51 protein-coding genes and 1 pseudogene (2 of these 52 cut by a window edge) are annotated in these 56,126 nt (G+C 62.1%); 25 read left to right on the top strand and 27 right to left on the bottom strand.

Annotated elements, in window-relative coordinates; genetic code table 11:
- The 3 genes in view from M0D64_RS01690 to M0D64_RS01700 are tightly spaced (at most 12 nt apart) and all read right to left on the bottom strand, a layout consistent with a single transcriptional unit that may run on beyond the window.
- On the bottom strand, positions 1 to 254 hold the start of the coding sequence (locus M0D64_RS01690; protein ID WP_266256488.1) for an efflux transporter outer membrane subunit. 1,213 nt of this gene lie to the left of the window's left edge; only the first 254 of its 1,467 coding nucleotides appear in the window; the start codon lies at positions 252 to 254; its stop codon lies off the left edge, out of view.
- Positions 254 to 3,463, bottom strand: coding sequence for an efflux RND transporter permease subunit (locus M0D64_RS01695; RefSeq protein WP_266256379.1), 3,210 nt, complete (start codon positions 3,461 to 3,463; stop codon positions 254 to 256). The genes M0D64_RS01690 and M0D64_RS01695 overlap by 1 nt, the downstream gene beginning before the upstream one ends.
- 12 nt (positions 3,464 to 3,475) lie before the next feature.
- The gene (locus M0D64_RS01700) at positions 3,476 to 4,693 is read right to left on the bottom strand and encodes an efflux RND transporter periplasmic adaptor subunit (RefSeq protein WP_266256380.1); all 1,218 of its coding nucleotides are present in this window, start codon (positions 4,691 to 4,693) and stop codon (positions 3,476 to 3,478) included.
- A gap of 440 nt (positions 4,694 to 5,133) precedes the next feature.
- Here M0D64_RS01700 and M0D64_RS01705 point away from each other — a divergent pair, with 440 nt between their 5' ends.
- The gene (locus M0D64_RS01705; protein WP_266240953.1) at positions 5,134 to 5,877 is read left to right on the top strand and encodes a response regulator; all 744 of its coding nucleotides are present in this window, start codon (positions 5,134 to 5,136) and stop codon (positions 5,875 to 5,877) included.
- Entirely contained in the window at positions 5,861 to 7,108 is a 1,248-nt protein-coding gene (locus M0D64_RS01710) for an ATP-binding protein (RefSeq protein WP_266256381.1), read from the top strand. The genes M0D64_RS01705 and M0D64_RS01710 overlap by 17 nt, the downstream gene beginning before the upstream one ends.
- Positions 7,109 to 7,116: 8 nt before the next feature.
- Here the strand turns inward: M0D64_RS01710 and M0D64_RS01715 are convergent, their stop codons facing one another.
- The 4 genes from M0D64_RS01715 to M0D64_RS01730 form a co-directional block, all read right to left on the bottom strand.
- Positions 7,117 to 7,302, bottom strand: coding sequence for a hypothetical protein (locus M0D64_RS01715; protein WP_266256382.1), 186 nt, complete (start codon positions 7,300 to 7,302; stop codon positions 7,117 to 7,119).
- 583 nt (positions 7,303 to 7,885) lie between these two features.
- Complete coding sequence (gene hpaI, locus M0D64_RS01720) at positions 7,886 to 8,659, bottom strand: 4-hydroxy-2-oxoheptanedioate aldolase (RefSeq protein WP_266256489.1); 774 nt, start codon at positions 8,657 to 8,659, stop codon at positions 7,886 to 7,888.
- The gene (locus M0D64_RS01725; protein ID WP_308101659.1) at positions 8,640 to 9,929 is read right to left on the bottom strand and encodes an MFS transporter; all 1,290 of its coding nucleotides are present in this window, start codon (positions 9,927 to 9,929) and stop codon (positions 8,640 to 8,642) included. The genes hpaI and M0D64_RS01725 overlap by 20 nt, the downstream gene beginning before the upstream one ends.
- A gap of 99 nt (positions 9,930 to 10,028) precedes the next feature.
- On the bottom strand, positions 10,029 to 11,576 hold the full coding sequence (locus M0D64_RS01730) for a UxaA family hydrolase (RefSeq protein WP_266256384.1): 1,548 nt from the start codon (positions 11,574 to 11,576) through the stop codon (positions 10,029 to 10,031).
- Positions 11,577 to 11,826: 250 nt separating this feature from the next.
- Here M0D64_RS01730 and M0D64_RS01735 point away from each other — a divergent pair, with 250 nt between their 5' ends.
- Positions 11,827 to 12,804 (top strand): LacI family DNA-binding transcriptional regulator, encoded by a 978-nt coding sequence (locus tag M0D64_RS01735; RefSeq protein WP_266256490.1) that lies wholly within the window; start codon positions 11,827 to 11,829, stop codon positions 12,802 to 12,804.
- A 465-nt stretch (positions 12,805 to 13,269) separates the two neighbouring features.
- On the opposite strand, the gene M0D64_RS01740 is transcribed toward M0D64_RS01735, so the two are convergent.
- The 3 genes from M0D64_RS01740 to M0D64_RS01750 all read right to left on the bottom strand — a co-directional run bounded on the left by M0D64_RS01740 (position 13,270) and on the right by M0D64_RS01750 (position 15,213).
- On the bottom strand, positions 13,270 to 13,788 hold the full coding sequence (locus M0D64_RS01740) for a hypothetical protein (RefSeq protein ID WP_266240948.1): 519 nt from the start codon (positions 13,786 to 13,788) through the stop codon (positions 13,270 to 13,272).
- Between the two features lie 223 nt (positions 13,789 to 14,011).
- Positions 14,012 to 14,491, bottom strand: a complete 480-nt coding sequence (locus M0D64_RS01745; RefSeq protein WP_154566433.1) for a nuclear transport factor 2 family protein — start codon at positions 14,489 to 14,491, stop codon at positions 14,012 to 14,014.
- Positions 14,492 to 14,508: 17 nt separating this feature from the next.
- A complete protein-coding gene (locus tag M0D64_RS01750) occupies positions 14,509 to 15,213 on the bottom strand; it encodes a TetR/AcrR family transcriptional regulator (protein ID WP_154566434.1) in 705 nt (234 codons plus the stop codon).
- A gap of 108 nt (positions 15,214 to 15,321) precedes the next feature.
- Between M0D64_RS01750 and M0D64_RS01755 the strand changes: the two genes are divergently transcribed.
- Positions 15,322 to 15,972, top strand: a complete 651-nt coding sequence (locus M0D64_RS01755) for a YceI family protein (RefSeq protein WP_154566435.1) — start codon at positions 15,322 to 15,324, stop codon at positions 15,970 to 15,972.
- Positions 15,973 to 16,028: 56 nt separating this feature from the next.
- On the opposite strand, the gene tdh is transcribed toward M0D64_RS01755, so the two are convergent.
- Together tdh and M0D64_RS01765 are read right to left on the bottom strand one after the other, a co-directional pair.
- A complete protein-coding gene (tdh, locus tag M0D64_RS01760) occupies positions 16,029 to 17,060 on the bottom strand; it encodes an L-threonine 3-dehydrogenase (RefSeq protein WP_028195988.1) in 1,032 nt (343 codons plus the stop codon).
- Between the two features lie 13 nt (positions 17,061 to 17,073).
- Entirely contained in the window at positions 17,074 to 18,273 is a 1,200-nt protein-coding gene (locus M0D64_RS01765; RefSeq protein WP_154566437.1) for a glycine C-acetyltransferase, read from the bottom strand.
- A gap of 169 nt (positions 18,274 to 18,442) precedes the next feature.
- Between M0D64_RS01765 and M0D64_RS01770 the strand changes: the two genes are divergently transcribed.
- The 3 genes from M0D64_RS01770 to M0D64_RS01780 all read left to right on the top strand — a co-directional run bounded on the left by M0D64_RS01770 (position 18,443) and on the right by M0D64_RS01780 (position 20,714).
- Positions 18,443 to 19,069, top strand: coding sequence for a helix-turn-helix domain-containing protein (locus M0D64_RS01770; protein ID WP_154566438.1), 627 nt, complete (start codon positions 18,443 to 18,445; stop codon positions 19,067 to 19,069).
- 115 nt (positions 19,070 to 19,184) lie between these two features.
- Positions 19,185 to 19,583, top strand: a complete 399-nt coding sequence (locus M0D64_RS01775; protein WP_054034709.1) for a DUF2471 family protein — start codon at positions 19,185 to 19,187, stop codon at positions 19,581 to 19,583.
- A 63-nt stretch (positions 19,584 to 19,646) separates the two neighbouring features.
- Complete coding sequence (locus M0D64_RS01780; RefSeq protein ID WP_266256385.1) at positions 19,647 to 20,714, top strand: tyrosine-type recombinase/integrase; 1,068 nt, start codon at positions 19,647 to 19,649, stop codon at positions 20,712 to 20,714.
- A gap of 88 nt (positions 20,715 to 20,802) precedes the next feature.
- Here the strand turns inward: M0D64_RS01780 and M0D64_RS01785 are convergent, their stop codons facing one another.
- Entirely contained in the window at positions 20,803 to 22,008 is a 1,206-nt protein-coding gene (locus tag M0D64_RS01785; protein WP_266240989.1) for a DNA-binding protein, read from the bottom strand.
- Positions 22,009 to 23,954: 1,946 nt separating this feature from the next.
- Between M0D64_RS01785 and M0D64_RS01790 the strand changes: the two genes are divergently transcribed.
- Entirely contained in the window at positions 23,955 to 25,304 is a 1,350-nt protein-coding gene (locus M0D64_RS01790) for a replication initiation protein (RefSeq protein ID WP_074289157.1), read from the top strand.
- Between the two features lie 79 nt (positions 25,305 to 25,383).
- On the opposite strand, the gene M0D64_RS01795 is transcribed toward M0D64_RS01790, so the two are convergent.
- Positions 25,384 to 26,439: a ParB/RepB/Spo0J family partition protein gene (locus M0D64_RS01795; protein ID WP_266256386.1), complete on the bottom strand. Its 1,056-nt coding sequence runs from the start codon at positions 26,437 to 26,439 to the stop codon at positions 25,384 to 25,386.
- A gap of 24 nt (positions 26,440 to 26,463) precedes the next feature.
- The gene (gene parA, locus M0D64_RS01800) at positions 26,464 to 27,126 is read right to left on the bottom strand and encodes a ParA family partition ATPase (protein ID WP_054034704.1); all 663 of its coding nucleotides are present in this window, start codon (positions 27,124 to 27,126) and stop codon (positions 26,464 to 26,466) included.
- Positions 27,127 to 27,998: 872 nt separating this feature from the next.
- Here parA and arsC point away from each other — a divergent pair.
- A complete protein-coding gene (arsC, locus tag M0D64_RS01805; protein ID WP_266256387.1) occupies positions 27,999 to 28,358 on the top strand; it encodes an arsenate reductase (glutaredoxin) in 360 nt (119 codons plus the stop codon).
- Positions 28,359 to 28,400: 42 nt separating this feature from the next.
- On the opposite strand, the gene M0D64_RS01810 is transcribed toward arsC, so the two are convergent.
- Positions 28,401 to 29,384, bottom strand: a complete 984-nt coding sequence (locus tag M0D64_RS01810) for a sulfonate ABC transporter substrate-binding protein (RefSeq protein ID WP_266256388.1) — start codon at positions 29,382 to 29,384, stop codon at positions 28,401 to 28,403.
- Between the two features lie 181 nt (positions 29,385 to 29,565).
- Between M0D64_RS01810 and M0D64_RS01815 the strand changes: the two are divergent.
- Both M0D64_RS01815 and M0D64_RS01820 read left to right on the top strand, forming a co-directional pair.
- Positions 29,566 to 29,688, top strand: a pseudogene (locus M0D64_RS01815) (gluconate transporter); the annotation flags it as partial.
- Between the two features lie 137 nt (positions 29,689 to 29,825).
- Complete coding sequence (locus M0D64_RS01820; RefSeq protein WP_154566444.1) at positions 29,826 to 30,116, top strand: DUF1272 domain-containing protein; 291 nt, start codon at positions 29,826 to 29,828, stop codon at positions 30,114 to 30,116.
- A gap of 117 nt (positions 30,117 to 30,233) precedes the next feature.
- Here M0D64_RS01820 and M0D64_RS01825 read toward each other — a convergent pair whose 3' ends face one another.
- Positions 30,234 to 30,437 carry a zf-HC2 domain-containing protein gene (locus M0D64_RS01825; RefSeq protein ID WP_154566445.1) on the bottom strand — a complete coding sequence of 68 codons (204 nt, stop codon included), beginning with the start codon at positions 30,435 to 30,437 and terminating at the stop codon, positions 30,234 to 30,236.
- A complete protein-coding gene (locus M0D64_RS01830; RefSeq protein ID WP_097397126.1) occupies positions 30,424 to 31,032 on the bottom strand; it encodes an RNA polymerase factor sigma-70 in 609 nt (202 codons plus the stop codon). The genes M0D64_RS01825 and M0D64_RS01830 overlap by 14 nt, the downstream gene beginning before the upstream one ends.
- Before the next feature lie 449 nt (positions 31,033 to 31,481).
- Here M0D64_RS01830 and M0D64_RS01835 point away from each other — a divergent pair, with 449 nt between their 5' ends.
- From M0D64_RS01835 to M0D64_RS01845, 3 genes are all read left to right on the top strand, one after another.
- A complete protein-coding gene (locus tag M0D64_RS01835; RefSeq protein ID WP_266256389.1) occupies positions 31,482 to 31,613 on the top strand; it encodes a hypothetical protein in 132 nt (43 codons plus the stop codon).
- A 541-nt stretch (positions 31,614 to 32,154) separates the two neighbouring features.
- Positions 32,155 to 32,439, top strand: coding sequence for a hypothetical protein (locus M0D64_RS01840; protein WP_054034198.1), 285 nt, complete (start codon positions 32,155 to 32,157; stop codon positions 32,437 to 32,439).
- An 11-nt stretch (positions 32,440 to 32,450) separates the two neighbouring features.
- Positions 32,451 to 32,720, top strand: a complete 270-nt coding sequence (locus M0D64_RS01845; protein ID WP_266256390.1) for a DUF6723 family protein — start codon at positions 32,451 to 32,453, stop codon at positions 32,718 to 32,720.
- Between the two features lie 416 nt (positions 32,721 to 33,136).
- On the opposite strand, the gene M0D64_RS01850 is transcribed toward M0D64_RS01845, so the two are convergent.
- From M0D64_RS01850 to M0D64_RS01860, 3 genes are all read right to left on the bottom strand, one after another.
- Entirely contained in the window at positions 33,137 to 34,129 is a 993-nt protein-coding gene (locus M0D64_RS01850) for a hypothetical protein (protein ID WP_266256391.1), read from the bottom strand.
- Positions 34,130 to 34,345: 216 nt separating this feature from the next.
- The gene (locus tag M0D64_RS01855) at positions 34,346 to 36,634 is read right to left on the bottom strand and encodes a hybrid sensor histidine kinase/response regulator (RefSeq protein WP_266256392.1); all 2,289 of its coding nucleotides are present in this window, start codon (positions 36,632 to 36,634) and stop codon (positions 34,346 to 34,348) included.
- A gap of 129 nt (positions 36,635 to 36,763) precedes the next feature.
- On the bottom strand, positions 36,764 to 37,075 hold the full coding sequence (locus M0D64_RS01860) for a hypothetical protein (RefSeq protein ID WP_154566449.1): 312 nt from the start codon (positions 37,073 to 37,075) through the stop codon (positions 36,764 to 36,766).
- 237 nt (positions 37,076 to 37,312) lie between these two features.
- Between M0D64_RS01860 and M0D64_RS01865 the strand changes: the two genes are divergently transcribed.
- From M0D64_RS01865 to M0D64_RS01895, 7 genes are all read left to right on the top strand, one after another.
- On the top strand, positions 37,313 to 37,681 hold the full coding sequence (locus M0D64_RS01865; RefSeq protein WP_028195969.1) for a response regulator: 369 nt from the start codon (positions 37,313 to 37,315) through the stop codon (positions 37,679 to 37,681).
- Positions 37,674 to 38,297: a chemotaxis protein CheC gene (locus tag M0D64_RS01870; RefSeq protein ID WP_093634325.1), complete on the top strand. Its 624-nt coding sequence runs from the start codon at positions 37,674 to 37,676 to the stop codon at positions 38,295 to 38,297. The genes M0D64_RS01865 and M0D64_RS01870 overlap by 8 nt, the downstream gene beginning before the upstream one ends.
- Positions 38,294 to 39,232: a diguanylate cyclase gene (locus M0D64_RS01875; protein ID WP_154566451.1), complete on the top strand. Its 939-nt coding sequence runs from the start codon at positions 38,294 to 38,296 to the stop codon at positions 39,230 to 39,232. The genes M0D64_RS01870 and M0D64_RS01875 overlap by 4 nt, the downstream gene beginning before the upstream one ends.
- A gap of 207 nt (positions 39,233 to 39,439) precedes the next feature.
- On the top strand, positions 39,440 to 40,288 hold the full coding sequence (gene hpnD / locus M0D64_RS01880; protein WP_266256393.1) for a presqualene diphosphate synthase HpnD: 849 nt from the start codon (positions 39,440 to 39,442) through the stop codon (positions 40,286 to 40,288).
- Positions 40,289 to 40,292: 4 nt separating this feature from the next.
- Complete coding sequence (gene hpnE / locus M0D64_RS01885) at positions 40,293 to 41,564, top strand: hydroxysqualene dehydroxylase HpnE (RefSeq protein WP_266256394.1); 1,272 nt, start codon at positions 40,293 to 40,295, stop codon at positions 41,562 to 41,564.
- A complete protein-coding gene (shc, locus tag M0D64_RS01890) occupies positions 41,561 to 43,621 on the top strand; it encodes a squalene--hopene cyclase (protein ID WP_266256395.1) in 2,061 nt (686 codons plus the stop codon). The genes hpnE and shc overlap by 4 nt, the downstream gene beginning before the upstream one ends.
- Before the next feature lie 3 nt (positions 43,622 to 43,624).
- Positions 43,625 to 44,356, top strand: coding sequence for a phosphorylase (locus tag M0D64_RS01895; RefSeq protein ID WP_266256396.1), 732 nt, complete (start codon positions 43,625 to 43,627; stop codon positions 44,354 to 44,356).
- 392 nt (positions 44,357 to 44,748) lie between these two features.
- Here the strand turns inward: M0D64_RS01895 and M0D64_RS01900 are convergent, their stop codons facing one another.
- The gene (locus tag M0D64_RS01900) at positions 44,749 to 45,753 is read right to left on the bottom strand and encodes a VacJ family lipoprotein (RefSeq protein ID WP_171927710.1); all 1,005 of its coding nucleotides are present in this window, start codon (positions 45,751 to 45,753) and stop codon (positions 44,749 to 44,751) included.
- A 2-nt stretch (positions 45,754 to 45,755) separates the two neighbouring features.
- Complete coding sequence (locus M0D64_RS01905) at positions 45,756 to 48,371, bottom strand: MMPL family transporter (protein WP_266256397.1); 2,616 nt, start codon at positions 48,369 to 48,371, stop codon at positions 45,756 to 45,758.
- Positions 48,372 to 48,583: 212 nt separating this feature from the next.
- On the opposite strand from M0D64_RS01905, the gene M0D64_RS01910 reads away from it, so the two are divergent.
- Positions 48,584 to 49,189 (top strand): phospholipid-binding protein MlaC, encoded by a 606-nt coding sequence (locus M0D64_RS01910; protein ID WP_154562948.1) that lies wholly within the window; start codon positions 48,584 to 48,586, stop codon positions 49,187 to 49,189.
- 105 nt (positions 49,190 to 49,294) lie between these two features.
- Here M0D64_RS01910 and hpnH read toward each other — a convergent pair whose 3' ends face one another.
- Together hpnH and ispH are read right to left on the bottom strand one after the other, a co-directional pair.
- Positions 49,295 to 50,455, bottom strand: a complete 1,161-nt coding sequence (hpnH, locus tag M0D64_RS01915; RefSeq protein WP_063500562.1) for an adenosyl-hopene transferase HpnH — start codon at positions 50,453 to 50,455, stop codon at positions 49,295 to 49,297.
- Between the two features lie 10 nt (positions 50,456 to 50,465).
- On the bottom strand, positions 50,466 to 51,410 hold the full coding sequence (ispH, locus tag M0D64_RS01920; protein ID WP_054034174.1) for a 4-hydroxy-3-methylbut-2-enyl diphosphate reductase: 945 nt from the start codon (positions 51,408 to 51,410) through the stop codon (positions 50,466 to 50,468).
- Between the two features lie 333 nt (positions 51,411 to 51,743).
- Here ispH and hpnC point away from each other — a divergent pair, with 333 nt between their 5' ends.
- Both hpnC and M0D64_RS01930 read left to right on the top strand, forming a co-directional pair.
- Complete coding sequence (gene hpnC, locus M0D64_RS01925; RefSeq protein ID WP_266256398.1) at positions 51,744 to 52,610, top strand: squalene synthase HpnC; 867 nt, start codon at positions 51,744 to 51,746, stop codon at positions 52,608 to 52,610.
- Positions 52,610 to 53,782, top strand: coding sequence for a glycosyltransferase (locus M0D64_RS01930; protein WP_200620620.1), 1,173 nt, complete (start codon positions 52,610 to 52,612; stop codon positions 53,780 to 53,782). Before hpnC ends, M0D64_RS01930 begins: the two co-directional genes overlap by 1 nt.
- A 75-nt stretch (positions 53,783 to 53,857) precedes the next feature.
- Here the strand turns inward: M0D64_RS01930 and M0D64_RS01935 are convergent, their stop codons facing one another.
- Complete coding sequence (locus M0D64_RS01935) at positions 53,858 to 54,439, bottom strand: hypothetical protein (protein WP_266256491.1); 582 nt, start codon at positions 54,437 to 54,439, stop codon at positions 53,858 to 53,860.
- 235 nt (positions 54,440 to 54,674) lie between these two features.
- Positions 54,675 to 55,685, bottom strand: a complete 1,011-nt coding sequence (gene hpnA, locus M0D64_RS01940) for a hopanoid-associated sugar epimerase (RefSeq protein ID WP_063500557.1) — start codon at positions 55,683 to 55,685, stop codon at positions 54,675 to 54,677.
- A 162-nt stretch (positions 55,686 to 55,847) separates the two neighbouring features.
- Between hpnA and M0D64_RS01945 the strand changes: the two genes are divergently transcribed.
- A protein-coding gene (locus M0D64_RS01945; RefSeq protein ID WP_054034168.1) for an acylphosphatase crosses the window boundary here: on the top strand, positions 55,848 to 56,126 show its 5' portion. The gene runs 15 nt beyond the window's last position; the window shows 279 of its 294 coding nt (coding positions 1-279); the start codon lies at positions 55,848 to 55,850; its stop codon lies off the right edge, out of view.

The following is a 56,126-nucleotide window of genomic DNA, read 5'->3' on the forward strand; positions in this document are numbered from 1 at the left end:
AAGCTGCGCCAGGCCATGTCGGCGCCGAGCGGCGGTGGGGTAGTGGTCGCGCTCGGCGTCGCGGTTCCTGAAGCCGTTCCCGAAGCCGTAACCGCGGTGGCGGCTGCCGCGGCGCTCGTGCTCTCGTACGCCTCGCCTTTTGGATAAGCCACCGCGACGGGTGCCGCAGGTCGTTCATAGTGCGGGTCCAGCGTGCAACCCGTCAGCATGGCAACGGCAAACGCCACCATGCATGCGCCCAATTTGAGTCTCATCATTCAACACCTTCCTGTTGCTTGGCATCGCCGTGTTCGCCAAACACGCGGCGCACGACGACAAAGAACACCGGCACGAAAAAGATGGCGAGCAGCGTCGCGGCGATCATGCCGCCCATCACGCCGGTGCCAATCGCATGCCGGCTCGCCGAGCCGGCGCCCGTGCTGATGACCAGCGGCAGTACGCCGAACACGAAGGCTAGCGATGTCATCAGAATCGGCCGCAGACGCAGTCGCGCGGCTTCCAGCGTGGCGTCGATCAGGCTGCGGCCCTGCGCTTGCAGGTCCTTGGCGAATTCGACGATCAGGATTGCGTTCTTCGTGGAGAGTCCGATGGTTGCGAGCAAGCCGACCTTAAAGTAGATGTCGTCGGACAGCCCGCGAATATGCGCGCCCAGTACCGCGCCGAGCACGCCGAGCGGCACGACCAGAATCACCGCGATCGGAATGGACCAGCTCTCGTGCAGACCGGCCAGACAGAGGAACACCACGACCAGCGAAATCGCGTACAGGTAGATCGCCTGCGATCCGGCAAGGCGCTCCTGGTACGACTGCCCGGTCCAGTCGATGCCGAAGCCGGCGGGCAGCTTCTTCACGAGCGCGTCGACGGCGGCCATTGCCTGGCCCGTGCTGGTGTTCGCACCGGTTTGCGCGGTGATTTCCATCGCCAGCGTGCGGTTGAAGCGTTCGATCTGCGGCGGCCCGAAGGTCCATTTGCCGGTAGCGAACGCGGAGAACGGGACCATCTGACCGTCGTAGCCTGCGGTGGTCGTACTGCTAGTGCTTGTGGTCGAGCTGCTTGAAGTGCTCGTGCTGGTACTCGTGCTCGAACTGCTCGTAGTGCTGGACTTCACATACCATCGTCCAATATCGGACGGCATCATCCGGTAAGGCGCGTCGGCCTGCACATAGACCTTCTGGATGCGTCCCGTATCGACGTAGTTGTTCACGTAAGTCGAGCCGAACGCCGTCTGCAACGTGTCGTTCACATCAGCGATTGAAAGCCCGAGCGCACTCGCCTTCTCGCGATCGATATCGACGTGGAACTGCGGCGTATCGTCGAGGCCACCGGGACGCATGCCGGCTAGCGCGCTGTCCTGCGCGGCGAGCGCGATCAATTGCTGGCGCGCGGCCATCAGCTTGTCATGACCCTGCCCGGCGCGATCTTCCAGTTCGAAGTCGAGACCGCTCTGCGTGCCGAGCTCCTGAATGGCCGGCGGATTGAGCGCGAAAATCTGGGCGTCGTGCGAAGCGGCGAAGTGCATGTTGGCGCGCTGGATGATCGCCGCCGCCGAACCGTCGCTGCCGCGCCGCGTGCTCCAGTCCTTGAGCCTGACAAACGCCAGGCCGTTGTTCTGCCCCGAGCCGTTGAAGCTGAAGCCGGTCAGCGCGATGATCTTGTCCACCTGCGGAAGACCGAGGTAATACGCCTCGACCTGTTTCACGACTTCCAGCGTCTGCGCGGCAGGTGTGCCGGCGGGCGCGGAAATCGACGTGATGATGAACCCCTGATCCTCGTCCGGCAGATAGGACGACGGCAGCTTCATGAAGAGCAGCGCAACCACGCCTCCAATCAGCAGGTAGATCACCATATAGCGCATCGGCTTGCCGATCACACGCGCAACCGTCGAGTCGTAACGATCGGTTCCACGAGTCAGCACACGGTTGAACCAGCCGAGCACGCCGCGCTTCGTGTGGTGCTCGACGTCCGCGCGCCGCAGCATGGTCGCGCACAACGCCGGTGTCAGCGTCAATGCGAGGAACACGGAGAGCAGCATCGCCGCGACGATCGTGATCGAAAACTGCCGGTAGATCGCGCCCGTGGACCCCGAGAAAAACGCCATTGGAATGAACACGGCAATCAGCACGGTCGTAATGCCGACCAGTGCGCTGGTGATCTGCTTCATCGCCTTGCGCGTGGCTTCGACGGGCGATAGTCCCTCTTCCGCGATCAGCCGCTCGACGTTTTCCACGACCACGATCGCGTCGTCCACCAGCAGGCCGATGGCGAGCACGAGCCCGAACATCGACAGCACGTTGATCGAAAAGCCCACCGCCGACATCACCGCAAACGTGCCGAGCAACGCAACGGGCACGACGATGGTCGGAATCAACGTCGCGCGCAGGTTTTGCAGGAACACGTACATCACGACGAAGACCAGCATCACCGCTTCGATCAGCGTCTTCACCACCTCCTCGATCGAGATGCGCACGAACGGCGTGGTGTCGTACGGATAGTCGACCACCACGTTGTGCGGCAATTGCCCGCTCAGTTCGTTGAGCTTCGCGCGGACCGCTTTGGCTACGCTCATCGCGTTCGCGCCGCTCGCGAGTTTGACCGCGAGCGAGGCCGCCGGCTTGCCGTTCAGTCGCGAGTCCGTGCTGTAGTCGTCGCCGCCGACCTCGACTCGCGCGACGTCTTTCAGCATGACCTTCGAGCCGTCGCTGTTCACGCGCAACAGGATCGCGCCGAACTGCGCGGGCGTGGTGAGCAGGCTCGATGCTGAAATGGTCGCGTTGAGCGCCTGCGTCTTCGTGGAGGGCGAGCCGCCGATCTGGCCGACCGAGAGTTGCACGTTCTGATTCGTGATCGCGGTGGTGACGTCGCCGGCAGTCAGACCGACGGCCTGCAGCTTCACTGGATCAAGCCAGATGCGCATGGCGTGCTGTGCGCCGAACAGCGTCACGTCGCCGACGCCGTCGATCTGCGTGAGCGGATCTTCAATCTGCGTTGCGATGAGATTGCCGAGATCGATGGAATTCATGCTGCCGTCAGAGGACGACAGCGACACGATCATCAGAAACGCATTGGCTGCCTTCGCGACCTGCACACCCTGGTCCTGCACTGTCTGCGGCAGCGACGAACTGGCCTGTTCGACCTTGTTCTGCACCTGCACCTGGGCGATGTCGGCATTGGTGCCTTGCTGGAACGTGAGCGTGATGGTGGCCTGTCCGGCCGAACTGCTGGTAGACGACATGTAGAGCAGATGATCGATGCCGCTCAGCTTCTGCTCGATCACCTGCGTGACGGTGGTCGCCACGGTTTCAGCCGAGGCACCCGGATAAGTCGCGGTGATCTGCACGGAGACGGGCGCCACGCTCGGATACTGTTCGACCGGAAGCGTCCCGATGGAGGCGCCGCCGATCATCATGATGACGATAGCGATGACCCACGCGAGGATCGGTCGGTTGATAAAGAAACCTGCCATGAGTGTCTCGCTTTAGCTGTGTGCGGCCGACGTAGTGTCCGCGGTGGCGGGTGCGCCCGATATGGCGGGCGATTCGACCGGCTTCACAACACCGCCCGCACGCGCTTTCTGCGATCCGGCGACGATCACGCGATCGCCCGCCTTGAGGCCGCGCGTGACGAGCCAGTCGGCGCCTGAAGCGGTGTCGGCCGTAACGGGCGTTTGCTTGACCTTGTTGTCGGCGCCGACCGTCAGCACGCTCGCCGAACCGTCGGATGCACGCGAGACCGCGAGTTGCGGCACCGTGATCGCCTGCTGGTTCACGCCCTCTTCGAGCCGCGCGCGCACGAACATGCCGGGCAGCAGCACGCCGTCCGGATTCGGGAACACGCAACGCAAAGTGACCGAGCCGGTGGTGGCGTCGACGGTGATATCGGAGAACAGCAGCTTGCCTGGCTGCGTGTACGTGCTGCCGTCTTCCATCACGAGATGAACGACCGCGCCGTCCGAGCCCGCCTGTTGCAACTGGCCACTGGCGAATTCTTTCTGCAGCCGCAACCAGTCCGCGGAAGAGCGTGTGACGTCGAGATACATCTCGGTCGTCGCCTGGACCGTCGCGAGCGCGGTGGTCTGCTCCGCGGTGACGAGCGCGCCTTCAGTCACGCTCGATTTGCCGATCCGTCCCGCGATGGGCGCAACGACTTTCGTGTAGCCGAGATTGATCGCGGCAGTCTTCAATGCGGCACGGTCGGCGACCACGTCCGCCTTCGCTTCCTCCAAGGCGGCGACAGCGTCGTCGTAGTCCTGTTTGCTCACGCCTTCGATCTTCGACAGTTCGGCGTAGCGGGTGGCCTTGGTCTGCGCGGCGCTCGTTGTCGCCTCGGCTTTGGCGAGCGTGCCGACGGCCTGGTCGTAGGTTGCCTGGTAGCTGGACGGGTCAATCTGGTAGAGCACGGCGCCGGCCGCAACCTGTGAGCCTTCCGTGAAGAGGCGCTTTCTGACGATGCCTTCGACCTGCGGCCTGACTTCGGCGACGCGGATTGCCGACAGTCGCCCGGACAATTCGGTACTCGACACCACAGGGTGCGGCGCGATCGTTTGGACGCCTACTTCAGGAACGGACTGTGGTGGTCCATGGGGCGCCTGCTGGCCGCAAGCCGCCAACAAAAAAGCGGCGACGACTGCAGCAGCAAGATGTGTGAATCTCGGTACGCGCGAGGAGGGTCCGGACGCGATAGGGTTATTCGGCATGCTGTGGGCATCCTTCGACTCAATTCGACAAAGGGCCGTCTGGCACGCGTTGTTCGCTAAAGCGGGGCGAGTGAAAACGTATCGGTCGACCACGCGCTTGAATCTGCACGCAAACCGACACACTGACCTCGGAGGAAACCGCGTAACGCCACCAGCGGCGAGAGGTGGCCCAGCATAGTGAGCTGCGTCTTACAGTGGCTTAGGCGAGGATTACGAGTTGTAACGAGGCGCGTGGTGTGGCGATGAACCGGGCGGCGTGACGTTGACCGGTACTGGTTGCTTCACGCCGCCAGATAGAACCGAAGGCAGCCACCGTAATAAACTGTAAGCGCAGATAAGAACCCGAAACCGCTGTCAACGCGCGATTCGCTATATTGCGACGTGCGATAGGCGCGCGGCCGCGCCGTCCGTCAATTGTCCTCATCGATCAGGGCCCAGCTATGTCAGACACGCCCATCCAGGTTTTACTGGTCGACGACGACGCCGACCTTCGTGACCTGCTCAGAACCTTCTTTCAACAACGCGGCATCGAGATGTCCGTGTTGCACGACGCGAACCATCTGGCACGCCGGCTGGAACGCGAACGGCCCTCAATCATCGTGCTCGATCTGATGATGCCGGGCGTCGACGGACTCAGCGCACTCAGGCAATTGCGTGCGCATGGCGACACGATTCCCGTGATCATGTTGACGGCGCGCGCTGACGGCGTGGATCGCATAATCGGTCTGGAACTCGGCGCCGACGACTATCTCGGCAAGCCGTTCATGCCGCAGGAACTGCTCGCGCGTATTCACGCGGTGTTGCGCCGGCACGCGCAGCCATCGTCGGGGTCCACGGCTACGGCGCTCGAAAAGCGTGAAGCGCTGCGCTTCGGCCGCTTCCGGCTCGACTTCGCGAGGCGCACCCTGTTTCGCGATGACGAAGCGCTCAAGCTGACCGGCGGCGAATATGCGCTGTTGGAAGTGCTCGCCGCGCATCCAATGGAAACGCTGTCGCGCTCGAAGCTCGTCGATCTGTTGCATGGGCCGCACTCGGAAGTGACCGAACGCGGTATCGACGTGCCGGTGTGGCGCCTGCGCCGTCTGCTTGAAGATGACCCGGCCAATCCGCGCCGGATCCAGACCATACGCGGCATCGGCTATATGTTCGTGCCCGGCAGCAATGAAGATGAAGAATCCCTTTAACACACTGTTTGGCCGGCTCTCGTTGATGACGGTGAGCCTGATCGTGCTGGTGCACATCACCGCAATCGTTCTCGTGGACCGTGACCGCGGCCAGATCGACGCGGGTCACGCGCAACGCGCTTTGCTGCTCGCGATTGAGGCGGGACGCGACGGCCCGCTCGCCGCTTCCCACGTCGCGGCAACGCTCGGGGTGTCCTACGTGAGCGCGCAAGACGCGATCCGGTATGGCTGTCCCGCGCCGTGTGAGAACACTTCGGGTCCGTTCGAACACGACCTGCGCGAGAAATTGCCGGCAGGCAGCCAGGTCGTAGCCGACGGCGAGAACGGCACGGTCTGGGTCCATTACGCGGGCAATCCAGGCTGGCTCAAAATGCAAAACGCGACGCTGCCGGCGCGTCTCTTCCTGGGCGCGTCGGCGACGATGCTGGTGCTGGCGGTGATCATCGCGCTGCTCGGCGCGTGGCAATTGCAACGGCCATTGCACCGACTCGCACTCGCAGCGCGCGAGTTCCGCATCGGCCATCGGGCGCCGGTCGTGGAGGCGAGCGGCCCGCGCGAGTTGAAAGAGCTGATCGGCGACTTCAATCAGATGGTGCATGAACTTGCGCAGGCCGAGCAGGAGCGCGCGGTGATGCTGGCCGGCGTGGCGCACGATCTGCGTGCGCCGATCACGCGCATGCAGGTGCGCGCGGATCTGCTGCCTGATGAAGCGAATCGCCGCGGCTTTTTGCGGGACGCGGAGTCGTTGTCACGCATCGTCACGCAGTTTCTCGACTTCGCACGTGAGACGGCGGATACCTCGCCAAGCACCGGCGTCGATGCCCACTGTCGCCGGCATTACGGCGACAGCCTCGCGGACGATTCGCTCGTGCGCCTCGATCTACAAGCCGGCGATGGTTTTGGTCTGCCGCTTGTCGACCTCGACCGGATTCTGACCAATCTGATCGAGAACGCACTCACTTACGGCGAGCCGCCGGTGGAAATTTCGACGGCCCGCCGCGACGGCCAATACACGCTCGAGGTACGCGATCACGGCGGCGGCATTCCAAGCGGTCAACTGAATCGTGCGCTGCAACCGTTCGTGCGACTCGATGAAGCGCGTAGCGGCGATGCACACTGCGGGCTCGGGCTCGCGATCGTGCGGCGCCTCGTGCGATATAACGGCGGCGTTTTTCATGCCGATAACGCCGCCGACGGCGGGTTTGTAGTGACGATTACGTTTCCCGCCTAGTTTCTGGCCTAGACCTGAGCGGCCTGGCCAGGGACGACGATCGCACCGTGCGGTCCGCCGCCACCAGGTCCACCCCCGCCCGGGCCTCCGCCGCCCGGGCCTCCGCCGCCCCAACCTGGAGGCGGCCCCCACCAGCATCCGCTCAAGGTTGCGCTCAGTGCGGCCAGCGCCGCGATTGCCAACAGCTTCTTCATGCTTTCTCCATCGATAGATCTACGGTGGCGCAAAGTCGTCGCTCGAGTGGCGACGACACGCGTTATCCGCAACTTATCAATCGGCGAAAAATCATGTTTTACGAGAGCGTTACAAGATGACGAGGGCGTGGTCACTTCTGCCACGCAGAGTCCTGGTGTGCATCGCCGCGTGGCGCAGTTCACGCGGCTTTTACGGCGTGGCGCTGAGCAAGGTGTCGCGCTCACGCTTTGTTTGTATATGGAAGAGGATGTAAGGAGATTGGCGGTATCGGTCCTGCATCGGCGCACACTAGGGTGAGGGTTGGAGCACTCGCTGCATCACCGTCGGCAACCATGACGAAGACTCCCTGGAAATCCTCACCTTATTTGAGGTGCGCGCTCGGCAAGGCGATTTCTCACCTCCTGGAATCGCTCACCTTTGCAGATCATCTCCTGGAATTCCTCACCTTAGTACGGCTTTGCATGCTCCCAAGGTGCTGTTCGACTCATGGAGTGACTCACCTCTGACGGAGATGATGTCGTCTCCTGGAATTCCTCACCGTTGATCGGGGTGGCGCCATCTCCTGGAATTCCTCACCATTCTTCACTGCTCGATGAACTCCCGGGCGAGCTTTCGTGCCGCGTTCGCGAACATAAGGATGTCCACGCCGGTCGCGACGAATGTGCATCCAAGCTCGAGATAGCGACGCGCGAGCACCGGGTCCGAGGTCAACGTGCCGGCCGCCTTGCCGGAAGCGATGATGGTACGCATCGCCGCTTCGATCGCGTTCTGCACTTCCGGATGGGCGGGCTTGCCGCGATGGCCCATCGACGCGGCCAGATCCGCAGGCCCGATGAAGACGCCATCCACGCCGTCAACCGCGCATATCGCTTCGAGATTGTCGAGCGCTGTGACCGTCTCCGCCTGCACGAGCAGGCAAATTTCACTGTCCGCGATATCCAGATAGTCAGTCCGCGAGCTCCAGCGCGACGCACGTCCCACCGCACTGCCCACACCACGAATTCCATGGGGTGGATAGCGTACGGCGGCCACGCAAGCGCGGGCCTGAACCGCGGTATCAATCATCGGAACGAGGAGGTTACGTGCGCCGATATCGAGTAAGCGCTTGAGCAGCGCCGGATCACCGTTCACGGGTCGCACGACGGCTTCGGCGGAATACGGCGCGACCGCCTGCAATTGCGCAAGAATGCTGCGCACGTCGTTCGGGGCGTGCTCGGCGTCGATCAATAGCCACTCGAAGCCGGCGGTCGCACTGACTTCGGCCAGGTAGGCATCGGCCATGGAAAGCCAGAAGCCGATCTGTCGTTGACCGTTTGCAAGCGCCGCCTTGAATGGGTTAAACGCTGACGTCGACATTGCGTTCATCACGATTTCTAGCCTCCGCGGGGACTTGATTGAATTGAATAGGCTCCACCTTTCCGAGCAGGAACAGGTAATTGAGGATCGCGATCACGATCAGCCCCGACGAGAACAGCAGCGCAGGAATGAAAGAGCCGGTTGCCCCGACGATCGCACCGGTGACGATCGGACCAACCACGCCGCCCATGTTGGAAACGGTGTTCTGAATGCCCGCAACCCGCGACACCATGTTCCCCGGCGCGACATCGCCCGGTAGCGCCCAGACCTGGGATGCGGCGACGGTCGTGCCCGACTTCGCCACGCAGAGCAATGCGACGGCCACGAGCGGAGAAGTGGCGAACGCCGCGAGTCCAATGCTCGACGCCATTACCAGGCCGACGACGAGAAACAGTTTTCGGGTCGCGGTGAGCGACAACTTTCCGGAGGCATACACACGATCGGAGGCCCAGCCCGCGAATACCTCGACGATCATCGAAAGGACGAGCGGTAGCGAAGCCATGAAGCCCATCTCCATCAGGCTCATGCCGCGTTCTTTGACGAGATACGTCGGCAGCCAGGTGATGAAGAAGTACGAGTTGTAGTTGATCATGAAGAAGCCAATGCACATCGCCCAGATATTCCGATGCGCGAAGAGCCTGTGCCAGGGTACATCGGCGGCCGCGCCCACGCTGTCGCTGCGCGACACCGCTTCGCCATCGTGGATATGGGCAAGCTCGGCCGCATTCACGCGCCGGTGATCAGCCGGCGAGTCCCTGAACACCAACACCCAGACGACGCACCAGATGAGACCCAGCGCACCGGTGATCGCAAAGGTGACCTTCCAGTCAAACGTCGCCAGCAGCCAGGCGATCAGCGGCAGCGCCACCGCGCCCCCAAGCTTCGATCCGCTATCGAAGATGCCCGCCACCGTTGCGCGTTCCTTGCGCGGAAACCATCGCGAGGCGATGCCCGCGTTACTGGGGTAGGCGCCCGCTTCGCCGATGCCCAGCATGACCCGCAGGAGCACGAGGGACTTGAAGCCGGTAGCGAGTCCGGTTACGGCCGTCGCAAGCGACCACCAGAATACGGACGCACCCAGCACGATCTTCTGTCCGAAGCGATCGGCGAGCATGCCTGCAGGCAATTGCAGCAATGCATACGACCAGAAGAACGCCGACATCACGATGCCCATCTCCATCGCACTGAGATGGAACTCCGTCTGAAGATGGGGGGCTGCGGCGGACAGCACCGTCCGGTCGATATAGTTGATGGCGATAGCCGACCACATCAGACCGGCCACCAGCCAGCGCACTTTGCTGCGTGGCGCCTGTTGCAAGGCTTGGTTCAATCTCTGTCTCCGCTTTTTTTGTAGGAATGAGGTGGCGTTTCAGCTCACGATGCCCATATGCCAGGGCACAAACTCGTGGTCGCCCAGCCCGAGCAATTCACTACGGGTGCGCTCACCCGACGCGGCCCGGAGGATGTGCTCGAAGATATCCTTCCCCATCTCCTCGACCGACCGCTCACCATCAAGGACAAGTCCGCAATTGATGTCCATGTCGTCGCGCAACCGCTTGAACATCGGCGTGTTGCTCGCGAGCTTGAGGGTGGGCGCGGGCTTCGAGCCGAACATGGAACCGCGGCCGGTCGTGAAGCAGATCAGGTTTGCGCCGCTTGCAATCTGCCCGGTCACCGCAACGGGATCGTAGCCTGGTGAATCCATGAAGACGAAGCCGGCCCGGTCGATAGGCTCGGCGTATTCATAGACGGCCTGCAGCGGCGTCGTACCGCCTTTCATCGCCGATCCGAGCGATTTTTCAAAGATGTTGGCGAGTCCACCCTTCTGATTACCCGGCCCGACGACACCGTTAAACTGACCGTTGTGGCCGCGCGTGTAGCGCTCCCACCATGCGAGCCGGTCGAGCAGTTTCTGGCCGACCTCCGGTGTCACCGCACGGCGCGTCAGCATGTATTCGACGCCGTGAATTTCAGGGGTTTCGGAAAGAATCGCCGTGCCGCCGTGACGCACCAGAAGGTCTATGGCTGCGCCTAGAGCTGGATTGGCCGTGATGCCCGAAAAGCCATCGGAGCCGCCACATTCCAGACCGATTTTGAGGTGGCTCGCCGACACCGGACGACGCTCGATATCGTTAGCCGACGGCAGCATCTTCTGTATGGCAGCGATCCCCGCTTCGATCGTTACCCGGGTGCCACCTTCGTCCTGCATCACCAACGCGTGGACCGACGTACCGACATGAAGCCCTTGTGAATCGAGCAGGTCGCCCACCTGATTGCGCTCGCAGCCTAGCCCGACGATCAACACCCCGGCGAGATTGGGATGACGCGCATAGCCGGCGAGCGTCCGGCGCAGGACGTCGAAGTGCTCGCTGGGCGAGGACATCCCGCAGCCACTTGTCTGCGCGAACGCGACCACGCCATCGACATTCGGATAAGGCGCAAGCCGCTCCGGCGTAAACCAGGCGGCGATATTCTTGATAACGGTCGACGAACAGTTGACCGATGCCAGAATCCCAATGAAGTTGCGCGTCGCGACTCGCCCATCGGGCCGAACAATGCCGTTAAATGTGGCCCGTTCAGCTTCTGCAACGTACTCAACCGGACGCACATCGAGACAGAAGCCCGGATCGCGCTCGAAATCGATCAGTTCGATGTTGTGCGTGTGGACGTGATCACCCGCCTCGATGTCGCGAGCCGCAAGGCCAATGACCGTGTCGTATTTACGGATCGGCGCACCACGCCAAATGCGGCAGGCGGCGACTTTGTGGCCCGCGGTGACCTGCGCGCGGATGCGGATCGTCGCCTCGCCGATGCAGAGTTGCTGTCCGATCGACAGCGATTCTCGCGCGATCAGTACATTGTCCGCGGCGTTAAGCCGGATCAGCGGCTCGCTCAACACCGTACCAGCCTGCGACATGCTGCTCTCCTGTCTCTCAAGTTCTGGACGCACGCACTCGGGTCGCGCCAATCGCCTTTCTTCTAATTGATGTTACCGGTTCATGTAACCGGTAACATACGACGCATGGTAGTATGGTTTTGCCATAATCGCCAGCAACTTTTTTCGGGCCTGAGTGATCAACGTCGTGAGCAAACCGCCTACTACCCTGCTTGCCCCTGTCGAACGCAGTGCCTCCCGGCGCGCCCGCAAGAATTCCGGCCGCGTGACCCTGAGCGATCTCGCGGCGCTCGTCGGCGTGACGAAAGTGACCGTCTCACGCGCACTGAACACGCCGGAGCTGGTTTCGGTCGATACGCTGGAGCGCGTCCAGGCGGCCGTCCGGCAAACCGGGTACACCCCTGACCTCATCGCCGGTTCGCTGGCGTCGACTCGCAGCCGTCTCATCGTCGCGTTGATCCCCGCGATGGCCGGGAGTGTGTTTCAGGAAACCGTCGGCGCCCTGACGACCGAACTCGCCGCGTCGGGCTACCAGTTGCTGATCGGACAAAGCGGATACGACGAGTCGCGCGAGGACGCCCTGCTTGACGCGGTGATTGGCCGCCGGCCCGCCGGCATCGTACTGACCGGCGTCATTCATTCCAAGAGTGCGAGGCAAAAGCTGCGCGCGTGCGGCATTCCTGTCGTCGAGACCTGGGACCTGACACGCGAGCCTATCGACATGCTGGTCGGCTTCTCTCATGAGAACGTTGGGAAGGCTGCTGCGGATTTTCTGAAGACGCGTGGCGTGCGGCGGCCCGCTGTCGTCACACCCAGCGACCAGCGCGCGAAGGCCCGTACCAAAGCGTTCCTCAAAGCGTTCGGAAACGGCAAAACACTTTCCTCCATCCCTGTCGTGACGGTTGAGTCACCTGCGAATCTGGGCGACGGGCGACGGGCGCTGAAAGGCTTGCTCGACACGCACGCCGATATCGACGCCGTTTTTTGCGGCGCGGATATTCTGGCGCTGGGCGTGTTGATGGAAGCTGAGTACCGGGATATCTCAGTGCCAGAGAAACTGCGTGTGATTGGCTACGGTGATCTGAATTTTGCGAAGGACACCACACCGCCGTTGTCGACCATGAGAGTCGACGGCACGAGAATTGGAACGCTTGCGGCAACCATGCTTGTCGATCGGATTGAGAATCGTGCTGGAGGCGAACCAATCGTCGATGTGGGGTTTAGTCTGATCGAGCGGGAGAGCACCTAGTGTCGTGGTGTTCTGTTAGCTCTGTGGGCGCAACGGAATAATCCGCAGCGATTCCGCCGTTCGAACCGTCGGCGGCTATGGCAACGACTCCCTGGAAATCCTCACCTTATTTAAGGTGCGCGCTCGGCAAGGCGATTGCTCACCTCCTGGAATCACTCACCTTTGGCGAGCGATCTCCTGGAACGCCTCACTTTGGCGTGGCTTTGCTTGCTTCCACGGTGCAGTTCGGCTCACGAGACGGCTCACCTCTCGCTGACATGGCGACACCTCCTGGAACCGCTCACCTCTCACCGACGTGATGTCATGCTCCCTGGACCAGCTCACCTTTCGTCGAGGTGGTTGTGTCTCCTGGAATTCCTCACCTTTTGCGGTGTTGACGATATTTCCTGGCGATCCTCACCTTTGACTGCGATGACGCCATCTCCTGGAATTCCTCACCATCCTGGAATCGCTCACCTTTGCAGACTAGAACTTCACCTTCACCTGAAACCCGATCGTGAACGGAAGTTTGTCCGAGGGGATCGGCGGAATCACAATAAAGTTAGCCCCGACGCGCTTGTAGTCGACCATCACGATCGGCGCGACCACTGGCCCGATCGTGTGGTTGCGGCCGAGGCCCCAGTTGCCGTAGTTATAGCCCGAGATGATCCCGCCGATCGCAGCAATCCGCACGATGCCCCAGTGCGCGAACTCGGGCGCCCAGACACCGCCGCCATAATAAGAAGGGCGCCGCAGCGAGTTGCGAAAACCGCCGGCAGTCAGCGCCCATTGATTGTTGAGCCAACATTCGACGCCAAGGCCCGGATTGAACTCCTCGAAATGAGTGTTGGGGTCGGGATTGATGTGATACGAGCCAAGCATGGCGTCGACCCATACCCCGCCCTCGCACCAATTGCCCGCATGCGCAGCGGACGCTGCGGCCAGGCTCGCGACGAGCGCTACGACCGCGTGTCGAATCTGCTTTTTTGTCTGACGAAAATGCATGTATTCTCCGCCACCGATCGAACGCCGGTGTCATCTATGTTCTAGGTATTCTTGCTTGTCGTCCGTCGCGCACTGTACCTCAACCCGCACGGGCGATGTGGAGGACACGCTCGGACGCGCGGGCACGGGACGTGCCCCACGGCGCAGACGCAACGATAACGGAGAACCGATGGCAGAGCGGTGAACACCCGGCAGGTGTCCACCTTCAATGTCGGAGAAAGGTCTAGAGGCCGAGGTCGGACAGGCCCGGATGGTCGTCAGGACGGCGGCCGAGCGGCCAATGATAAAGACGGTCGGCCTCGCGAATCGGCAGATCATTGATGCTGGCATGACGGCGCGCCATCAGCCCGTGCTCATCGAACTCCCAATTCTCGTTACCGTAGGAACGGAACCAGTTGTTCGAGTCGTCGTGCCACTCATAGGCAAAGCGCACGGCGATACGGTTATCCGTGAATGCCCATAGTTCCTTGATCAGGCGGTAGTCGAGTTCCTTTGCCCATTTGCGACGCAACAGGCCGACGATCTCCGCGCGGCCATGCGTGAACTCGGCACGGTTGCGCCAGACGCTATCCGGTGTGTACGCGAGCGACACGCGTTCAGGGTCGCGGGTATTCCAGCCGTCTTCCGCGGCGCGCACCTTCTGGATCGCAGTTTCGCGTGTGAACGGCGGGAGTGGCGGGCGGGTTTCAATCGGGTCGGCCATGGTGTGTGTTTCCTCAGTCAGGTTTCTGTGCGCCGGGATGGCGGTCGTTTGCTTCGGGCTTCACTTGGGGACCTGCTCGCGGATTTACCTGCGAGTGGGTTCGATTCGCTTGCGGACTCGGTATTGAGCAAGGCTTCAGCGGCGGCTCGCGCGTCGAGCGCGGCATCGGCCTCGCCGCTCACCAGCGCCACGGCGATGGCGCCGTCGAGCAGGATCAGCCATTGGCGCGACAAGCGCGCGGCGCGGCGCGCGTCCATGCCCGATTCGGCCGCGTAGTCATCGCACTGGCTTCTCACGAACACGAGCAGGCGTTCCTTGTGTTCACGCGCGACGATCCGGATCGGATCCTCCGCGGAGGCGATTTCGCCGGCCGCATTCAGAAACGCGCAACCATGAAAGTCCTCCGACGCAAACCATTCGCGCAGCACATCGAACATGCCGAGCAGGTGCGTGCGCGCAGTCTTGCCGTGCTGCAACGTGCCCGCGATAAACCAGTTCATCCAGCGTTCGTCGCGCCGCTCCAGCGCGGCGGCGACAAGCGCGTCTTTCGATTCGAAGTGCGTGTAAAAGCTTTTACGCGCAGTACCGGATTGCTTGACGATTGCATCTACGCCGGTGGCATGAATGCCGCCGGCGTAGATCAACGCCTCCGCGGCATCGAGCAGCCTTTCACGCGCGCTGCTGCCGGACGCAGCCAATTCAGTTGGGTTTTGAGTAGCCATGTGCGAAGGGTAGAACGATCATTCTCCTTCGTCAAGTTTTTGTGCGCTTCGGCGGATTGCTACGCTTACTGCTATCGTGGTGATGGTCGATCAACTGGAACGAATTTCATGAGCCTCTCTATTGTCCGCGTCACATTTGTGCGCGCGTTGCTCAGCGCAGCGCTGCTGACTTCGGTAGGTTGCGTGCCCGTTCGAGTACTCACCCATACGGTCAGCCAGAACGAAGCACGCGTGCCGGCCGGTCGCTACGATCTCGATCGGGATCATTGCAGCATCACCTTCGACATCGATCACTTCAAGTACTCGCGCTTTACGATGCGCTTCGATCGCAAGCAGGGACAACTTGACTGGAACGAAGGCGGGATGGACAAAAGTACCGTGGCGATCACGATCGACGCTGCGAGCATCGATACGAATGTGCCGCTACTCGACAAGATGGTGAAAAGCGACAGCATGCTCGACGTCGCACGCTATCCGGAGGTGCGCTTCACCAGCACGCACTTTGAGCGCACCGGCGAATCGCGCGGCACGTTGACCGGCGATCTGACGATTCACGGCGTGACGCAACCTGTGACGCTCGATGTGACCTTCAACGGCTTCGCGCCCGATCCGCTCACGAAAAAAGACACGCTCGGCTTTTCCGCGGAGGGTCATTTCAGCCGCGCGAAGTTCGGTTTGTCGACGTGGTATCCGGCTGTCGGCGACGATATTCATGTGCGTATTCAGGCTGAGTTCGAAAAAACGCCCGCAGGCGCGTGAGCGCGGTGCGGGCGTTTTGTTTCAGCAGTTGCGCTTGAATGCGCTGCTCGTTCAACTCACGCGGCAGTCCAGTCGAGAATGACCTTGCCGCTCTCGCCTGAGAGCATCGTGGCAAACGCTTCCTGATAATCGTCGACCTTGAAGTGGTGCGTGAGGATGGGCGACAGGTCCAACCCGCTTTGCAGCATCGCGACCATCTTGTACCAGGTCTCGAACATCTCGCGGCCATAAATGCCCTTGATTTCGAGGCCTTTGAAGATCACCTGGGTCCAGTCGATCGCGGTCTGCGCGGGCGGAATACCGAGCAGCGCAATCTTGCCGCCGTGGTTCATCGCTTCGAGCATGCTGGTGAAAGCGCTCGGTACACCTGACATTTCCAGCCCGACGTCGAAACCTTCGGCCATGTGCAGATCAGCCATCACGTCGCGCAACGATTCACGCGAGACGTTCACCGCACGCGTTGCGCCCATCTTGCGCGCGAGTTCGAGGCGATAGTCGTTGACGTCGGTGATCACCACATTGCGTGCGCCAACATGTTTTGCAATCGCCACCGCCATGATGCCGATCGGCCCGGCGCCGGTGATCAGCACGTCTTCGCCGACCAGGTTGAACGACAGCGCCGTGTGCGTGGCGTTGCCGAACGGATCGAAGATCGCGGCGAGATCGTCGGAGATTTCAGGCGGAATCTTGAACGCGTTGAACGCTGGAATCACGAGGTATTCAGCGAATGCGCCTTCACGATTCACGCCAACGCCTACCGTATTGCGGCACAAATGCCGGCGTCCTGCACGACAGTTGCGACAGAAGCCGCAGGTGATATGGCCTTCGCCCGACACGCGATCGCCGATCGCAAAGCCGCGCACTTCCTGACCCATTTCCACAATTTCACCGACGTATTCGTGGCCGACATGCATCGGTACCGGAATCGTCTTCTGCGCCCAGTCGTCCCATTTCCAGATGTGGATATCGGTGCCGCAGATAGCGGTGCGCGTGATGCGGATCATCACGTCGTTGTGACCGACTTCGGGTTTCTTCACATCCGTTAGCGTGAGGCCCGGTGCGCGTTCGAGTTTTGCCAATGCTTTCATGTGCGCCTCCGCTTCAGATGACACCGAGTTGACGGCCGACGCGCGCAAATGCGTCGACAGCTCGATCAATTTGTTCCGGCGTGTGTGCGGCGCTCATTTGCGTGCGAATTCGCGCGCGGCCTTTGGGCACCACGGGGAACGAGAAGCCGATCACGTACACGCCTTCCTTCAACAACGCGTCGGCCATATTCGATGCAAGTTGCGCGTCGCCGAGCATGACCGGAATGATCGGGTGTTCGCCGGGCACGAGCGTGAAGCCGAGCGCGCTCATCGCGCGGCGGAAATGCGCGCCGTTTTCGCGCACGCGCGCACGCAGCTGCGCGCCTTCGTCGCTGGCGAGCAATTCAAGTACTTTCAGCGAGGCGGCGGCGATGCTCGGTGTCAGCGTGTTCGAGAACAGATAGGGACGTGAGCGTTGACGCAGCAGATCGATGACTTCCTGGCGCGCTGCAACGTAGCCGCCCGATGCGCCGCCTAGTGCTTTACCTAGCGTGCCGGTAATGATGTCGACGCGCGACAGCACACCGCAATGTTCCGGCGTGCCGCGCCCATGTTCGCCGACGAAACCGACCGCGTGCGAATCGTCGACCATCACGAGTGCGCCGTAGCGGTCGGCGAGATCGCAAATGCCTGCGAGGTCGGCGATGATGCCGTCCATCGAGAAGACGCCGTCGGTGGCGATCAGCTTGAAGCGTGCGCCGGCGGCATCCGCTTCTTGCAGCCTGGCTTCGAGATCCACGAGGTCATTGTTCTTGTAACGAAAGCGCTTCGCCTTCGAAAGCCGCACACCATCGATGATGCTCGCGTGGTTGAGTTCATCACTGATGATGGCGTCGTTGTCGTCGAGCAGGGTTTCGAACAGACCGCCGTTCGCATCGAAACAACTGGAGTAGAGGATGCAGTCGTCGGTTTGCAGAAATGCGGCCAAGGCCTTTTCGAGGTCTTTGTGCACGGTTTGCGTGCCGCAAATGAAGCGCACCGACGCCATGCCGAAGCCGTCGTTATCCAGGCCAAGCTTAGCGGCCTCGATCAGCCGTTCGTCGTTAGCCAGACCAAGATAGTTATTCGCGCAGAAATTCAGCACTTCCGTGCCGTTCGCAAGACGCACGTCAGCCGACTGGGGGCTAGCGATCACGCGCTCGTTCTTGTAAAAACCGTCAGCGCGGATCTGCTCGAGTGTGCCGCGCAGATGGGCGAGGTAAAGGTCACGCATGAACCAGACTCCTGAAAGGGTGGTGCGCCCACGCGCGACATGCTCGGCACTTGCGGCATGTTCGGCGTCGAGGCGGGCTGTTATAGTCGGCTGTCAGTTTTATCGGATATTTTCGTTTTTCCGAACTAAAATCCGGTATGTCGAACAACTCTAAACGATAGGTCAGTAAATGGCAAGTTCGGGAATCCGCCGCGCAGCAGCCAACGCGGCACCCAGTTCAGGCGCGAGTCCGGTCCCGGCGATCGCGGCGCCGCCTCGCGTCGGCGAGCAGATTCAGCGTCTGCGCGCCGAACGGCGAATGACGCTCGACGACCTGTCGCGCGCGGCCGGCGTGTCGAAATCGATGCTCTCGGAAATCGAACGCGACAAGGCCAATCCGACGATCGCGGTCGCGTGGCGTCTGACGAACGCCCTCGGCGTCAGCCTCGATTCGCTGTTCGCGCCGCAGAAGGCGCCGGAGGCGATTGCCGTCTCGGGTCCGCACGACATCCCGACTTTGAGCGGGCACGAAGCCAAGTATCAGTTGCGTGTCTGGGGCCCGATCGAATTGGCCGGCAAGTTCGAGTGGTACGAACTGACGTTGCAGCCAGGTGGGGCGCTGGTGTCGAACGCGCACGAACCCGGCACGCGTGAGCATTTGACGGTGCTGCAGGGATCGATCGAGATCGAGGCGGCGGGCGCGACGAAGCGGCTCAAGGCCGCGGACACCGCGCGCTATGTCGCTGACGAGCCGCACGCGATCCGCAACGCCGGGAAGGGCGAGGCGAAAGCGCTGCTGGTGGTGATTCACGGCTGAGGGGCAGACGCACCGTTGTAGGTTGATGTCTGAATTGGACTGAATTGTCCGCTCGGCCGAGGTTGCGCGAGACACTGTATATTTGTACAGTACAGGGTGTCGACTGGAGCCGATAATGAACGACCTGACCACCGAACAAGCCGAGCATGCTCTGGCCGCGCTGCGCTATCAAACCGCGGCGCGCGATCTTGAACACATCGTGCGCAACATCGCCGCGCGCTACATCGTCCAGCAGGTGCCGCTCTCATGGCGCCTGCTTCATGCAATCGAAGCCGAAGCGTTGGCGGACCTCGGGTTTGCCAGCCGGCACGACGCGATCATGCTCGGACTGTTCCAGCGCCCGTCCGAGTTGCCTTATCCGGAAACGGACGAAGCGGTGGACTTCGGCACATCCACCGCATTGCCGGCAGTGTTCGCGTTTGCCGTCTCGGCCTATGAAGAGGCGGCACGCCGCGCCGCACAACCTGCATCTAAAGACGCGCCGCTAAAGCACGCGCGGGCGTGGGGCGACTGACTCAGGCGCTGTACTTTCATCGGTTGCCACCTACAATATGCGCAACTAACGGAAGGATAGCGTATGCCACCTCCCAATCTGTCCGACCCGGTTCCACGCCCTGCACCGTCAACTGATCTCTTCGATCAGGAACGGGAAGACTGGCGCCGCGATCCGCAAATCGCGTTCGACGCGTGGCTTGCCAAGCAACATTTCAGGCACTCTTCTGCTGAAGTCTATCAAGCGCAGTGGGGGTTTTTCCTCGACTGGCTGGCGGTTCGCCAAAAGAGTCTGGTCACGGTCGATACGCAAACCATCGCCGAATTCGTGGGCGGCCTTGAGATCCGAAAACCGCAACGTGTCAGGTATTTGCGGCTCATTGAACGGGTACTGGACCACGTACGCGAAATTGAATCCGCGTCGACCAATCCTGCGCGCTTCATTGCTCAGGATGGCGAAGCAGCATGGCGGAATGCACGCGATAACGAGCCGACCGGGTTTCTCAATCATGCAGAACGCGCGGCGCTCATTGCACATCTGTTTTCGCCCTTGCCGGCCTTGTCAGCCGCGCAGCGCTGGAGAGAGCGACGTGACCGTGCATTGATCGCTGTGTTTCTCGGCGGCGGCGTCAAGACCGGCGAGGCGGCAGCACTTACGGTTAGTTGCGTGAACGTCGGCTCACCGTGGGTCACGATCGAGTCCGCGAATCCGATGCTGACGCGCCGTACCCGACTCGCGCCCTTCGCGGCCGCCGTTCTCGATGCATGGCTTGCGGAACGGCGCCTTTCCGAACTGGCCGGCAATCTGGTCTTTCCCGCTTCGCCTTCGGGACGCCCAATGCACAAGGCGACCATGCTGCGCGGCGTCGATGCGTTGATCGACGCCGCAGGCATCGCCGCGTCGCGAGCCTCACGCGCCAGTCCACAAACTTTGCGCAACACCTTCGCCGCAGATCTGTTCGAGAGCGGGGTTGAGGCGGAACAGGTCGGGCAGTGGCTGGGATTTGTCCAGGCCGTGTCTGCCAACCGTTTGTATCGGGCATGGCAAAGGTGGATGGATCAGCAGGATTCGCCAATCGTCGATGAACCGGATCCAGCCGCTCCGCCATTACCCACGCCTAGGCGCGACGGGCGTTTGACGAGAAAAGGGTGAGTAGACGGGTCCTGAAAATACTCACCCCTCAGGTCCCGAATTTCCTCACCTTTGGCGATTTATCCGTTATGACACCCGCGCCGGGCGGTCATGTCGACGCTGCAATCGATCCGCTCGACAAAAACCGGCTAACCGCCTCCAGCCTTGATTCGCCGGGTCCTGACGAGTGATCGCATTCCGGACACTGCAGCTCGAAGCGGTGATCCACTTGCGACAGCTCCGGCTCACCTTCCTCACATTTTGGGCAGCGCAGCGGCAGCGTGACATGACCGTCCACCGCGGTGCCGATCATCGCCAGCTCGTCGGTCGTGAGCCTGCCCGCTTCAACCAGCGAACACAACAGGTTCGCGACGGCGGGATCGATGTCCTGCTGGCCGCGCAGCGCCGCAACTTCTTTTGCCAAAACATCCACTTCGTCCGACTGCTCGCGTAGTTGCGCGTCGAGCCGGTCGCCGCGGGCCTTGGCTGAAGCGAGTTGCTGAATAAACTCGAATTCCTTGCGACTGGCGTCACGCACCCCCGATTGGTAGGTGGCCGCCATACTGCGCAAGGAATCGAGTTCGACCAGCATTGGCTTCACACGGCGCTCAGCTTCGGAGACGGCGTCCTTGATCTGTTGCGCATAGTGCTCGGTGCTTTGGCGCAATTCGACGTGCAGCGCATCGATCCGGTCGCGGAGCGCCGCGTTAGTCGCCTGTTCGGTATCGAGGCGTTGGCGCAATGTTTCGTTTTCGCCGTCGAGTCGACGCACCGTGGCCTGCAAGCCTTCTTGGTGAGCGGTCCCATGTGTGGTGGTGCTGGATAGTTCAGTCTCGAGCGCGCGAACGCGTTCCCATGCGGCTTCAGCTCTGAGTTCGCTGCGCTTGATTGCTTCTTCCGACACGTCGCGGCGAATTTCTGCTTCTCGTGCGCGTTGGTCGGCGACGGTGATTTGGGCTCGAATTTCCTCGCGTTCGCTGTCGAGGGTCGAGCGAGCTTGCACGACGGCTTCTTCGAAAAGGGCGCCCAGCAATTCGCCGGCGCGATCTTCCAGTGCTTTCGGGATAGCGCCGGCGCCGACCTTTACGCGCGACACCGTTCGAATGCGTTCCCAGAAATGGTCGATGTCCTTCGGGATGTCGCTCGCGCTGCCTGTTTGAGTCAGGTCGCGAACGGCTGCCATGGACGGGCGAATGCCCAAATCAAAGAAAAGTCGCTTGCAAGCATGCAGTGACAGTTCTTGCCGCCGTGCCCCGCTCGCCCTTAACGATTCAAGCTCGTCACGGATGGCTTGTCGTTCCTGGTCCAGATTCATGCATACCTCGATGTCGCTCGAATTGGATGAATCATAACAATTTACGTATTGTTTGCTACGTATTTGTTTGGGGCGAGTGCTATTTCGCCAATTGGCGTGTTTTGAGGTTACTGATGGCTCTCGAGATCGGAGCAAGCCGAATTTTTCCGTGAAACAAAACGAAGACTAGCCAATAAGCTCTTGTAAATAAAGAGGTTTCAGCGGTTTTTTTCTGATCGCTCACTGTTTCACGAGGGCGTCATGGGAGCTGTGGGGTGGAGTGGTCTTGTCCGAAGGGCACACGGGGAACGTCTAGAGAGTAATAAAAGTAAACACCTTTGAACCCATGTTAAAAACGTTAACGCCATGGCAAACCCTTACCAGGCAGGCGTTCTAGCCCGGCAAGGTGAAGCTTTACGGGAGTGGTGGTGAGGTCTTGCGGGAGTGTTGAGTGATGAGGTTCGGGGGCCTCGGTGAGTGGGTCCGGGACAGAACGTGAGCGGGTTCAGGAGCTGCCCCAAAAGTGCGGTTTGGCTAAAGGTGAGATTTTGCGGGACCTGAGCGTCCGGGATCGCCCGGCAGCGCTCAAAAGTAGGTGCGGAGCGCGATGGGCCTGAAGGTGAGCGCTTTCGGGACCTCCGTGGACCACAGATTTTGGTCTTATTTTGGCCTCGTAAACCCCATTGGTGAGTCAAGACAGGAGAAAACGCGAACCGAAGGTGAGGCTTTCCGGGGCCGAGGCGTCATTTTTGCCTCAATTTTGTGCATTCGGGCGCTTAAGGTGAGTGTTTGCGGGAGCTGAACCGGATTTCGACCGAAATTCGGTTCGGTGCGTCGATGGGGTCGTCGATCAGCCCTTGCGGAAAGGTGAGCGAATTCGGGAGACGTGGATCGAGGCGATAGCCGACTCGTCAAAATGCCTGTTTTGGGCCTGAGGTGAGGTTTTTCGGGAGCCTTTTGGGACGTTTGTGTTCGCTAAGGTGAGGAAATACAGGACCAAAATCGCCACAACGGGCCGGAAAAGCCCTACGGACGCTGTCAGAGCCGTTCCAGTTTTGCGGCTATTGAAATCCTAAGGTGAGGTTTTTCGGGGCACATTGGGCAGCGGCCGGAAACGTCAGATTTCACTGAAAAGCTGTTAAAGGTGAGGATATACGGGAGTGAGGAACCATCGCCCGGCGAATGGCGACCCAATAAGTCAATGAAATCATTGAATAATTTTTGTGCGCTGCGCAAAGGTGAGGTTTTTCGGGGGCGCTTTTCCAGGAGCTGCACAGGGCTGTTCCGGGCTCTTAGGTGAGGCTTTTCGGGACTATTTATCGGTGTTTTTTCAGTGCCCCAGGTCTGGAGGCCGCGTCGTTCCAAGCGCTCAGCTAGCGTTAAGGTGAGCTTTTTCGGGGGAGGTTGTCGCGACTCGGATCTCACTCTCGCATAAATGAGGTGTGGTGCTGCCAGGCTCGGCGGCCATTTACTCAATTGGACACGCGGCGATTGCCGTGTACATCTGCGCGACGAAGGCTACATGGCCTCAATCGACGCGTGTGCGTGCCGGCGAACTTCGGCGTGGCGTCTGCTTAGTGAGGAGGCTCGGCGCGTTTGCCGGGTTTCTCCCCTCCCCTATCCGCTGAAATCGACAGAAGCGCGTCCGTGCCGACGATTGAGTGCGAGTGCGCTCCGCTCGCAACGTGCGTGCAGCCAAAATTCACGAAATTTTTTTGAGGTGAGAAGATTCGGGATCGAATGACTCTCGTTCGCGGCAGGTCAGAAATAGGTCAGTTTTCGGGAGGCCGCGACCTGTAAGGATGCCCTGAACCTGGCGCGAAACGGGTGAGGTGAGGGTTTTCGGGAGTGGCTCGAGGTGAGTTGCGCCTCGTAAACTCACTTCACCGGGAACGGTGAGACCCGTGCTATAGACGCGTATCACCACAGCCGGTATGCTCTCGCCAAATCCCTCCTCGACCAGACGCATGGCCACGAAGCGCGCGAAGAAGACAGATGTAGTCAGCCCGAGCTCGGCCGAATTACGCAAGGCCGTCGAGGCGATCGCCATCCAGCCCAAGAGCGGCAAGATCACGCTGCTCACCCGCAAGTTGTTCAACGTTCTCCTTGCCGTCGCTCAGCAAGCTGACGAGTCCGGTGATACCTATCGGGCCTTGCTGTCCGACATCGTCGCCAATTCCGCATTCGATTCGAACGACACGGCGCTCGTGAAAGAGCACCTGCGGCGCATGGTGTCGGTGCAGGTCGAATGGAGTACCGGCACGTCCAGCCAGAAGCCGGGCCGGAAATGGGGTATTTCCACGCTGATTGCCGACGCGGAAATTCTCGAAGATCCCACCACCCGCCGCGTGTGGGTGGAGTTCTCGTTTGCGCCGAAGATCAAAAAGAAGCTGCTCGATCCGGTTCAGTATGCGCGCTTGAGTCTGCAGTTCCAGAGCCAGTTGCGCAGTAGCGCGGGGCTCGCACTTTACGAGATTTGCGTTCGCTACCTGACTAACCCGAGCCATCTGACGATGCGCGAAACATGGGAATGGTGGCGCCCTATTCTGTCCGGCACGCCAGACACCGAAGCGGGTGACGAGGCGAAGCGCGAGTACAAGTACTTCAAGCGCGATTATCTGCGCCCGGCCATCGCCGAGGTGAATGCGGTCACCAACATCTTTGTCGAATTGATCGAACACCGCGAAGGGCGGCGGGTCGCCGAGATCCAGTTCCGCGTGACCGAGCGCAAGCAGCCCATGCTTGCACTCGACGAACACCCGAATGTGTTCGACAGCACGCTGGTCGACCGGATGGTGAAGATCGGCATTCCGCTGAAAGAAGCGCAAACACTGTACGCCGATAGCGAAGAAAATCGAATTCGCGCGGCGCTGCAGATGACCGAGCAACGCATGCGCAGCACGTCCTTGCCCGCTGTGCGTAGCGCGCCGGCTCTGTTCAAGGATGCATTGAAGAAGGGCTATGCGCCGCCGGTCGAAGCGCTGCCGTCCGGTAGCGGAGGCAAGGCTGCGGTGGCCGCGCCGGCGGACGACCTGAAAGCGCGGCTGCTTGGCGAGTACTCGGCGGTTCGGCGCAAAGAAGCGCGCGAGCTTTACGACGAGCAAGGTGAGTCCGAACGGGAGATCGCGCGGAAGTCGTTTGAGGACGACGTGTTACCGGATCTCGGCACGCACATGCGTGACGACTGGCGTCGTCGTGGGCTGGACTCGAAGATCGTCGAAACGGCATTCTTCGATTGGCTGGCTCGCAAAACCTGGGGTGAACCCACCGATGGCGACCTGCTCGCCTTCACACTGAGCCAATCGCGCGCGGCGTAATCATCAAGATCACATCAAGAAAAACGGCGGCCACTTTCGTGTGCCGCCGTTTCTTTTCCTGCTGATACTTTCCCCTCTGTTACTTCAGCATCTTTTCAATTTGACGAAGAATGTCGTCACGCTTTTCACGTGTGAGACCCTTCAGGCGCAGTTCGATTCGATCGTCTCCATACGATTTCAGATCGCCGACCGAGACGCCGCCGAGCTTGATTTCCAGACGCTGCGCATAGCGCTGCCGACCGGCCGGCTTGGTGCTTTCCTGCGCGCTTGCCCTGCCCTTGACGATGTCCGCCACTTGTCGCGTGCTCAGGTCGTCCGAGAGGATTTTGTTGATCAGGCGCAGCGTAGCGTCGGCGCCGCGGGCAGTGTGATAGCGGCCCACCTGATACGCCATGTTCGAACCAAAGCGGTCAGGCCTTGCGACCATCTCATGCATCACCACCTCGGGTAGCTTCGCAATCGACAGGGCGACCGCGACGGTCGACTCGTCTAGTCCGAGATGTTCGGCGAGTTCCTTCTGGCTCTGGAAATGCCGATCGTCGAGAAAGCGTTTCCAGACGACGGCGTTGTCGAACACGGTCTGCGAATCGCGCTGGACGTTGAGGTCGTAGCCGAGCTTATAGCTTTGGATGCCGATCGGCAGATCGATGACGATCGCCTTCACCGATTCCTTGTTCGCTTCTTTAAGCGCCCGCACACGTCGGCCGCCGTCGCTGACGAAGTAGGTGCCGGGGTTGTCGTAATCGGGAATGACGTGAATCGCCTGCTGCTGGCCCTGCTTCGCCAGATTGACAGCAAGCTCGGCAATCGACGCCTTCAGATAGAAATGGCGCGGATTGAACGGGCTCGGTTTGATCGTCTTGAGCGCGAGCTCGATGACCTGACCCGGCCGGTAAGCGTGTTCGATTCGCCAGGCACGGTAGGCCGCCGACTCATTGGCGATATCCGCCGATTCGGCTTCCGCGACGTCCTGAGACAGGATCGGCTGGATGACGCGGTTCGGTACGTCGCCAGTCGGGGCGCCGTTCTTGACCAAACCGTCGATCGCGTTCAGGCGGTCGAGAGCGGTTCGCTTTTCGCTGCTAGTCGTATCAGGACGTGCTTGAAAGCCTTTGGCGAATTGGGAGGGTTTCATTCAGGGTCCTTTATGCGCATAAATTCAGGGGAGCAGGGCTGCGATCTCGTTGGCGCACGCCCGTACTTCGATGGCGGCGAGCTTGGCGCCGCGATCGTTCATCTGAAGCACTGTCTGCCCTAACGCCATTGCCTGCTTGTAGGCTTCGCGCGTCGGGATCTGGGTCTTGAGCAGTGGGAAACCGAGCTCTTCCAACGCACGCTTCAGTTCGCGCGTCAGCATCCGTTTCTCTTCGGTCTTATTCAGCAGAAAGACGGCGCGCAGATCCTCGTTCATGACCTGGGCCTGCTGCACGAGTTTCACCAGTCCGACGCTTGACCAATAGTCCGCGGGCGACGACGACGTTGGCATGATCGCGACGCTCGCCGCGAGCAACACGACACCGGACACTTTCTCGGTGATGGAGGGCGGGCAGTCGACCACGATGATGTCGTAGTCAGCCACGAATTTCTTGATCTCGCGGTGGATCTGGCTGCCGGCTTCGGAGAGGTTGACGACCGGGAAGGGAATGCCGGTTTCGCCGTCTGATGATGCACTGGCCCAATGGACCAGTGTGTTTTGACCGTCTGCGTCTACGACGAGGACGCGTTTGCCTTTTTCATGGAACGCAGCCCCGAGGTGCATCGCGATTGTGCTCTTCCCGACCCCACCCTTCTGCTGAGTTACCGCGATGATTTCTGCTGCCAATCTTCACCTCCTCTTTTTAGACGCAAAAGGATTTTACCTGGATGAATTCGCATTTCAATCGTTTTTGTGTAAACGCGAGAAGAATTAGCCGTTTGGGATAGGTTTATGCGCATAAAGGGTGTGGCGTGACTGCGTGAAAGCGCTGCGGCTGTCACGCGCGTATCAACGGCAATAGGTTTGCGACGTCGGGAGATATCAGACGCTGTGGGGTATCGAATAGGGGAAGCGGCCACAGGATCCAATGCGATGTGAAGCTACGCCCTCGGGTATGGATCGTGGTGCATCAGTTGTCTCGGATTCGACGCTGTCCCGTTTGTCCAGGTTTGGCGTTGCCGGGTCGCATCGCTTTTGCATGGTCCAACTGTTGGTGGCATCGAGGCATACCTGGGCCACGTCTTGCCCCGCGAGCTGTCACCTGTAGACACCTCTTTATGCGCATAAACTCCTCGGGCATTACTCACGCATGGAGCGGCCGCTGCCGTTGGGATCTGACCGTGCGGATCGATGCATGATCCTGCGGCACGGCACGGCACGGCACGGCACGGCACGGCACGGCACGGCACGGCACGGCACTGGGACTGGCGGCTGCACGAAGCACCACGTTCATGCATGCAGCCGCCGGCGCATGATATGAGTCGAAGCGTTCAGCGGAGCGACGAGGTCGCCCCAAGGAGGCGCGTGAAGACAACTTCACGCAGGCGCTTTATGCGCATAAACCGAACTACACAATCACCAACAGACAGCGCCCCTTTTCCGTCCCGACGAAACCCGTCCGCCCGCGCCGGACATCCACCCGACTCCCCGCACCCGCTAAAATCCCCCACGAAAAAGCACCCTGCACCCCAACACAAGCAACGCTTACCCAACCAACCATGATCACCATCTACCACAACCCTCGCTGTTCAAAATCGCGAGCCACTTGCGACCTGATCGCCGCCACCTACAGCAGCGCCAATGAACCAACGGAAATTGTCGAATACCTGAAGCAACCTCTCACGGTCGCGCAGTTACAGCAACTCAACACGCAGCTAGGCTGCACAGTCCGCGAGATGATCCGCGACACCGAAGCCGAATACAAAGCATTCGACCTCTCCGACACCACGCTTAGCGACGCTCAGTTATACGAAGCATTGGCAAAGCACCCAATTCTCCTGCAACGACCGATCGTCGTGCGAAACGGGCGAGCCGTGATTGGCCGCCCGCCGGAAAATGTCGAAGTGCTATTCGCTTAGGCGTCGAAACATCGCGGTCTACGTGACCTGAGCCCAAGTGACCTAGGCCTTGGTAGGCAATGCAGCGTCCTTCGTCACGATTTTTGTCGGGATGATGCGCAGCTCGCTGAATGTGTCGGCAATACGTTGTTGTTCTGCAAGCACGTCCGCGTCGATGGGTTTGTAGATATGCGCGTAGTGCCGCAAACCCGCTTCGATCACACCTGCGTCAAGGCCCTGAATCGGCGCGAGCTGAGCGGCGGCTTCGCTGTAGTGGCCGCGCACCCACGCCCCCTCTTTACCTACCTCGTCCATTACGATCGCGAGCACGTCACCGTTTTGCTCCGCAAACGGCCGCGCGCTCAGGAAGAACTGATGGTGACTGACGATGCCTTCGGCGTCGGCGAGCAAGCGGGCATTCGACTGGCGTTTTGCGGCCTCGAGGAACGGGTCCCAGATTGCCCATGCGTCGATCGCTCCGCGTTCGAAGGCCGCACGCGCATCGGCGGGCGCCAGAAAAACGGGCTGGATGTCGCTGTATTTCACGCCGATCTTCTGCAACGCGGCGACCAGAAACCAGTGAACGTCCGAACCTTTATTGAACGCGATCTTTTTGCCCTTCAGATCGGCGAGCGTTTTGATCGGCGCATCCTGATGGACCAGGATGCCTTCGGCATGCGGCGTCGGGATTTCATACGCGGTATAGACGAAGTTCGCGCCGGCCGCCTGCGCGAACACCGGCGGCGCCTCGCCGACATAACCGAAGTCGATCGCGCCGACATTCAATCCTTCGAGCAACTGCGGGCCGGCGGGAAACTCAGTCCATTTGACCGTGATGCCACGCGGTGCGAGCAGCTTTTCGAGCGTGCCGTGCGCCTTCAGCAACACGAGCGTATTGGCCGCTTTCTGATAACCGATGCGAAATTCCTTCGCATGCGCATCCGCGGCGAAGACTGAGGTGGAGACAACGGGCAAGGCCGCGGCGGCCAGCGAGGCGCTCACGCCTGCGATGAACGCGCGGCGCGTGAGCAACGGATGACGGGACATAAAGGTACTCGTTAAAAAAACGGACGCGAAACGGACCGATTAGCTTCGACGATAATTCGTCTGCAAGCCTGGACGAACCGATAAATTCGCATAAGCAAATCACGCCGGAGAGGCCGGGACATCCCAGAGGTCCCGCTCTGCGTGTCTGACTGCGTCAAGTCGCCTTGCCCCGCTACAATCCGTCATCCGCGAGTATTTCGGGCTGCAATTGAAGCAGACGGTGATGGTCCGGTCGGTGCTGCAGACGATCGTATCCGTCGTCGGCCTCGCATTGACGTTCGCGTTGTGGACCGTGTTGACCTGAGCCTGCCGTGGGGATCGCAAACGGAGGCAGGAATTGACGCCTCGCTGTCAATTCCGCATGGCCCGCTCCGCTTACACTGCTTCGACACAGACGAGGCGCAGTCCCGCGCCTCGCTTTCCTGCCGACCCGGAGCCACCATGCTTGAACTGAGGCCGTCCTGCGAAGGATGCGGCAAGTCACTGCCGCCGAACGCGCCCGACGCGATGATCTGCACGTACGAATGCACTTTCTGCGAAGTGTGTGCGCTCAGCACGCTGCGCAACGTGTGTCCGAACTGCGGCGGCAATTTCCAGCATCGGCCGATCCGCACGCGCGCACAGTTGGCCAAACATCCGGCCCGTACCGAAGCGCATCCCGTCTCCATCGACGAAGCGGCGCACGCAAGCTTCTTCGAGCGCTATCGGAACACGCCGCCTGGCGAGCGCTAACAAGCGCCACCGGCACAAGGCGGCGTTCAAGCGCGCTGCCGTCCATTGCAGCGCACCACCAAGCCACCGCTCGATGCACAGCGGCCCTAAGGCCAGCCAGACGACCCAAGCGCCACTTCAATCGTCACCACCGCCCGCGCCCGGCGTCGCCACCCCGCTCACCGTGCGCGCCGCCACGCGCAGCAGACGGATCTGTTTGCGGTAATTGCGGCAGCCGCTGCAAGTCGGCAGATGCAGCCGGATCGCAACCCATTCGCCGGTCGTCAAACGGCGGTCGAGCGCGTCCGACAACAGGCGCGTGATGTGCTTACACTTCCCCATTCGCATCCTCTCTGGATAGGCCCTTTTCGCTCAGGCAAGTGCGCAAGCGCAGCCGCGCGCGGTAAATCAGCACGCTGCAGTGATTGGCGGTCATCTGCAGTTCAGCGCAGATCGCTTCTGTTTCGAGATCGAGGAATTCGCGCATCATGAACACGCGCCCGATGTGCTCGGGCAGGTGTTCCAGACACATCTCGAACAAGGTCCAGAATTGCTGCTGGCGCAGCGCGGTTTCCGGCGTCGGCCAGGGTTGCGGCTTGCTTTCGCGTGACCAGTGGCCGTTGTCCTTGAAGAGCTCGCGATCGAGCAGCGTTTCGCCGTCGATTTCGGATTCGAGCGCCGACAGATTCACCGTGCGCTGCCGTGCGCGCAAGGTGTCGACGAGCTTGTGGCGCAGGATGCCGAACACCCACGTCTTGTGCTCCGATTGCGCGGCAAACCGGTCGGCTTGTGTCCAGGCGGCGGCCAGGGCCTCCTGGACGGCGTCTTCGGCGGCAGCGGCATCGCGTAGTTGTAAACGGGCGAAGCGCAACAGATCGCGCCGCAATTGCGTCAGATAAACGGGATCATCGAGCGCCGGCCCGCTTACTTGCGCCATGGCAGGCTCCGTCGCCGCGCTCGCGGTTGCCGCGCGTTTTCTTTCGAATCGTTGTGGTTCATAGGCGGGTGGGTTTCCTCGCGCAGTTCCCGGACATGTGCGCCATTCTCCCGCACGTTCCAGCGCAAGCGAATTGGTATTGAACATGTGCCCGCCAGCAAGCGAAGACCAGATGACCTTAGTCGTGCCGCAACGGACTTTATGACAGCAAAAAATATTATTGCGAAAAATGAAATCAAGACTGCGGCGGCCCACCGCAACTTCAAGCGCATGGGCGAGACGTGCAGCGATACACGTCTCAAGCCCGCCGCAAACACGTGCCCGGATTATTTCATTATTTGAAAAAACATCTTCTTGTCTTCGGTATTTTTAGGCGGACGCTGAATCGCTATTCTCCACTCCATCGATCACCCCGGATCGCGAACCAATCGCTGAAGAGGAGTAGCACCATGAAACGCATTCTTACCGCCCTGATCGCTTCCGTCGCCCTGTTTGCTGCTGCTTCGGGCGCAGCTCAAGCTGCTACGCCGGCCCAATGCAGCGGCCCGGCATCGTACTGCAACGTGTTCTTCGGCAACTAATCGTCTGACGGATGCGGTCGGACACCTGTCCGGCACAAGTCTGCGGACGAGGCGGGTTCTCGAAATCAGGAAAGGGCGCCGACAAAGGCGCCCTTTCTGCATTTAATCCCGAGCGTTTTGACGCGCGTGTGAAGCATCCGCAGAACATGGCTGCGGGCCCACTTTATCAGCTACGAGCGTCGAGAAACAGAAAGCGGTACGCAATACCCGGCACTCCGAAGCAACACCCGCGCCCGGCGCGCAAATGCGCCTAATGCTCACTCTTCTAACGTGTTACAGTGAGCCAACAGCTTGCAGTTCTCCTGTGCGTCCTGCGCAGTCCCTCAGGCATCAGCCTCTCATCACAGCGCCCTGAATCGAACGGGGTCCTTTCCTTCTACTTCGCTTGACGGTGTCGTCGGCGTGGCCTCACAGACGCCGCTCCTGATGCGCATCGTCGCCGACCAACACCTTGTTCGCTGAAACGCCGCGACTCGCCCGGCGTCACGCCCAACACACAGCGACACGTTTCAAGCGAGATCCTTAACCGGAGACGACTACCATGAACAATACGATCAGAAGCTATCGGGGCCTTGAGATTTATCCATTGGTTTATCCGCATCAGCCGCGTTCTGCCGATGGCGCCCGCCATTACGATTCGGGTTTCGACGCCGCAGTGCGAATCTGCCGGCGCGGCACCGACGACACCTTGACCAGCAGCCGTGTATTTCGCGTGCCGAGCCGCTCCCCGTTTGGCGCGGCCGGCGACGCACGCATTGCATCAGCGAGTTACGCGGAGCGGGTGATCGACGGCATGGTTGCCGGCGAGTCGATCGTCGGACTCTGATGCGCGCACCGATGGCAAGCCACGTTTCCAGGCGCTCGCAGGGCGCGAATTCCACGCCGCTGACCGGCCGCGCGAACTATCAGGTCGCGGTGTCGTCGCGTCGAACCTCCAGCGGGACGGTGCCGACGCTGAAAGTGACCCGGTTGAGCGACGAGCGCGTGATCTATCCCTTTCAGGGCCACGCGGACATGCCGTTTTTTGAAAATGCGGATGCGGCTCAGGTGTTTGCCGAGACGTACGGCTGGCAGCTTGTGGATGGCGACCTCGCTGTCCCGGAATGACAGCGAAGAACGTCCAGTTGCCTCAAATCGTCCTAGGCCGAAAGCATGCTTGATTGACAAGGCAAAAGTACCAGTTATCCACAAGGTTATTCAGTGAATCTGTGGATAACTTTAGTTGCTACCGGGTTATCCACCAGGCGCAACTTTCGAGGTCTGGACCTGCGCAACCAGAAGTCGGCGCTTTTAGTGCGCGCCGTCACCGTACCGCCCGGCCATTGCCTATGATGGGCAGTTCGTACCCTTTTGCGCGTCAAGCGCCTAACCTCAAGGAAGCGAACCATGGCCCATCACATCGCAGTGGTCGCTGCCTGACGACCAATTCGGGCCAAATCAGGCGGCTTTGCCGGCGCCTATCCAGACGAAAAACGCCGACGTTGCCGCAACTTCACGGCACGCCGGCGCTACCCCTCCCCCGCTTAGACGTGATGATGTCCCGTCACCCGTTCCCAGCCATGACGCACGGCGAGCTTGAAGCGCTCCCACGTGCTGTCGGGCGAGGTGTTTTCCCAATGGCGCCGGGCTTCCGGCTCGACGTCGTCCCACAGCCGATCGCGATAACGCGCGTCCTGACCGATCTCCGCGCCGTAGCGATAGGCCGGCACGTAATCTTCATAGCGCGCGTTCTCAGCCGCGTATTGCTCGTCGTAGTGCGTGCGGAAGTCCTCTTCGTATTCCAGATACTCGTTCGGCATCGGGCTGCCTAGACCCGCGGTCGGCTGCCCCGCTTCGGAGACGACATCCGACGGCTGCAAGATCGCGCCCGAACCCGGCATCGAACCGGCCGCAATCGCGGTACGTTCCGCATCGCCGACCGCGTCGCGCATCGGCCGCTCAGCCAGCGGCGGCGGGACGAACGGCTCGGCGTCGGTGCCCATGAGCGGCGGCGGATAGAGCGGATCGGCCGGGGTTGCAGGTCGCGTGGTTGAAGCCGGCGTTGCCACGCCGGGCGTTGTTACGCTCGATGTATGCGGCGTGCCAGGCGTCACCGCGCCAATGCCGAGTTCATCGAGTATCGAATGATCGCGGCTCGATTCCGTCGGCGTGTCCCAATCGGGCGAGCGCTCGCCGATGTCGGTCGCGCCCAGCCTCTTCAAGGTATTGCGAGCGAGTTCCGCATGCGATTCGCTGGCTGCGCTCACGCAGACCAGCACGGCGCCGCGGCGCACGGCTTCCGTGTAGCGAGCCGTTTCCGACGCGCGAGGGCCGCTCGCAAACAGGTTCGAGAGAAAACGCTCGATATTGGCGAGCACGCCGGAACCGGCGACCTCGTCGGTTGCGGAGCCGACGGAGGGTTCGGGATTCGCCTGCAACTCGATCGTGTCGCGTGCAAAACCGGTCTGCACAAGCGTGTCGCGCGCGGCCTCGGCTTGAGAATAGGTGTCGAATAAACCAATCACGGTATGTCGCATGGCTGTCTCCCGACGGTTTTAGGTGGATCGAACGGCGCAAGAACGCGTCGGCCTGCTTCCCTAAAAACATCGCAACGATCATGCCGGGGCGGCACAACGTGTCCGCACGCCCGCTGCTGGCCGCTTGCGCCGATCTGGTTACGTAGAAAGCGCGGCATTCCGCTGCCGCGCTTTTACAACCGCCGGTAATTGGCGGCGGCGCTCAAAAGGCCGGCGTTAGCCGGCCGGATGTGCCGCCGCAGCCGGATCGGCGCCCGTTTGCGCCAGCTCGCGCTGGATCGCTTGCAGGAGTTCTTCCAGCAACGCGATATCGAAGGGTTTGGACAGCACCCGCACGTTGACATGCCGCGCACGGTCGAGTTCTTCCGCATAGCCGGTGACCAGAATGACCGGCAGCCGGGTGTCGAAAGCCTGCACGGCTTCGGCCAGGTCGATGCCGTTCATCGTGCCGGGCATGTGGATGTCCGACAGCACCAGATCGAACGGCAGTGGCTCGCCGGTGCGCGCCTGCCTCGCGTGGGCGTCGTCGAACAGGCAGAGCGCGGTATCGGCGTTGAATACACAGGTGACTTGGTGGCCCATCATCTGCAACAGGGCCTCGGTGCCGGCGGCGACTTCGTCGTTGTCCTCGACCAGCAGGATGCGCAAGCCGTGCGGCGTGCCGCTTTCCTCGGCGCCCGTTTCAGCCGGCAGTTCGGCCTCGGGGGCGGCTGTGGCGCGCGGCAGATAGAGGCGCACCGAGGTGCCTGCGCCGATTGCGCTGTCGATCGCGGCAAGGCCGCCGGAGCGCTCGCAGAAGGCGAAAACCTGCGGCAGGCCGAGACCGGTGCCCATGCCTTTCGGCTTCGTGGTGAAAAGCGGTTCGAAGGCGCGCGCGAGCACTTCAGGCGGCATGCCGCCACCGGTATCTTCAAGCGACAGTTGCACGAAATCGCCGGTCAGGGGAAAGCCGTCCTGGTGGCGGAAGTTGATATTGGCGGCTCGAACCGTGAAGCGGCCACCGTTGGGCATGGCGTCGCGCGCGTTCACCGCGATGTTGATCAGCGCCAGTTCGAGCTCGGCGACGTCCACACGCATGGGCCAGATATCGACGCCGATGTCCATAACCAGCGAAATCTTCGCGCCGAGCGATGCGCGCAGCAGTTCGCGGCACGCCGGCAGCCAGCGCTCGAGCGCCAGCGTCTCGTTGCGCAACGGCTGCTTGCGCGCGACGCCAAGCAATTGGCGGGTGAGCGACTGGCCGCCCTTGAGCGCCCGCTCCATCGCGGACAATTCGCGGTCGAGCCCCGGCGTGCCGCGCCGCCGGGCGATCTGCACGTTGGCCGAGACGATCATCAGCAGGTTGTTGAAATCGTGCGCCACACTGCCGACCAGGTTGCCGAGCGCCTCCATCTTGCGCGACTGGCGATACGCGGATTCGATCGAGCGGCGCATCGAGGCTTCGGCCTGCCAGCGCTCCCACGCCTCCTCCTCGGCGCCGAGGCGCCGCAGCGACAGCCAGATCACGCACCACAACACGATGGATGGCGTGAACATCGACAGGATCAGCACACTGAGGTGCCGGTACCACGCGGTCCAGATCGCCGAGGTGCGATAGCCGCACAACGCGTAGACCGGATAGGCGCCGATGCGCCGGAACGCCAGAATCACGTTGTCGTCGTCGATGTCGGAATGCATGCGTACGACGCCGGCTCGCCGCCCTTGCGCCAGCGCTTCGGCCAGTGGCGAATTCGGCGCCGTTGCCAGCGGCTCGCGCGGGCGGCGCGGATAGTGCGCGAGGATCGCGCCGTCGGTGCGCACGAGGCTCATGATCATCGGCGTGCTGTCGCTACCGCCGAGCAGTTCCCGGTAGAACGCATCGAAATAGCTGGGCCGCAGGGCGACCGAGACCACTCCCGCAAATGAGCCGTCGGCTGCGAGCCGCTCCACGCCCGTGTTGAACACCTGTTCGCCCACCACATGTCCCGTCATGACCTTTGAGACATGCTCGAGCCCCTTGCCGTCGCGAATGCCGGTGAAATCGTCGCGGTCGGCGATCGACAACTCCGGCGCAGGATAGAAACGGCTGGTGGCGAGCAGATCACCCTCGCGGCCGAAGATCGAGACGGCCGCCACCTGAGGATAGCCGCCGCCCATGGTGCGCAGCTTCTCGTGGATCTCGCCTTCTTGAGCGCGAATGCCGTTGTCGTCCAGACCTTGCGTCAGATCGACAATCCGCGAGTCGAGCGTCTCGTTCATGTCGAACACTTTCAGCGCGTGTTCTTCCGCCACGCGCACGGTGCGCAGCGTGACGTCGGTCGCGTCGGCCATGCGCGTGCGCAGATCGCTGAACGCCATCGCCGCCACGTACACGCATGGCAGCACGATGGCTGCGATCAGCAGCGCGATCAGCGTGATGCGCCGGACGTGGAAATTATGTTCCGGTACGGCTGGAAACCGCGCCTCGTCCTGGCGGCTAGCGGGAGGGCGGCTCGCTTCAGGCGGGTCGAACCGTTCTGGTGTCATGGTCGGTAACGCTAAGGTCGTTCAGGACGAAAAGGCCGCGAGTCGGTGTCATACAAAAAGCATAGACATGTAGCAGCCGTACTGGTTACTGTGACAAATGGTCGGCCCCCGATTTGTCGGCCGTTTGAATCAGTGACAAATCGAGAAGCGCAAACGTACACAAAAGTATAAATGTAAAAGGAAGCCTTCCAAATCTACCGAAATATTTTCAAAAATAGTACTTATTGGGAAAATCTCTTTAATCAAGGCGAAATTGGCGAGTTGCCTTTCCGCCAATTTGCTTCGAAAATCGATGCCATCACAAATAATGCGTCCGCCATGTTCGGATGCATCTGCCGCGAGGACCGCCAGGCAACGCGCACAACGCGTGACCGAAGGCGCTCGCGGAAACAGGCGCGCGGCAAGGGGACCAGCCCGATCCGTGAAGCCGCGCGGATTCATCTACGGGGTAGGCTCGAACATGCCGGTCATAGCCGTCGTCCACCGTGCTCGCACGCATCCATGCGCGCCCACGGCTTCCGTCACAAACGCCTCGCTGCGCGCGCTCCCCGCTCGTTTGCAAGCTGCATTCTCGCAAGCTTCAGCCCGCTTGAGCGCCGGTCGACAGACCGCGCGCTAAAGAAATCACCTCTACCCGCCGTTAACGCGCCAGAGCTAATTCCGCTTACCGACCCGCCCATGCCTTTGCCTATTGTGATCGCCGACGATTCATTGCTTGCCCGCAAGGTGCTCACCAAGGCATTGCCGCCGGACTGGGATGTCGACGTGTCCTACGCGACGAACGGGCGCGAAGCGCTCGGCCTGTATCGCGAAGGCAAAGCGTCGGTGATGTTCCTCGACCTGACAATGCCGGACATGACCGGCTATCAGGTGCTGGAAGCATTGCAGCATGAGGATCTGAACACCTTCGTCATTGTCGTCTCCGCCGATGTCCAGCCGATGGCCCAGTCGCGCGTGCGCGCGCTCGGCGCCGCCGCATTCATCGCCAAGCCCGTGACGCCCGAGGCGGTACTACCCATCCTCAAGGAGTACGGGTTGTATGTCTGAGCCAGTCCTCACCGAAGACCAGCGCGACGCGCTGCAAGAGGTCGCCAATCTGGCGATGGGCCAGGCCGCGACGCGTCTCGCGAGCCTGCTCGATGCGTTCATCGAATTGTCGGTGCCGCGCGTGAAGGTGGTGGCGGTGAGCGAGGCGGCGCAGGCGCTGCGCGAGATGACCGGGATCGAGGACACGGTGAGCGCGGTGCGCCAGGGCTTTCGCTCCGACATCAAGGGCGAAGCGCTGGTGATCTGTCGCAGCGACAGCATCGACCAGTTGTGTTCGCTCGTGAGCGACCCGTATTCGCGCTCGAGCTATGAGGCGGTGAGCCAGCAGGAACTCGTGTTCGACGTCGCGAACGTGCTGACGGGCGCGTGTGTCTCGTGCATTCTCGACCAGCTCGGCCGCACGCCGGTCTTCTCCGCGCCGGGCCTGCTCGGTGAAGCGATGACGCTCGACGAAGTGTTCCAGCCCGGCGTGCTGCAGTGGGAAGTCGCGCTGCTGGTGGAAGTCAATTTCGCGCTCGAGGATCAGAGCTTCCGCGCGCACCTAGTGATGCTGATGGCCGAAGAGTCGATCCGCCATATGAACGAGGCGCTCGACGAGCTGTTGTCCAGCTTATGAATGTATCCGCGGAGTCATTGAGCGATCTTGTGGTCGAACGTGTCGGTTTCGGCATCTTCGTGCTCGATCGCAACATGACCGTGTTGATGTGGAATCGCTTCATGCAGGATCACAGCGGCTTGACGCCGGAGCAGGTGGTCGGCAAATCGCTCTTCACGCACTTTCCGGAATTGCCGCGCGTGTGGCTGTCGCGCAAGATCGAAAGCGTGTTTCAGCTCGGCAGTTTCGCGTTCAGTTCGTGGGAGCAGCGCCCGTACCTGTTCAAGTTCGATCACGACCGGCCGATTACCGGCGGCGTCGACTTCATGCAGCAGGACTGCACCTTCATGCCGCTCATGCGCGATCGCGAAGTGGTGGCCGTGTGCGTGACCATCTCTGACGTCACGCATGTCAGCATCGTGCAGCGCGAGCGTGAAGAGGCGGTCGCCAAGCTGCAGGAATACGCGGACCGCGACGGTCTGACCGGCATCGCCAACCGGCGTTATTTCGAAGCGCGCCTGCGCGACGAATTCACGCGCTGGCAGCGCTACGGCGGCGAGATGTCCGTGCTGCTGTTCGATCTCGATCACTTCAAGAAAATCAACGACCAGTTCGGTCACGGCGTCGGCGATACGGTGTTGCGCGTGATGGCGCAGCGCGTCGCCGAGGTGGTGCGGGCGCAGGATACCTTCGGGCGTTTCGGCGGCGAGGAATTTGCGTTGCTGTTGCCGTGTACGCCGCTCGAGGACGCCATGCGGGTCGCGGAGAAAATTCGCTGCACGATCGCCGACACGCCGGTCGACGTGCAGGGCACGAGCGTGCCGGTGACGGCCAGCGTCGGTGGTGCGGCGGCGCGTCTGGGCGTGCCGGCGTACGACGTGCTCATCAATGAAGCCGACGCGGCGCTGTATAGCGCCAAGCGGCAAGGGCGCAATCGCTCGGTGGCGTTTACCTGAGCGTTTCTCGCGAAGCGCCACGCCCCTCATTCCGGCCCCTTATTCACCCCTAAACTGCGGCATCTCACAAAGGTTGTTATACTTTTCGCCGTTTCCGGCATCCCAGCCGGGTGTTTCGCGCGTGTCCGCGCGCGCGGGGCGCTTGCCTTGCAGTAAACACAAAACTTCTTGAACGCCTTTCAGCGGGCGCCTCCAGCGGAGATCGTCTTGGCTGTTTCCAATCTTGTCGTGGACGATACAGAAATCGACGCCGCTGCCGCCACGTCCGGCAGCTCGTTCTATCTCGCGATGCGCATCCTGCCGGCCGCGCAGCGCGACGCGATGTATCAGGTCTACGCTTTCTGCCGCGCTGTCGACGATATCGCCGACAGTGACATGCCGCGCGCCGAACGCGCCGCCGCGCTCGAGCGCTGGCGCGCCGACATCGACGCGTGCTACGCCGGCGCACCGCGCGCTTCCTTGCGCGCGCTGACGCGGCACATTCATACGTTTCACCTGCAACGCGAAGATTTTTACGCGATGGTCGACGGCATGGCGATGGACGCCGCAGCCGACATCTGCGCGCCCGACGAAGCCACCCTCGACTTGTACTGCGACCGCGTCGCGAGCGCGGCGGGCCGTCTATCGGTGAGGATATTCGGGATGCAGGAGGAGCCGGGCCGTTTGCTGGCGCACCATCTGGGCCGCGCGCTGCAACTGACCAACATCCTGCGCGATATCGACGAAGACGCCGGCATCAACCGCTGCTACCTCCCGCACGAATTGCTGGCGCGCGAAGGCATTGCGGTGACGAGCCCGACCCAGATCGCCGACGATCCGTCGCTGCCGCGCGTCTGCGCGACGCTCGCCGAGCGCGCCAAGGAGCATTTCGCCGCCTCCGACGCGATCATGGACCGCGAGCCGCGCAGCCACGTGCGCGCACCGCGCATCATGTCGGGCGTCTATCGCGTGCTGCTCGAACGCACGCTCGAGCGCGGCTTCGACATTCCGCGTACGAAGGTCAGCAAGCCGAAACTGCGCATGCTGTGGATCGTCGCGCGTTACGCGCTCTTCTGAGCTGATGCCGAAGCTCATCCATGTGATCGGCGCCGGCCTCGCCGGCCTGGCCGCGGCGGTGCAATTGCAGCGCCGCGGCGCACAAGTCGTGCTTCATGAAGCGGCGCCGCAGGCGGGGGGCCGTTGCCGGTCGTATTACGACCCCAAGCTGGGCGCCACCATCGACAGCGGCAATCACATGGTGTTGTCGGGAAATTACGCCACGCTCAACTACGTGCGCGCGATCGGCGCTGGCGACGAGCTGGTCGGCCCGGCTCAGCCCGAGTATCCGTTCGTGGATCTGGCGACGCGGGCACGCTGGACCGTGCGTATGTCACCGGGGCGCCTGCCCTGGTGGATCTTCGACCCGAACGCGCGCGTGCCGAACACCGGACCGAGTGACTATCTGGCGCTCGTGCCGCTGCTGTTCGCCAAACCCGGGCGCAGTGTGGCGCAAACCATGCGCTGCAATGGCCCGCTGTGGGACCGCCTGCTGCGGCCGCTGTTTCTCGCGATGCTCAATGTCGAGCCGCGTGACGCGTCGGCCGAGCTCACGGCTGCGATGGTCAGGGAGACATTGGTTGCCGGTGGCCTCGCGTGCCGGCCTCTGGTGGCGAAGAACGGTCTGGGCAGCGCCTTTGTCGACCCGGCGTTGCGTCTTTTGCAGCACGGCGGCGCGGCAATCCGGCTCGGGTCGCGCCTGACGGACATGGTGTTTGCCGGCCCCGGCCCCGGTCGTATCTCGGCACTGAATTTCGCGGACGAAAGCATCGCGATCGAAGCCAACCAGGCCGTGGTGCTTGCTGTGCCGCCGGACATCGCTCAGACGCTCGTGCCCGGTTTGCGTTCGCCGAATCGCTTCGCCGCGACCCTCAACGTGCATTTCGCGGTCGAGCCGCCGTTCGGCATGGCGCCGATCACGGGGCTGCTGAATGCGACGGCCGATTGGCTGTTTGCCTTCGAGGGCCGCATGTCGGTCACGGTCAACGCCGCTGAGCGCCTGCTCGACACGCCGCACGAAGCTCTGGCGAAAACCATCTGGGCCGAAGTGGCCCAGGCTGCCAACGTGCCGGCCGAGCCGATGCCCGCCTGGCAGGTCGTGGTGGAAAAGCGCGCGACGTTTGCCGCCTTGCCGGATCAGGAAATGCTGCGCCCCGGCACGCGCACTCGCTGGAACAATTTGATGCTCGCGGGCGACTGGACGGCCACCGGCCTGCCCGCGACGATTGAAGGGGCGATCCGCTCTGGCCAGAAGGCCGCGGACACGCTGCTGAATCAACCGATGGAACGCCGATGAACGACTTATCTCAAGCCCAGCCGCTGGACGCCGTCCTGCCTGAATTCGCCGATGCGGCGCTGAATGTGTCAAACGCGGTGCCAAACGCGGTGTCGAGCGCTGCGCCCGATGCTGCGCCGCAAGCGTTCGCAACGTCGCTCGACGCCGCGATCACGCGCGCCACCGACGCGATCCTCGGCGCGCAGAAACCGGACGGTCACTGGGTCTACGAACTCGAAGCCGACGCGACGATTCCCGCCGAATATGTGCTCCTCGTTCACTATCTCGCCGAAACGCCGAACCTGGAACTGGAGCAGAAGATCGCCCGCTATCTGCGCCGCATCCAGTTGGCGGATGGCGGCTGGCCGCTCTTCACCGACGGCGCGATGGACGTCAGCGCCAGCGTGAAGGCGTACTTCGCACTGAAAATGATCGGCGACTCGCCGGACGCCGAGCACATGGTCCGTGCGCGCGAAGCGATTCTGGCGAACGGCGGCGCGGAAACGGTGAACGTGTTCACGCGGATTCTGCTTGCGCTGTTCGGCGTGGTGTCGTGGCGCGCGGTGCCGATGATGCCGGTCGAAATCATGCTGCTGCCGATGTGGTTCCCGTTCCATCTGTCGAAGGTGTCGTACTGGGCGCGTACCGTGATCGTGCCGTTGCTGGTGCTGAACGCGAAGCGGCCGGTGGCGCGCAATCCCCGTCGTGTGCGTATCGACGAGCTGTTCCGCGGCGCCCCGGTCAATACCGGCATGCGCGATCGGGCGCCGCATCAGCACCTCGGCTGGTTCCGCTTCTTCCGCGGCGTGGACGTGATGTTGCGCATGATCGACGGCCTGTTCCCGAAGGTGACGCGCGAGCGTTCGGTGCGCGAGGCCGTGCGCTTTGTCGACGAACGGCTGAATGGCGAAGACGGCCTCGGCGCGATTTTCCCCGCGATGGCCAACTCGGTGATGATGTACGACGTGCTCGGCTATCCGGCCGATCATCCGAATCGCGCAATCGCCCGTCAGTCGATCGAAAAGCTGCTCGTCATCAAGGATGACGAAGCATATTGCCAGCCGTGTCTGTCGCCTGTGTGGGACACCTCGCTCGTGGCGCATGCGCTGCTCGAGACCGGCGAAGCACACGCCGAGCAGGCGGCCGAACGCGGGCTCGCCTGGTTGCGTCCGCTGCAGATTCTCGATGTGCGCGGCGACTGGATCTCGCGCCGTTCGAACGTGCGTCCTGGCGGCTGGGCGTTCCAGTACAACAACGCGCACTATCCGGACGTCGACGATACGGCGGTGGTGGCGATGGCGATGCAACGCTCGGCGGCACTGACGCAATCGGATGTCGATCGTGAAGCCATTGCGCGGGCGCGCGAATGGGTGGTCGGCATGCAGAGCAGCGATGGCGGCTGGGGTGCGTTCGAACCCGAGAACACCCAGTACTACCTGAACAACATTCCGTTTTCCGATCACGGCGCACTGCTCGATCCGCCGACCGCGGACGTGTCGGGCCGTTGTCTGTCGATGCTTGCACAACTCGGCGAATTTCCGCAGGGCAGCGAACCGGCGCAGCGCGCGTTCGACTACATGCTGAAGGAACAGGAATCGGACGGTAGCTGGTACGGCCGCTGGGGCCTGAACTATATCTATGGCACGTGGACCGCACTGTGTTCGCTGAACGCCGCCGGCCTGCCGCACGACGATCCGCGCATGAAGCGCGGAGCACAGTGGCTTCTGTCGATCCAGAACGAAGACGGCGGCTGGGGCGAGGGCGGCGAGAGCTACAAGCTCGACTATCACGGCTACGAGCGCGCGCCGAGCACGGCTTCGCAAACCGCATGGGCGCTGATGGGCCTGATGGCGGCAGGCGAGGTGAATCACGATGCGGTGGCGCGCGGCGTCGAGTATTTGCAGCGCGAACAGCGCGAGCACGGCCTGTGGGACGAAACGCGCTTCACGGCGACCGGCTTCCCGCGCGTGTTCTATCTGCGTTACCACGGCTATCGCAAGTTCTTCCCGTTGTGGGCGCTGGCGCGTTTCCGTCATCTGAAACGTAACGGGCTGACACGCGTCGCGGTCGGGATGTAACGGATGGCGCTGTCGACAACGCTGTCAGCCGACGCCGGCTCCAACACCTTGCCGGTGATCGTGGTGACGGGTATGGCGTTCGAAGCGCGCATCGCGCGCGGCAAGGGCGTCGAAGTGGTCTACGCGGCTCGCGCCGATCTGCTGGAGCGGGCGTTGAGCGCGGCAGTTGCGCGCGGCTGCTCGGGGATCGTTAGTTTCGGGACGGCGGGTGGGTTGGCGCCCGATCTGGAGCCGGGCACGTTGATTGTTGCGGAGGCCGTTGAGGGGCCGTTTGGGCGGTTGGAGACTGATCGGCCATGGGCTGACAGGTTTGCCGCCGCGCTGGCAACGGGGCCGCTGGTGGCGCGTCTGCGGCGTGGGGTGGTGGCGGCTGTTACCGCGCCTTTGGTCAGCGCTGATGACAAGCGGTTGTTGCATCGCTCGACCGGGGCTTTGGCTGTTGATATGGAATCGCATATTGCCGGTGCGACGGCTGCCGCGCATGGGGTGCCCTTTGCGGTTTGTCGGGCGATTGTTGATCCGGCTTGGCGGACTTTGCCTTCTGCTGCGACCGCTGGCTTGCGGGGTGATGGCACCACTGCGTTGGGGCCGATTTTGCGGGAGCTTTTGCGGCAGCCTTCGCAGATTGGGGCGTTGATTCAGGTGGCCGTTGATGCGCGGGCGGCGCGGATTTCCCTGGTGCAGGCGCGGCATGCTATGGGAGAAGGTGGGGTTTTGAGGATGGTTGTTGGCTGAAGGCGGTTGTTTTGGCTGTTTGCCTAGGGCGTTGGCCTTTCCTTGATCTGGCTTTGGTGCCTTTCCTTGATTTGCTGGTGGTCTATTAGCGTTGCCCCTGTGCGGGGCGGCACTTACTTTCTTTGCCGCCGCAAAGAAAGATAAGCAAAGAAAGCGGCTCAAACCACTCCTGCTAAGCGGGTCCCGTAGTTTGCACAGGGTAGTGGTGCATCTGGAATCTGTGTTCGTGCACCTGCGTACGCCAGTGACAAGGGCGTCATACCTCCGGCGGCGCTGCGCGCGCCGAAGCGTAATTCATAAAACCGCCTGCTTCGATTGGGCACACCATCCGCCCGCTCTTCAGGGCTGCCCCCGGCGCACTTTGCGCGCGCCGGGCGCCTGACTCACATCCCTTATTGGACTGCTGGCGCTGCTTCCTGCGGATTCTTGTCCGTCGGCGCCGTTTGTGGTGCCGGCGTCGGCGTCATTGCGCCCGACGCGGCAGCAGGCGCCGCCGCTGGGGCGTTCGACGTGTCGCCTGGGTCGGTGTAGTTCGGTACGCCTGCCGGGGCGCCTGTGGCGCTTCCCGAGGCCGCGTTCGGGGCTTCCGCTGCGTCGCCTGGGTCCGCGTAGTTCGGTAGACCCGCCGGGGCCCCAGCAGCGGCCCCCGAAGCACCCTTGGCGGGTGCGGCGGCGCCGGAATCGTCCTGGTCGTCGTAGTTCGGGAGCGGCGCGGCGTTGTCGCCGGTGCCGCGCAGGCGCGCCTTACGTTGCTGCGTGTAGGCGTCGCGAACGAACGAATACTTGTCGAGCGCGGCCTGTTGCAGCAGGCTGGATGCGCCCAGTAGATCGGAGCGCACGCTCACGAACTGCAGAACGTACAGCGGATTGCGAACCGCCGGCTCAATGTAGTTCAACGGGTTGAACTTCACGTCCACCACGAGGCCCATGCTGTCACGCACCGTGCTCGGGCCGAATAGCGGCAAGACAAGGTACGGGCCCGACGGAACGCCCCAGTGGCCCAGCGTCAAACCGAAGTCCTGGTGGTGCTTCGGCAGACCAGCCGGCGTCGCCCAGTCGAGCAGGCCGCCAAGTCCAAAGGTCGAGTTGAACGCGAAACGCACGAGGTCTTCGGTCGCGTCGGTGATCTTCAGTTGCAACAGGTTGTTGGCGGCGTTGGTCAGGTCGCCCAGATTCGAGAAGAAGTTGCTCACCGCCGTACGCAACGGCTGCGGTGTCACCTTCTGGTAACCCTTGGCAACCGGGACAGCGACAAAGCGGTCCACGCCGTCGTTGAAATTGAAAATCACGCGGTTCGCCGGCTCGAACGGGTCGCCAGGCTTGCGGTCGGGGCCGGTCGCGCAGCCTGAGATCAGACCGGTGGCGGCCAGCGCCAGCACGGTGGTTTGCAGCTTCATACTTATTTTCCTTTGTGCTTCGCGCGACGTTGGCGCGGCTTGCCCATCAGTACAGGTTGGAACACCACCGCGCCAATCAGCGTGCAAAACAACGAGAGTGCCAGCAAGCGTCCCATACTCGACGTCCCCGGATGGTGCGACAGCCAGAGGCTGCCGAACGCAGTCGCCGTAGTCGCCGCGCTGAACAGCACGGCATGCGTGAGGCTTGACTGTAAAAGGCTGGTCTGGCCATGGCGCCACGCCATGACGAAGTAAATCTTGAATGCTACGCCGACGCCCAGCATCAGGGGTAACGCAATGATGTTCGCGAAGTTCAGCGGCATGCCGAACACCACGCACAACTCCAACGTTACCAGCGCCGACACCAGCAGCGGAACCAGGGTCCGCAGCATATCGCTGAGCCGCCGCAGCGCAATCCACAGCAGGATTGCAATCGACAGCAAAGCCCAGCCGGCGGCCTGCAGGAACGCCTTGATGATCGTGTCCGCGGAATTCAGGATCGAAATCGGGCCACCGATCGCGTTCGGCTCCGCCTTCTTCACTGAGTGGACAAAGCGGGCGAGCATCGCGTCGTCGTTCGGATCGGTGCCGGGTTTGACGTTCGGCGCGATGTCGACCAGCGCGCGGCCATCCTTCGAAACCCAGCTCGTGGAAATCTCCTTGGGCAGGTTGTCCCGCGTAATCTCGGTCGGCTGCAGCAGATCCGCCAGTTGCTTCAGCGCGATGCGCAGCGGCTCGGACATCGCGGTTTCGGCGCGGTCGCGCGTGGCGGCGTCGGCGGCAGCCAGCTTTTGCAGCGTCGCGGAGAGGTGTTTGGCGTCGGCGGCGCCCGGGCCCGGATGGTCGTCGGCGGCGAGCGAGAGCTGGTTCGACGCGCGCTTCAACGCGGCAACGCGCACCGTGTCCGTGGCTTGAGGCGCGGGCTGCTGCTGCAGGGCGGGCAGCAGTTGCTGCGCGGCGCTTGCCACCAGCATCAGCTTTTGTTGCTGCTCCGTCGGGATGAAGGTGCTCAGCGTGGTCACGCGACCCACTTCCGGCAGCGTGCGCAAATGCGCGGCCTTCTGGTCCGCATCGGCAAGCGTGGGCGCCAGCACATGCACGTTGTTGACCGCGGCTTCCGGCGAATCCTTTAGCGACAGCAGCGTTGCCATGGATTCCGTATGCGGGTCCTTCAGATGCAGCGGGTTGAAGTCGAAGCGCAAATGCGTGAGCAAAGGTATACCGCCGATCACGACAATGAGCGTTCCGATCAGCACCGGTTTGCGGTGACGATCCAGGAAATCGTCAACGGGTGCGAGTTGCTTGAAGCCAGGCGAAGCGGGCTCACCCGGCGGTCTGAAGACTTTCAGCAGCGCCGGCAGCAGCGTCATGTTGGTGAAGTACGCGACGAACATGCCGACGCCGGCGATTTCGCCCAATTCCGACACGCCGCGATAAGCCGTCGGCAGGAACGAGAAGAAGCTCAGCGCGACTGCCACGGCCGCGAGCGTCAGCGGCACGCCGATGCTATGTGCGGTATGCATGAGGGCGGCGGAAAGACGGTTGTCGCGATTGCGCTCCTCACGATATTTGACACCGAACTGCACGCCGAAATCGACGCCGAGCCCGACGAACAGCACCATGAAGGCGACCGAAATCATGTTGAGCGCGCCGACCATCAGCAGGCCGAGCGCCGCGGTAATCGCTAGCCCGACGAACAGCGTGATGAACACGGCGAGGATCATGCGGCCCGAACGCAGCGCCAGCCACAGAATGACCAGCACGACGATGAAGGTGCCGATGCCGTTGAGCACGGCGCCGTCCTGGACCGACGCGAATTCTTCGTCCGCGAGAGGCTGTTCGCCGGTCAGACGGACCGTGGCGCCATAGCGCGTATCGAGGTGCAACGAAGCGGCGGTGTCGCGGATCGCTTTCGACGCGGTCGCGCCCGGCTCCAGCGCGTCGTAGTTCACAACCGGCTGCACCGTGACGAAGGCGCGCGCCGGCTCCGTGGCGGCGCTCTTATCGACCAGCGCGCGCCACGAGAACGCCGCCGCCTGGCCGGCCAGCACGCGATCGAGCGTGGTTGCGCTTTGCGACAGCAAATGGCTCATGTCAGCCAGCTTCACCTGACCCAGTTGCAGCGGCAGCAACAGGCTCGTGGTGAGCGTGCCGGCGAGGCCGGTCAGGCTCGGATCGTGCGCGAGGGCATTGACGAGCGGGCGGGACTGGACGAGCTGCGAGGTGGTGGACAGCACCTCATCGGTCGACGGGAACAGCAGACCATTGTGTTCGAAGAACGGACCGCCGGCGGGCTGCGAGACGGCGACGAATTCCTTCGGATCGGCTTTGAGCGCGGCGCTCAGGGCATTGGCGGCGGCGTCGGCAAACTCCGGGGCGCGCGCTTCGACCACCACCAACACGGTTTGACCGCGATCCGGGAAGGCCGCATCCATCGCATTTTCGAGTGACGACCATTGCTTGTCGGTCTCGACCAGCTTGCTGATATCGGTGTTGATCTTGAAGTTATGGGCAACGTAGAAGCCGCTCAAAACGGCGAGCACGAGCGACAGAGCGATGATCCGAAACGGATGGCGCACCGAATAGGCGACGAGACGGACGATAGATGACTTCAGCATGTAGGCGGAGGTGGCCTTATCACGAGTGGTGTTTTTGACGAAAGTGCACAAGTATACAGAGCCGGAGCGACTCGGCTCCACTTCGCTAGCAAGGACGACGCCCGGGCGGCGCGGCTGGGGTGGGAACGCAATATCGGTATACTGGTCTATCCTGCTTTCGCTGAGGGCTTGCGAGCCTGCCGGCGCTTACTTCTTGGGGTTTTGGCGAGCGTATGAAACGTTATCTGTCTGCTTTTCTGGCCGCGGCCATGGTGTCCACGGCGGCCTATGCGCAAAGCGCGCCCGATGCGGTTGTGAAGAGTGCCGTCGAAGGCACGGTGGCCGCGATGAAGGCCGACCCGCAGGCGCGCGGTGGCGATATGGCGAAAATCACCGAGTTGGTTCAAACGCGCTTCGTACCGGCTACCGATTTTCAGCGGACCACGCGGATCGCGGTAGGGAAGGCATGGAGTACGGCGACCCCCGAGCAGCAGAAGCAGCTCTATGACCAGTTTACGCTGCTGCTGGTGCGCACCTACGCCGCCTCGCTGTCGCAGTTGCGGGATCAGGATGTGAAGTTCAAGTTCTCGCCCGTCAATGTGGCGGCCGGCTCCAAGGACCTGGTGGTGCAGTCGCACGTGATCAGCAATGGCGGCGATGATGCCATCGATTACCGGCTGACCAAGGGCGCTAACGGCTGGAAGATCTACGACATCAACATGATGGGCGCCTGGTTGATCCAGGTGTATCAGACGCAGTTCGCCGATCAGATTTCCAAGGGCGGCGTGGATGGGCTGATCAAGTTCCTGACTGCGCATAACGCACGAAGCGCGGGATGACGTAACAACGCAAAAAAGAAAAAGCGCGGTGGCTATCAGGCCACCGCGCTTTTTTTCTACCGAACATGTACTTCATGGGGCGGACAAAACCGCCCCAGGCAGCGCTTAGTGTGCGGAAGCAGACGCCGCCGTCTGCACCTTCTTACCCTTTCCAGCGCGCCCGATTTCCTCGAGCTTGATCTCGACGTGTCGCGAGAACACGTACTCAGCCGGACGCTGCTTATCCAAAGCAATATCCTTGGTGAAGGCACCCGAAGTCTTCGGGCCGCGCAGGCTGACCTTCAACGCCTTCAACGGGTGCGCCACCGTATCCATCACGGCAGTCGCTTCAAAGCCGCAGTGCACCATGCAATCCGCGCACTTCTCGTAGTTACCCGTGCCGTACTTTTCCCACTCCGTGGTTTCCATCAATTCCTTGAAGGTCTTCACGTAGCCTTCGCCGACCAGGTAGCACGGCTTCTGCCAGCCGAACACCGTACGCGCCGGGTTGCCCCAGGGCGTGCACTCGTACGTCTGATTGCCGGCCAGGAAGTCGAGGAACATGCCCGACTGGCTGAACGACCAGTTCTTGCCATTGTTGCCGCGCTTGAAAATCTCGCGGAACAGTTGCTTGGTCTTGTCGCGGTTCAGGAAGTGTTGCTGATCCGGCGCGCGTTCATACGCATAACCCGGCGAGACGGTGATGCCGTCCACGCCCATCGGGCCGAGCGTGTCGAAGAATGCAGCGACGCGTTCCGGCACGGCGTCGTTGAACAACGTGCAGTTGATGTTCACGCGGAAACCGCGGCGCTTCGCTTCCTTGATGGCGGCGACAGCCTTGTCGTACACGCCTTCCTGCGACACCGAGTGATCGTGCGCCTGCTGGTCGCCGTCGAGGTGAACCGACCAGACGAAGTACGGATTCGGCTCGTAGTCGTCCATCTTCTTTTCCATCAGCAACGCATTCGTGCACAGGTACACGAACTTCTTGCGTGCGATGATGCCCTTCACGATCTGCGGCATTTCCTTGTGCAGGAGCGGCTCGCCGCCTGCAATCGAAACGACCGGTGCCCCGCATTCGTCGACTGCGCCAAGGCATTCTTCGAGCGACAGACGCTGATTCAGGATGGGATCCGGATAGTCGATCTTGCCGCAGCCATTGCAGGCAAGATTGCAGCGGAACAGCGGCTCCAGCATCAAGGCGAGCGGGTAGCGTTTGTTGCCAGAGAGATGCTGACGCATGATGTACGCGCCAACCCGGACTTTCTGTAGCAGCGGAATAGACAAGGTGTCCTCCTTAAACTTCGCGTGCAGCGAGTGGTTGCATCAGTTTCGATGGCAACTTGAATTCGACTTTCTCTTCACGGCCCGCCATCGTCGTGACATCGACGGGCCCCAATGCGCGCAGCGCATCGATTACGTTCATTACCATCTCTTCCGGTGCTGAAGCACCAGCCGTGATGCCGACGGTCTGCACGTTCGCAAACCACTCCGGCTTCACTTCCGAACCGTCGGCGACGAGATAACTCGCCACGCCGGTTTCGCTGCCGATCTCGCGCAGCCGGTTCGAGTTCGAACTGTTGGTTGCGCCTACCACCAGCAGCACCTCGACCTCTTTGCTCAGTTCGCGCACCGCCGCCTGACGGTTTTGCGTGGCGTAGCAGATGTCGCGCGTGTCGGGACCGACGATGTCGGTGAAACGGCGCAGCAGGGCATCGATGATGCCACGTGTGTCGTCGACCGATAGCGTGGTCTGCGTGACGTACGCCAGCGGCGTATCGAGCGGCAGGTCCAGATGCGCGACTTCAGCCTCGCTTTGCACCAGCAGCACCTTGCCGGGAATCTGGCCGATCGTGCCTTCCACTTCCGGATGGCCCGCGTGGCCGATCAGGATCAGGGTACGACCCGCTGCCACATATTGGCGCCCTTGCACATGGACCTTGGTCACGAGCGGGCAGGTCGCGTCGAGCACGTCAAGACCGCGCTGTTCCGCGTCGCGCTCGACGGTCTGCGCGACACCGTGTGCGCTGAAAATCGCCACGGCGCCGTGCGGCACCTCATCGAGTTCTTCGACAAAGCGCGCGCCTTTCTGGCGCAGGTTATCCACCACGTGGCGATTGTGAACAATCTCGTGGCGGACATACACGGGCGCGCCGTGTTGCTGTAACGCGCGATCGACGATCTCGATTGCACGTACAACACCCGCACAAAAGCCGCGGGGCTGAGCAAGGATGACTCGCATAAATTGGCGAACTCCGACTGACGCGGGTTTCGAAGAAGTCGGTAATTATGACTTTATCGCCGCGATCATCTATTTAGTTGACGTCTTGAGCCCCGGCGACCAGCCGGTACAGCAAAACCAAACGCGCATTCTAACGCTATCAGGCCGGCTTTGCTTTGGCCTGTCCGCCAGGGTGTTGGGGCCGCGCCGCACTGCGGGCCACTGCCCGGCGCCGCCCGCGTGGCGCAGGTGGCAATGATTACACGCTGCACTGGTTTGGCGGAACCCTTAAACTACGTGGTCCTGCGGCACGTATCGGCTGCCGCATTACAGAAAGGTTTCGAGGCTCGCTGGATGGACGTCGATCAATACGAAAATTTTCCGGTCGCGAGCGTGTTGCTGCCAAAGGCGCTGCGCGCGCCTATCGGCATTATCTATCAGGTTGTCCGCACCGCCGCCGACATCGCCGATGAGGGCGACTGGAGCCCGGCCGAGCGGCATGCCCGCCTCGCCGACTTCCGCGCCGGCCTCGACGCGGTAGCGGCGCGGCGCGCGGCGCCGGTGCACCCACTCCTGTTCGGCAAGCTCGCCAGCGTGATCGCGCAGTATAAACTGCCGCTGGCGCCGTTCTACGATCTGCTCCACGCCTGCGGTCAGGACATTGACACCCGCCGTTACGCGGACCGGTCCGCCTTGCTCGACTATTGCCGCCACTCGGCTAGCCCGATCGGGCAGTTGATGCTGCATCTGGTGGGCGCCGCCACGCCGGAGAATCTCGCCGACGCCGATGCGATCTGCACGGCTTCGCAACTGATCAGCTTCTGGCAGGACGTCGCGGCCGACTGGGAAAAAGACCGCGTGTATCTGCCACTCGCGGATATGCGGCGCTTCAACGTGACCGAGGCGCAGATCGCGAGAGGTGTCGTCGACGATGCCTGGACGAAGCTGATGGCCTATGAAATTTCGTTCGTGCGGACCACGCTGGTACGTGGCGCACCGCTCGCGTTGCGGATTCCCGGGCGCCTCGGGATCGAGCTGTGCGGCGCTATCCACGGCGGTTTGCGGATCCTCGAGCGGATCGAAAAAACCGGCTACGACGTGTTTCGCGAGCGGCCGGTACTCAACACATTTGACTGGTGCGTCGTCGCGGTACGCACTGTGGTGATGCGCCTGTCTCGGCGCGTCGGCGTAGAAGCGGGTTCACTCGAGGGTAATGCTTAATGGCGGTGGTTCTGTTTCTTCTTTCGTGTCTTTCCCTGCTGATCTGGTGTGTGTTGCTGTTTGCGCGCGGCGGTTTCTGGCGGGCGCGGCCCGCCGCGCCGCTCACGCTTGAGCCGCGCGAAACATGGCCGGCGGTTGCCGCCGTGGTGCCGGCACGCAATGAAGTCGACGTGATCGCGCAGGCGGTCACCACCCTGCTCGAGCAGGACTATCCGGGCGAATTTCACGTGATCGTGGTCGACGACCACAGCACCGACGGCACCGCCGACGCAGCTCGCGCGGCCGCGTTGCAACTGCAATGCCCCGATCGTCTGACGGTGCTGAGCGCGAAGCCGCTGCCGCCGGGCTGGTCCGGCAAGGTGTGGGCGCAGTCGCAAGGTATCGAGGCGGTGCGCACGCTCGGCCTGCCGGCCGATTTCCTGCTGCTTACCGATGCCGACATCGGCCATCCCGCCGACGCAGTCGCGCAACTGGTCGCCCGTGCGGATGCGGAAAAGCGCGACCTCGTCTCGCTGATGGTCCGTCTGCGCTGCGATTCGTTCTGGGAGAAGGCGCTGATTCCGGCCTTCGTGTTCTTCTTCGCCAAGCTGTATCCGTTTTCGTGGGTCAACAACCCGCGCAACCGCACGGCCGCGGCGGCGGGCGGCTGCATGCTGGTGCGGCGCAGCGCGCTCGAAGAGGCGGGCGGCATCGAGTCGATTCGCGCTGAACTGATCGACGATTGCAGCCTTGCTGCGCGGATCAAGCATCGCGGCACGGGGCGTCATCCGATCCGTCTCGACGTGGCGGCGCGCAGCGTGTCGCTGCGTCCTTACGATAGCTGGCGTGAGATCTGGAACATGATCGCGCGCACGGCCTTTACGCAGCTGCATTACTCGCCGCTGTTGCTGGCCGGTACGCTGTTGGGCATGACGATCATCTACCTGGTGCCGCCGGCGGCCGCGCTGGTGCTCGGGCCTCAGGGCGCGCCCGCGTGGCTCGCCTGGGCGGCCATGTGCTGCGCGTATGCGCCGATGCTCAGCTACTATCGTCGCTCGCCGCTGTGGGCCCCGTTTCTGCCGCTGGTGGCGTTGTTCTATGTCGGCGCGACGTTTGCGTCGGCGGTGCGTTACTGGCGCGGCAAGGGCGGCCAATGGAAGGCGCGGGTGCAGGCGCCGGTGCAGGAGCGCTGAGACGCGGCTGCCCCATGGATTGATCAGACAAAAAACGGCGCTCTCGGGCGCCGTTTTTTTATATCGACCCTAGCTTCAGCCCTTGGTGAGCATCATGTACATCTGGATCACCATGTCGGGCGAGAACGTGAACGGCACCCAGCCGTGGCCGGTGTGGCGCATGACCAGCAGGCGGTCGCCATTCGACTGTTTCTGCACGGCCATGACGGGGTTCTTCGTCGACACGAAGCGCCAGCCCGGCGGGATGCCCGGCGGCGGTTCTGGCGTCATCGAGGCGCGCGCGTTCGACAATTCCTCGATCAACTGCCCGATCTGCTCGGCACGCAGCGCGACCGTCTGGCCGCCGATCGTCATGGTGATTTCGTTTTGCGCTGGGCGGTTGATTTCGAGCGTGGGCTGCACCTGGGCGGCCGGCTCTTCGCCGGACTCTGCGGCTTCTGCCGCTATTGCCGCCGTCGTTGCCTCAGACGCAACGTTTTGCGCTTTTAATTCCGATGAGGCGTGATTCGCCGCCGGCGTTTCCTGCGCTGCCACCTCTGCGGCGTTTGCAGCGTGTGCGGTTGTCTCGGGGATGTTTTCGGCCTGCGGGGCCACGACAGCCTGGATGAGCTGATCGACGCCCATTTCCAGCGCGCCGAGCTGTTCGTGAAGATTCATGCGAGCTTTCTCTGGTAAGACCCACGATTTTAACTGCTGCGCGTAGGCTTTTACCTGTCGCAAACACAGTGACGTTGTAACAAAGTGCGTGCGGGCCACGCCGGATCGTTTGGCGCGGCGCGACCTGCGTGATGCTGCTTTCGAGAGCCGGTGCGTCGTAGCCTGCGCGATTGGGCTCATGCCACCCTGCGCGGGCCAGGCGCTGCCGCTTATGCCGCCCGCGTCAGCGCTTTTATCAAGGCTTCAAATATCCGGCCTGCCTGAACCATTCGATCGCATCGCTCAAGCCCTCGCGATAGGGTCGCGCGCGATAGCCGAGTTCGCGTTCCGCCTTTGCCGAGGTGAAGTACATCTTGTTCTTCGACATCTTCAGACCGTCGACGGTCAGGAACGGTTCACGTTTCGTGATCTTGGCGACGGCTTCCGCGCCCGCGGCGAGCGGATAAAGCGGCCAGCGCGGCAAACTCAGCGTTGGCGCCTTGCGGCCGGTTAGCGCCGCGATATCCGCGAGCATTTGTTGCAGCGGCAGATTTTCGCCGCCGAGAATGTAGCGCTCGCCGATCTTGCCGCGTTCGAGCGCGAGAAAGTGGCCGGCGGCCACGTCATCCACGTGCACGAGGTTCAGTCCCGTGTCGACGAACGCGGGAATCTTGCCGAGCGCCGCTTCGACGATGATGCGCCCGGTCGGCGTCGGCTTGACGTCGCGCGGACCGATCGGCGTGGACGGATTGACGATCACGGCCGGTAGGCCATCTTCGGCGATCATGCGCTCCACCGCGCGTTCGGCCAGCACCTTGCTGCGCTTGTACACGCCGATCGCCTGGTCGGCTTTGAGCGGCGAGGTTTCATCAGCGGACTGGCCGGAACTGGTGACTTTCAGCGTGGCCACACTGCTCGTGTAGACAATGCGTTCGACGCCTTCCTTCAACGCCGCGCGCATGGTCGCCTCGGTGCCTTCGAGATTCGAGCGCTCGATTTCGCTCGGGTCCGGCGCCCACAGGCGATAGTCGGCGGCGACGTGCAGCAGATAGCGCACACCGCGCAGCGCGTTGCGCATTGACGCTTCGTCGCGCATATCGCCCACGACGATTTCCGCATCCAGCGCCTCGACGTTTTTGCGCGGACTGGTGGCGCGCACCAGCACGCGCACCTTGAAACCCTTCTGTTGCGCGATGCGCGCCACCGACGAGCCGACGAAGCCGGATGCGCCGGTGACGAGCACGAGATCGCGATTCTGTTCGGTCATTCTGTTTGATTCCCTGCGTGACAGTCGACGGATTGTACGTGTCGCGCGGGCCGCGTGTCGCGCCGGGGGACCGAGGCGCGCAGGCGAACTGAGACGCGGCCGAGCATTCTCGTCGCGACACGTCTAGAATGCCGGCTTGAAAGAATGTGACGAGAGGACGGCATGGCCCCGGATCTGGACCAGCGGATCGAAACATATTACGTGCGGGTGCGCGGCACCGTGCAGGGCGTGGGCTTTCGCCACGCCACCGTGCGGCAGGCCCACGCGCTCGGTATCAAGGGATGGGTGGCGAATCTCGACGACGGTTCCGTCGAAGCCATGTTGCAGGGCTCGGCCAACCAGGTCGACCGGATGCTGTCGTGGCTGCGTCACGGGCCGCCGGCGGCGCGCGTCACCGAAGTGAGCGGCGAGGAGCGCGCGACCGAAAAGCGTTTCGAGCGT

The sequence above is a fragment of the Paraburkholderia sp. WS6 genome (genome assembly GCF_030464835.1).
GTDB lineage: Bacteria > Pseudomonadota > Gammaproteobacteria > Burkholderiales > Burkholderiaceae > Paraburkholderia > Paraburkholderia madseniana.

Excerpts from the sequence above, each read along its gene's own strand:
- M0D64_RS01695 (WP_266256379.1), bottom strand. The coding sequence starts at position 3,463 with ATGGCAGGTTTCTTTATCAACCGACCGATCCTCGCGTGGGTCATCGCT.
- M0D64_RS01700 (WP_266256380.1), bottom strand. The coding sequence starts at position 4,693 with ATGCCGAATAACCCTATCGCGTCCGGACCCTCCTCGCGCGTACCGAGA.
- M0D64_RS01705 (WP_266240953.1), top strand. The coding sequence starts at position 5,134 with ATGTCAGACACGCCCATCCAGGTTTTACTGGTCGACGACGACGCCGAC.
- M0D64_RS01710 (WP_266256381.1), top strand. The coding sequence starts at position 5,861 with ATGAAGAATCCCTTTAACACACTGTTTGGCCGGCTCTCGTTGATGACG.
- M0D64_RS01715 (WP_266256382.1), bottom strand. The coding sequence starts at position 7,302 with ATGAAGAAGCTGTTGGCAATCGCGGCGCTGGCCGCACTGAGCGCAACC.
- hpaI (WP_266256489.1), bottom strand. The coding sequence starts at position 8,659 with ATGTCGACGTCAGCGTTTAACCCATTCAAGGCGGCGCTTGCAAACGGT.
- M0D64_RS01725 (WP_308101659.1), bottom strand. The coding sequence starts at position 9,929 with ATGTGGTCGGCTATCGCCATCAACTATATCGACCGGACGGTGCTGTCC.
- M0D64_RS01730 (WP_266256384.1), bottom strand. The coding sequence starts at position 11,576 with ATGTCGCAGGCTGGTACGGTGTTGAGCGAGCCGCTGATCCGGCTTAAC.
- M0D64_RS01740 (WP_266240948.1), bottom strand. The coding sequence starts at position 13,788 with ATGCATTTTCGTCAGACAAAAAAGCAGATTCGACACGCGGTCGTAGCG.
- M0D64_RS01745 (WP_154566433.1), bottom strand. The coding sequence starts at position 14,491 with ATGGCCGACCCGATTGAAACCCGCCCGCCACTCCCGCCGTTCACACGC.
- M0D64_RS01750 (WP_154566434.1), bottom strand. The coding sequence starts at position 15,213 with ATGGCTACTCAAAACCCAACTGAATTGGCTGCGTCCGGCAGCAGCGCG.
- M0D64_RS01755 (WP_154566435.1), top strand. The coding sequence starts at position 15,322 with ATGAGCCTCTCTATTGTCCGCGTCACATTTGTGCGCGCGTTGCTCAGC.
- tdh (WP_028195988.1), bottom strand. The coding sequence starts at position 17,060 with ATGAAAGCATTGGCAAAACTCGAACGCGCACCGGGCCTCACGCTAACG.
- M0D64_RS01765 (WP_154566437.1), bottom strand. The coding sequence starts at position 18,273 with ATGCGTGACCTTTACCTCGCCCATCTGCGCGGCACACTCGAGCAGATC.
- M0D64_RS01770 (WP_154566438.1), top strand. The coding sequence starts at position 18,443 with ATGGCAAGTTCGGGAATCCGCCGCGCAGCAGCCAACGCGGCACCCAGT.
- M0D64_RS01775 (WP_054034709.1), top strand. The coding sequence starts at position 19,185 with ATGAACGACCTGACCACCGAACAAGCCGAGCATGCTCTGGCCGCGCTG.
- M0D64_RS01780 (WP_266256385.1), top strand. The coding sequence starts at position 19,647 with ATGCCACCTCCCAATCTGTCCGACCCGGTTCCACGCCCTGCACCGTCA.
- M0D64_RS01785 (WP_266240989.1), bottom strand. The coding sequence starts at position 22,008 with ATGAATCTGGACCAGGAACGACAAGCCATCCGTGACGAGCTTGAATCG.
- M0D64_RS01790 (WP_074289157.1), top strand. The coding sequence starts at position 23,955 with ATGGCCACGAAGCGCGCGAAGAAGACAGATGTAGTCAGCCCGAGCTCG.
- M0D64_RS01795 (WP_266256386.1), bottom strand. The coding sequence starts at position 26,439 with ATGAAACCCTCCCAATTCGCCAAAGGCTTTCAAGCACGTCCTGATACG.
- arsC (WP_266256387.1), top strand. The coding sequence starts at position 27,999 with ATGATCACCATCTACCACAACCCTCGCTGTTCAAAATCGCGAGCCACT.
- M0D64_RS01810 (WP_266256388.1), bottom strand. The coding sequence starts at position 29,384 with ATGTCCCGTCATCCGTTGCTCACGCGCCGCGCGTTCATCGCAGGCGTG.
- M0D64_RS01820 (WP_154566444.1), top strand. The coding sequence starts at position 29,826 with ATGCTTGAACTGAGGCCGTCCTGCGAAGGATGCGGCAAGTCACTGCCG.
- M0D64_RS01825 (WP_154566445.1), bottom strand. The coding sequence starts at position 30,437 with ATGGGGAAGTGTAAGCACATCACGCGCCTGTTGTCGGACGCGCTCGAC.
- M0D64_RS01830 (WP_097397126.1), bottom strand. The coding sequence starts at position 31,032 with ATGGCGCAAGTAAGCGGGCCGGCGCTCGATGATCCCGTTTATCTGACG.
- M0D64_RS01835 (WP_266256389.1), top strand. The coding sequence starts at position 31,482 with ATGAAACGCATTCTTACCGCCCTGATCGCTTCCGTCGCCCTGTTTGCT.
- M0D64_RS01840 (WP_054034198.1), top strand. The coding sequence starts at position 32,155 with ATGAACAATACGATCAGAAGCTATCGGGGCCTTGAGATTTATCCATTG.
- M0D64_RS01845 (WP_266256390.1), top strand. The coding sequence starts at position 32,451 with ATGGCAAGCCACGTTTCCAGGCGCTCGCAGGGCGCGAATTCCACGCCG.
- M0D64_RS01850 (WP_266256391.1), bottom strand. The coding sequence starts at position 34,129 with ATGCGACATACCGTGATTGGTTTATTCGACACCTATTCTCAAGCCGAG.
- M0D64_RS01855 (WP_266256392.1), bottom strand. The coding sequence starts at position 36,634 with ATGACACCAGAACGGTTCGACCCGCCTGAAGCGAGCCGCCCTCCCGCT.
- M0D64_RS01860 (WP_154566449.1), bottom strand. The coding sequence starts at position 37,075 with ATGAATCCGCGCGGCTTCACGGATCGGGCTGGTCCCCTTGCCGCGCGC.
- M0D64_RS01865 (WP_028195969.1), top strand. The coding sequence starts at position 37,313 with ATGCCTTTGCCTATTGTGATCGCCGACGATTCATTGCTTGCCCGCAAG.
- M0D64_RS01870 (WP_093634325.1), top strand. The coding sequence starts at position 37,674 with ATGTCTGAGCCAGTCCTCACCGAAGACCAGCGCGACGCGCTGCAAGAG.
- M0D64_RS01875 (WP_154566451.1), top strand. The coding sequence starts at position 38,294 with ATGAATGTATCCGCGGAGTCATTGAGCGATCTTGTGGTCGAACGTGTC.
- hpnE (WP_266256394.1), top strand. The coding sequence starts at position 40,293 with ATGCCGAAGCTCATCCATGTGATCGGCGCCGGCCTCGCCGGCCTGGCC.
- shc (WP_266256395.1), top strand. The coding sequence starts at position 41,561 with ATGAACGACTTATCTCAAGCCCAGCCGCTGGACGCCGTCCTGCCTGAA.
- M0D64_RS01895 (WP_266256396.1), top strand. The coding sequence starts at position 43,625 with ATGGCGCTGTCGACAACGCTGTCAGCCGACGCCGGCTCCAACACCTTG.
- M0D64_RS01900 (WP_171927710.1), bottom strand. The coding sequence starts at position 45,753 with ATGAAGCTGCAAACCACCGTGCTGGCGCTGGCCGCCACCGGTCTGATC.
- M0D64_RS01905 (WP_266256397.1), bottom strand. The coding sequence starts at position 48,371 with ATGCTGAAGTCATCTATCGTCCGTCTCGTCGCCTATTCGGTGCGCCAT.
- M0D64_RS01910 (WP_154562948.1), top strand. The coding sequence starts at position 48,584 with ATGAAACGTTATCTGTCTGCTTTTCTGGCCGCGGCCATGGTGTCCACG.
- ispH (WP_054034174.1), bottom strand. The coding sequence starts at position 51,410 with ATGCGAGTCATCCTTGCTCAGCCCCGCGGCTTTTGTGCGGGTGTTGTA.
- hpnC (WP_266256398.1), top strand. The coding sequence starts at position 51,744 with ATGGACGTCGATCAATACGAAAATTTTCCGGTCGCGAGCGTGTTGCTG.
- M0D64_RS01930 (WP_200620620.1), top strand. The coding sequence starts at position 52,610 with ATGGCGGTGGTTCTGTTTCTTCTTTCGTGTCTTTCCCTGCTGATCTGG.
- M0D64_RS01935 (WP_266256491.1), bottom strand. The coding sequence starts at position 54,439 with ATGAATCTTCACGAACAGCTCGGCGCGCTGGAAATGGGCGTCGATCAG.
- hpnA (WP_063500557.1), bottom strand. The coding sequence starts at position 55,685 with ATGACCGAACAGAATCGCGATCTCGTGCTCGTCACCGGCGCATCCGGC.